The 57,671-nt window shown below is 44.9% G+C and carries 59 protein-coding genes and 1 riboswitch (2 of these 60 only partly in view); of the genes, 3 read left to right on the top strand and 56 right to left on the bottom strand.

The window, feature by feature from the left end; all coding sequences use genetic code 11:
- From sucD to M1D65_RS08560, 14 genes are all read right to left on the bottom strand, one after another.
- Nucleotides 1-668 carry the 5' portion of a succinate--CoA ligase subunit alpha gene (gene sucD, locus M1D65_RS08625; RefSeq protein ID WP_024572248.1) on the bottom strand. The gene continues 235 nt to the left of window position 1, outside the view, so only the first 668 of its 903 coding nucleotides appear in the window; the start codon lies at nt 666-668; its stop codon lies off the left edge, out of view.
- A 28-nt stretch (nt 669-696) separates the two neighbouring features.
- A complete protein-coding gene (sucC, locus tag M1D65_RS08620) occupies nt 697-1,854 on the bottom strand; it encodes an ADP-forming succinate--CoA ligase subunit beta (protein WP_003244732.1) in 1,158 nt (385 codons plus the stop codon).
- Nucleotides 1,855-2,026: 172 nt separating this feature from the next.
- On the bottom strand, nt 2,027-2,308 hold the full coding sequence (locus M1D65_RS08615; protein ID WP_003232001.1) for a FlhB-like flagellar biosynthesis protein: 282 nt from the start codon (nt 2,306-2,308) through the stop codon (nt 2,027-2,029).
- Nucleotides 2,305-4,035 (bottom strand): hypothetical protein, encoded by a 1,731-nt coding sequence (locus M1D65_RS08610; protein WP_456270838.1) that lies wholly within the window; start codon nt 4,033-4,035, stop codon nt 2,305-2,307. Before M1D65_RS08610 ends, M1D65_RS08615 begins: the two co-directional genes overlap by 4 nt.
- A gap of 31 nt (nt 4,036-4,066) precedes the next feature.
- Nucleotides 4,067-4,834 (bottom strand): ribonuclease HII, encoded by a 768-nt coding sequence (gene rnhB / locus M1D65_RS08605; protein ID WP_161621571.1) that lies wholly within the window; start codon nt 4,832-4,834, stop codon nt 4,067-4,069.
- A 70-nt stretch (nt 4,835-4,904) separates the two neighbouring features.
- Nucleotides 4,905-5,753 carry a ribosome biogenesis GTPase YlqF gene (gene ylqF, locus M1D65_RS08600; protein WP_003232007.1) on the bottom strand — a complete coding sequence of 283 codons (849 nt, stop codon included), beginning with the start codon at nt 5,751-5,753 and terminating at the stop codon, nt 4,905-4,907.
- Nucleotides 5,754-5,895: 142 nt separating this feature from the next.
- On the bottom strand, nt 5,896-6,243 hold the full coding sequence (gene rplS / locus M1D65_RS08595; RefSeq protein ID WP_003220825.1) for a 50S ribosomal protein L19: 348 nt from the start codon (nt 6,241-6,243) through the stop codon (nt 5,896-5,898).
- Between the two features lie 139 nt (nt 6,244-6,382).
- Nucleotides 6,383-7,114, bottom strand: a complete 732-nt coding sequence (gene trmD / locus M1D65_RS08590) for a tRNA (guanosine(37)-N1)-methyltransferase TrmD (RefSeq protein WP_003232011.1) — start codon at nt 7,112-7,114, stop codon at nt 6,383-6,385.
- Nucleotides 7,111-7,635, bottom strand: coding sequence for a ribosome maturation factor RimM (gene rimM / locus M1D65_RS08585; protein ID WP_003232013.1), 525 nt, complete (start codon nt 7,633-7,635; stop codon nt 7,111-7,113). The genes trmD and rimM overlap by 4 nt, the downstream gene beginning before the upstream one ends.
- Before the next feature lie 4 nt (nt 7,636-7,639).
- Nucleotides 7,640-8,026, bottom strand: coding sequence for a YlqD family protein (locus M1D65_RS08580; RefSeq protein WP_014476793.1), 387 nt, complete (start codon nt 8,024-8,026; stop codon nt 7,640-7,642).
- Nucleotides 8,027-8,147: 121 nt separating this feature from the next.
- The gene (locus tag M1D65_RS08575; protein WP_014476792.1) at nt 8,148-8,393 is read right to left on the bottom strand and encodes a KH domain-containing protein; all 246 of its coding nucleotides are present in this window, start codon (nt 8,391-8,393) and stop codon (nt 8,148-8,150) included.
- The gene (rpsP, locus tag M1D65_RS08570; RefSeq protein WP_003220815.1) at nt 8,393-8,665 is read right to left on the bottom strand and encodes a 30S ribosomal protein S16; all 273 of its coding nucleotides are present in this window, start codon (nt 8,663-8,665) and stop codon (nt 8,393-8,395) included. The genes M1D65_RS08575 and rpsP overlap by 1 nt, the downstream gene beginning before the upstream one ends.
- 105 nt (nt 8,666-8,770) lie before the next feature.
- Nucleotides 8,771-10,111: a signal recognition particle protein gene (gene ffh, locus M1D65_RS08565; protein ID WP_014113771.1), complete on the bottom strand. Its 1,341-nt coding sequence runs from the start codon at nt 10,109-10,111 to the stop codon at nt 8,771-8,773.
- A 13-nt stretch (nt 10,112-10,124) separates the two neighbouring features.
- Entirely contained in the window at nt 10,125-10,457 is a 333-nt protein-coding gene (locus M1D65_RS08560) for a putative DNA-binding protein (protein ID WP_003238590.1), read from the bottom strand.
- Between the two features lie 177 nt (nt 10,458-10,634).
- On the opposite strand from M1D65_RS08560, the gene M1D65_RS08555 reads away from it, so the two are divergent.
- Entirely contained in the window at nt 10,635-11,120 is a 486-nt protein-coding gene (locus M1D65_RS08555; protein WP_003245834.1) for an Ig-like domain-containing protein, read from the top strand.
- 35 nt (nt 11,121-11,155) lie between these two features.
- On the opposite strand, the gene ftsY is transcribed toward M1D65_RS08555, so the two are convergent.
- From ftsY to M1D65_RS08490, 13 genes are all read right to left on the bottom strand, one after another.
- Entirely contained in the window at nt 11,156-12,145 is a 990-nt protein-coding gene (ftsY, locus tag M1D65_RS08550; protein WP_003232026.1) for a signal recognition particle-docking protein FtsY, read from the bottom strand.
- A gap of 19 nt (nt 12,146-12,164) precedes the next feature.
- Nucleotides 12,165-15,725 (bottom strand): chromosome segregation protein SMC, encoded by a 3,561-nt coding sequence (gene smc / locus M1D65_RS08545; protein ID WP_032725688.1) that lies wholly within the window; start codon nt 15,723-15,725, stop codon nt 12,165-12,167.
- Nucleotides 15,726-15,825: 100 nt separating this feature from the next.
- Complete coding sequence (gene rncS / locus M1D65_RS08540; protein WP_003232030.1) at nt 15,826-16,575, bottom strand: ribonuclease III; 750 nt, start codon at nt 16,573-16,575, stop codon at nt 15,826-15,828.
- Nucleotides 16,576-16,714: 139 nt separating this feature from the next.
- Nucleotides 16,715-16,948: an acyl carrier protein gene (acpP, locus tag M1D65_RS08535; RefSeq protein WP_003154310.1), complete on the bottom strand. Its 234-nt coding sequence runs from the start codon at nt 16,946-16,948 to the stop codon at nt 16,715-16,717.
- Nucleotides 16,949-17,031: 83 nt separating this feature from the next.
- Nucleotides 17,032-17,772, bottom strand: a complete 741-nt coding sequence (gene fabG, locus M1D65_RS08530) for a 3-oxoacyl-[acyl-carrier-protein] reductase (RefSeq protein ID WP_003232035.1) — start codon at nt 17,770-17,772, stop codon at nt 17,032-17,034.
- A complete protein-coding gene (gene fabD / locus M1D65_RS08525) occupies nt 17,765-18,718 on the bottom strand; it encodes an ACP S-malonyltransferase (protein ID WP_456270837.1) in 954 nt (317 codons plus the stop codon). Before fabD ends, fabG begins: the two co-directional genes overlap by 8 nt.
- A gap of 18 nt (nt 18,719-18,736) precedes the next feature.
- Nucleotides 18,737-19,738, bottom strand: a complete 1,002-nt coding sequence (plsX, locus tag M1D65_RS08520; RefSeq protein ID WP_003232041.1) for a phosphate acyltransferase PlsX — start codon at nt 19,736-19,738, stop codon at nt 18,737-18,739.
- 13 nt (nt 19,739-19,751) lie between these two features.
- Nucleotides 19,752-20,318 carry a transcription factor FapR gene (fapR, locus tag M1D65_RS08515; RefSeq protein ID WP_003232044.1) on the bottom strand — a complete coding sequence of 189 codons (567 nt, stop codon included), beginning with the start codon at nt 20,316-20,318 and terminating at the stop codon, nt 19,752-19,754.
- 108 nt (nt 20,319-20,426) lie between these two features.
- Nucleotides 20,427-22,475, bottom strand: a complete 2,049-nt coding sequence (gene recG, locus M1D65_RS08510) for an ATP-dependent DNA helicase RecG (RefSeq protein ID WP_021479307.1) — start codon at nt 22,473-22,475, stop codon at nt 20,427-20,429.
- On the bottom strand, nt 22,453-23,355 hold the full coding sequence (sdaAA, locus tag M1D65_RS08505) for an L-serine ammonia-lyase, iron-sulfur-dependent, subunit alpha (protein WP_003232049.1): 903 nt from the start codon (nt 23,353-23,355) through the stop codon (nt 22,453-22,455). The genes recG and sdaAA overlap by 23 nt, the downstream gene beginning before the upstream one ends.
- A gap of 25 nt (nt 23,356-23,380) precedes the next feature.
- On the bottom strand, nt 23,381-24,043 hold the full coding sequence (gene sdaAB, locus M1D65_RS08500; RefSeq protein WP_072175954.1) for an L-serine ammonia-lyase, iron-sulfur-dependent subunit beta: 663 nt from the start codon (nt 24,041-24,043) through the stop codon (nt 23,381-23,383).
- 138 nt (nt 24,044-24,181) lie between these two features.
- Nucleotides 24,182-25,843 (bottom strand): DAK2 domain-containing protein, encoded by a 1,662-nt coding sequence (locus M1D65_RS08495; RefSeq protein ID WP_169037507.1) that lies wholly within the window; start codon nt 25,841-25,843, stop codon nt 24,182-24,184.
- A 15-nt stretch (nt 25,844-25,858) separates the two neighbouring features.
- On the bottom strand, nt 25,859-26,221 hold the full coding sequence (locus tag M1D65_RS08490) for an Asp23/Gls24 family envelope stress response protein (protein WP_003232054.1): 363 nt from the start codon (nt 26,219-26,221) through the stop codon (nt 25,859-25,861).
- Nucleotides 26,222-26,496: 275 nt separating this feature from the next.
- On the opposite strand from M1D65_RS08490, the gene rpmB reads away from it, so the two are divergent.
- Nucleotides 26,497-26,685, top strand: coding sequence for a 50S ribosomal protein L28 (rpmB, locus tag M1D65_RS08485; RefSeq protein ID WP_003221548.1), 189 nt, complete (start codon nt 26,497-26,499; stop codon nt 26,683-26,685).
- 72 nt (nt 26,686-26,757) lie between these two features.
- On the opposite strand, the gene spoVM is transcribed toward rpmB, so the two are convergent.
- The 17 genes from spoVM to M1D65_RS08400 all read right to left on the bottom strand — a co-directional run bounded on the left by spoVM (nt 26,758) and on the right by M1D65_RS08400 (nt 44,319).
- Nucleotides 26,758-26,838 carry a stage V sporulation protein SpoVM gene (spoVM, locus tag M1D65_RS08480; RefSeq protein WP_003221545.1) on the bottom strand — a complete coding sequence of 27 codons (81 nt, stop codon included), beginning with the start codon at nt 26,836-26,838 and terminating at the stop codon, nt 26,758-26,760.
- A 71-nt stretch (nt 26,839-26,909) separates the two neighbouring features.
- The gene (locus M1D65_RS08475) at nt 26,910-27,554 is read right to left on the bottom strand and encodes a thiamine diphosphokinase (protein ID WP_038828214.1); all 645 of its coding nucleotides are present in this window, start codon (nt 27,552-27,554) and stop codon (nt 26,910-26,912) included.
- 72 nt (nt 27,555-27,626) lie between these two features.
- Complete coding sequence (gene rpe / locus M1D65_RS08470; RefSeq protein WP_014476784.1) at nt 27,627-28,280, bottom strand: ribulose-phosphate 3-epimerase; 654 nt, start codon at nt 28,278-28,280, stop codon at nt 27,627-27,629.
- Nucleotides 28,281-28,284: 4 nt separating this feature from the next.
- The gene (gene rsgA, locus M1D65_RS08465) at nt 28,285-29,181 is read right to left on the bottom strand and encodes a ribosome small subunit-dependent GTPase A (protein WP_038828213.1); all 897 of its coding nucleotides are present in this window, start codon (nt 29,179-29,181) and stop codon (nt 28,285-28,287) included.
- A 14-nt stretch (nt 29,182-29,195) separates the two neighbouring features.
- On the bottom strand, nt 29,196-31,142 hold the full coding sequence (gene prkC, locus M1D65_RS08460) for a serine/threonine protein kinase PrkC (protein ID WP_103803464.1): 1,947 nt from the start codon (nt 31,140-31,142) through the stop codon (nt 29,196-29,198).
- On the bottom strand, nt 31,136-31,900 hold the full coding sequence (gene prpC, locus M1D65_RS08455) for a protein-serine/threonine phosphatase PrpC (RefSeq protein WP_014479762.1): 765 nt from the start codon (nt 31,898-31,900) through the stop codon (nt 31,136-31,138). The genes prkC and prpC overlap by 7 nt, the downstream gene beginning before the upstream one ends.
- 6 nt (nt 31,901-31,906) lie before the next feature.
- Complete coding sequence (rlmN, locus tag M1D65_RS08450) at nt 31,907-32,998, bottom strand: 23S rRNA (adenine(2503)-C(2))-methyltransferase RlmN (RefSeq protein WP_021479310.1); 1,092 nt, start codon at nt 32,996-32,998, stop codon at nt 31,907-31,909.
- Nucleotides 32,999-33,001: 3 nt separating this feature from the next.
- Entirely contained in the window at nt 33,002-34,345 is a 1,344-nt protein-coding gene (rsmB, locus tag M1D65_RS08445; RefSeq protein ID WP_456270836.1) for a 16S rRNA (cytosine(967)-C(5))-methyltransferase RsmB, read from the bottom strand.
- The gene (gene fmt, locus M1D65_RS08440) at nt 34,332-35,285 is read right to left on the bottom strand and encodes a methionyl-tRNA formyltransferase (RefSeq protein ID WP_038828210.1); all 954 of its coding nucleotides are present in this window, start codon (nt 35,283-35,285) and stop codon (nt 34,332-34,334) included. Before fmt ends, rsmB begins: the two co-directional genes overlap by 14 nt.
- Nucleotides 35,286-35,289: 4 nt before the next feature.
- Nucleotides 35,290-35,772, bottom strand: a complete 483-nt coding sequence (gene def / locus M1D65_RS08435) for a peptide deformylase (RefSeq protein ID WP_015383630.1) — start codon at nt 35,770-35,772, stop codon at nt 35,290-35,292.
- 26 nt (nt 35,773-35,798) lie between these two features.
- Nucleotides 35,799-38,216: a primosomal protein N' gene (gene priA, locus M1D65_RS08430; protein WP_041850844.1), complete on the bottom strand. Its 2,418-nt coding sequence runs from the start codon at nt 38,214-38,216 to the stop codon at nt 35,799-35,801.
- Nucleotides 38,213-39,433, bottom strand: a complete 1,221-nt coding sequence (coaBC, locus tag M1D65_RS08425) for a bifunctional phosphopantothenoylcysteine decarboxylase/phosphopantothenate--cysteine ligase CoaBC (RefSeq protein ID WP_041850845.1) — start codon at nt 39,431-39,433, stop codon at nt 38,213-38,215. Before coaBC ends, priA begins: the two co-directional genes overlap by 4 nt.
- Before the next feature lie 80 nt (nt 39,434-39,513).
- Nucleotides 39,514-39,717, bottom strand: a complete 204-nt coding sequence (gene rpoZ / locus M1D65_RS08420; protein WP_003221520.1) for a DNA-directed RNA polymerase subunit omega — start codon at nt 39,715-39,717, stop codon at nt 39,514-39,516.
- 3 nt (nt 39,718-39,720) lie between these two features.
- Complete coding sequence (gene gmk, locus M1D65_RS08415; RefSeq protein ID WP_003232083.1) at nt 39,721-40,335, bottom strand: guanylate kinase; 615 nt, start codon at nt 40,333-40,335, stop codon at nt 39,721-39,723.
- A 7-nt stretch (nt 40,336-40,342) separates the two neighbouring features.
- Nucleotides 40,343-40,612 (bottom strand): extracellular matrix/biofilm regulator RemA, encoded by a 270-nt coding sequence (gene remA, locus M1D65_RS08410; RefSeq protein ID WP_003154355.1) that lies wholly within the window; start codon nt 40,610-40,612, stop codon nt 40,343-40,345.
- Nucleotides 40,613-40,688: 76 nt separating this feature from the next.
- Nucleotides 40,689-41,564, bottom strand: coding sequence for a YicC/YloC family endoribonuclease (locus M1D65_RS08405; protein ID WP_009967215.1), 876 nt, complete (start codon nt 41,562-41,564; stop codon nt 40,689-40,691).
- Between the two features lie 82 nt (nt 41,565-41,646).
- Nucleotides 41,647-44,319, bottom strand: coding sequence for a calcium-translocating P-type ATPase, SERCA-type (locus M1D65_RS08400; protein WP_103803462.1), 2,673 nt, complete (start codon nt 44,317-44,319; stop codon nt 41,647-41,649).
- Between the two features lie 121 nt (nt 44,320-44,440).
- Here M1D65_RS08400 and rqcH point away from each other — a divergent pair, with 121 nt between their 5' ends.
- Nucleotides 44,441-46,153 carry a tRNA modification protein RqcH gene (gene rqcH, locus M1D65_RS08395; protein WP_070548940.1) on the top strand — a complete coding sequence of 571 codons (1,713 nt, stop codon included), beginning with the start codon at nt 44,441-44,443 and terminating at the stop codon, nt 46,151-46,153.
- Nucleotides 46,154-46,192: 39 nt separating this feature from the next.
- Here rqcH and sirC read toward each other — a convergent pair whose 3' ends face one another.
- The 12 genes from sirC to carB all read right to left on the bottom strand — a co-directional run.
- The gene (gene sirC, locus M1D65_RS08390) at nt 46,193-46,681 is read right to left on the bottom strand and encodes a precorrin-2 dehydrogenase (RefSeq protein WP_153256748.1); all 489 of its coding nucleotides are present in this window, start codon (nt 46,679-46,681) and stop codon (nt 46,193-46,195) included.
- Complete coding sequence (gene sirB / locus M1D65_RS08385) at nt 46,662-47,447, bottom strand: sirohydrochlorin chelatase (RefSeq protein WP_153256747.1); 786 nt, start codon at nt 47,445-47,447, stop codon at nt 46,662-46,664. The genes sirC and sirB overlap by 20 nt, the downstream gene beginning before the upstream one ends.
- Nucleotides 47,448-47,449: 2 nt before the next feature.
- Complete coding sequence (cobA, locus tag M1D65_RS08380) at nt 47,450-48,223, bottom strand: uroporphyrinogen-III C-methyltransferase (protein WP_153256746.1); 774 nt, start codon at nt 48,221-48,223, stop codon at nt 47,450-47,452.
- 98 nt (nt 48,224-48,321) lie between these two features.
- Nucleotides 48,322-48,915, bottom strand: coding sequence for an adenylyl-sulfate kinase (cysC, locus tag M1D65_RS08375; protein WP_015252120.1), 594 nt, complete (start codon nt 48,913-48,915; stop codon nt 48,322-48,324).
- A gap of 12 nt (nt 48,916-48,927) precedes the next feature.
- On the bottom strand, nt 48,928-50,076 hold the full coding sequence (gene sat / locus M1D65_RS08370) for a sulfate adenylyltransferase (protein WP_003245745.1): 1,149 nt from the start codon (nt 50,074-50,076) through the stop codon (nt 48,928-48,930).
- A gap of 48 nt (nt 50,077-50,124) precedes the next feature.
- Entirely contained in the window at nt 50,125-51,189 is a 1,065-nt protein-coding gene (gene cysP / locus M1D65_RS08365; RefSeq protein ID WP_456270835.1) for a sulfate permease, read from the bottom strand.
- An 11-nt stretch (nt 51,190-51,200) separates the two neighbouring features.
- Nucleotides 51,201-51,902: a phosphoadenylyl-sulfate reductase gene (locus tag M1D65_RS08360; protein WP_003221498.1), complete on the bottom strand. Its 702-nt coding sequence runs from the start codon at nt 51,900-51,902 to the stop codon at nt 51,201-51,203.
- Between the two features lie 164 nt (nt 51,903-52,066).
- Nucleotides 52,067-52,172, bottom strand: a riboswitch (SAM riboswitch).
- 144 nt (nt 52,173-52,316) lie between these two features.
- Nucleotides 52,317-52,949, bottom strand: a complete 633-nt coding sequence (gene pyrE / locus M1D65_RS08355) for an orotate phosphoribosyltransferase (RefSeq protein WP_015715860.1) — start codon at nt 52,947-52,949, stop codon at nt 52,317-52,319.
- On the bottom strand, nt 52,946-53,665 hold the full coding sequence (pyrF, locus tag M1D65_RS08350) for an orotidine-5'-phosphate decarboxylase (protein WP_003232107.1): 720 nt from the start codon (nt 53,663-53,665) through the stop codon (nt 52,946-52,948). Before pyrF ends, pyrE begins: the two co-directional genes overlap by 4 nt.
- Nucleotides 53,634-54,569, bottom strand: coding sequence for a dihydroorotate dehydrogenase (locus tag M1D65_RS08345; protein ID WP_021479320.1), 936 nt, complete (start codon nt 54,567-54,569; stop codon nt 53,634-53,636). The genes pyrF and M1D65_RS08345 overlap by 32 nt, the downstream gene beginning before the upstream one ends.
- Nucleotides 54,569-55,339 carry a dihydroorotate oxidase B electron transfer subunit gene (pyrK, locus tag M1D65_RS08340; protein ID WP_141949445.1) on the bottom strand — a complete coding sequence of 257 codons (771 nt, stop codon included), beginning with the start codon at nt 55,337-55,339 and terminating at the stop codon, nt 54,569-54,571. The genes M1D65_RS08345 and pyrK overlap by 1 nt, the downstream gene beginning before the upstream one ends.
- A protein-coding gene (gene carB, locus M1D65_RS08335; protein WP_049139971.1) for a carbamoyl-phosphate synthase (glutamine-hydrolyzing) large subunit crosses the window boundary here: on the bottom strand, nt 55,336-57,671 show its 3' portion. 880 nt of this gene lie beyond the right edge of the window; 2,336 of the gene's 3,216 nt are visible here — the last part of the coding sequence; its start codon lies beyond the right edge, outside the window — the gene reads right to left on this strand; it ends in the stop codon at nt 55,336-55,338. Before carB ends, pyrK begins: the two co-directional genes overlap by 4 nt.

Genomic DNA, 57,671 nt, shown 5'->3' with positions numbered 1-57,671 from the left:
TTTACCCACTCTGCCGCTTCCTCTTCGGCCGTACCGCCGATTTCGCCAATCATGATGACTGCGTGTGTGTCAGGATCTTCGTTAAACGCTTTTAAAACGTCAATAAAGTTTGTTCCATTTACAGGGTCGCCGCCGATTCCAACAGCTGTAGATTGCCCTACACCCGCTTCTGAGAGCTGGTGCACCGCTTCGTATGTTAATGTTCCTGAACGTGATACAACGCCTACATGACCCTTTTTATGGATGTATCCGGGCATAATGCCGATTTTACACTCTTCAGGCGTAATGACACCAGGACAGTTCGGCCCTATCAGTCTCGTTTTCTTGCCTTCCATGAAGCGTTTGACCTTCACCATATCCAAAACCGGGATATGTTCTGTGATACAAATCACGAGATCAAGCTCCGCATCTACCGCTTCCATAATCGCATCAGCTGCAAACGGTGCGGGCACATATATAACAGACGCGTTAGCGCCGGTCGTTTGAACTGCTTCAGCCACTGTATTAAATACAGGAACACCTTCCACTTCTGTTCCGCCTTTTCCAGGTGTTACACCGCCAACGATATTTGTGCCGTATTCAAGCATCTGCTTCGTATGAAATAAAGCGGTAGAACCTGTAATCCCTTGCACAATAACTCTTGTATCTTTATTAATGAAAACACTCATTATTTGGTCCCCTGCCTTTCATTCTTTCTTAAACTAAGGATACGATTTTCTGCGCGCCGTCAGCCATTGATTCCGCAGATGTAATGTTTAATCCTGATTCACTAAGGATTTTCTTCCCTAGATCCACGTTTGTGCCTTCAAGACGGACGACAAGCGGCAATGTCAAACCAACTTGTCTAGTCGCTTCAACAACCCCTTCTGCGATGACATCACATTTCATAATGCCGCCGAAAATGTTGACAAAAATCCCTTTAACGTTTTGATCAGAAAGAATGATTTTAAATGCTTCCGTGACTTTTTCCGCGGTTGCACCGCCGCCCACATCAAGGAAGTTGGCCGGTTCTCCTCCATAATGCTTGATAATATCCATCGTAGACATTGCAAGTCCCGCGCCGTTTACCATACAGCCGATATTTCCATCAAGGGAAATGTAGCTTAGATCATATTTGGACGCTTCAATTTCTTTCGGATCTTCTTCATCCAAATCTCTGTATTCCATAATGTCCTTTTGTCGGTACAACGCATTGCTGTCAAAATTCAATTTTGCATCAAGCGCCATCACATTTCCGTCGCCAGTCACAACAAGCGGATTGATTTCGGCGATTGAGCAGTCTTTCTCAACAAACGCTTTATATAGTCCAAGCATAAATTTAGCAGCTTTTCCCACGAGCTCTTTTGGAATATTAATAGCGAATGCAATTTCTCTGGCTTGATAGCCTTGAAGGCCAACAGCCGGATCAATGACAGCTTTTTTGATTTTTTCTGGTGTTTTCTCCGCAACCTCTTCAATTTCCGTTCCGCCTTCTTCAGAAGCCATTAAAACGATTCTTGAAGTGGCGCGGTCAAGCACTAGACCGATGTAATATTCTTTTTTAATATCGCAGCCTTCTTCAATAAGTAAGCGTTTTATTACTTGGCCGTCCGGACCCGTCTGATGTGTAACTAGGGTCTTCCCTAATAGTTCTTCGGCATACGCTTTTACTTCGTCTAATGATTTTGCTATTTTTACCCCACCAGCTTTGCCTCGACCGCCAGCATGAATTTGAGCCTTTACGACATAAACCGAGCTGGATAAGCTCTTTGCACTCTCAACTGCTTCTTCTGCTGTAAAAGCCACTTTACCTTCAGGAACAGATACCCCATATTTTCTGAGGACTTCTTTTCCCTGGTACTCATGGATATTCATTTCCCATCCTCCTAACTTATGTAACAAAACTAAAATAGACTGCGCTTTCATTCTATAATAATACTGGAAGAATTGTCTACAGTTCGATGCAAAATCTTTTAATCCTTCTAAACATTCAAACTTTTACTTTATTAAAAACATAAATTTCAAAGGAGGATGGGGAATATTTTAGCTATTTTTTGTTTTTTACGCTTTCGTCCAATTTGTAAATGAATGAAAAAATCTCGGCTACCGTTTCATAAAGAGCTTCAGGAATTTGATCATCTACCGTCAAATGGCGCATTAATTCGACAAGGGTCCGATCTTCTTGAATCGGGACCCCTGCTTTTTTCGCTTCTTTGATAATGTTGTCAGCTACATGGCCCTTCCCTGTGGCAATCACTCTCGGCGCCTTGTCTTTTTGTTCGTCATAATGGAGAGCAACAGCTTTTCTGATCGGTGTCTGCTCTTTCATATTTTCACATCCACTTCCTGATCACTGATACTTGTTATATATTGATCGATTGAAGCCTTTTCTTCGGTGTGAACCCTTTTTTTAGCGTTTACCCCTGAAAGGCTGTACCCCATTTCCTTTAGCCCCTGTTTAAGCGCGGGCACCATCGGATCGATCGCAGCCTGCAGCTCGAAATCAGTCTCTATTGTAATGGTCATGACTTTTTGCTGTACCAAGCAATCAACGACGGTTTCTTTTAGTGTATCAAGCTGCAGCAAAAACAAAAGGCGGCAATGGGAAGGATCAAGCTTTCCATCCGCTTCTTTCTTTCCTTTAAACAGAACAGTCATGTCCTGAACCCCTGACTTCGAAAACATCGGAAATGACATTACAATTTGGCTGTATGATGGATGGTCCTGCTGCATGAAAAGCTGGCCATTTAATTTATGAAAAAGCTGATCGGCTTCTTGTTTGACTGGTTCGGCTACCTCATGCGATGCTCTTAAGGCAGAAAGAGCCAGCTTGATGGATTGCATTTCGCCAGATGTGACTGCGCTTCCTTGTTCAAACGCTTTAATGAACGCAACCTCGTCCCTTGCGCCGATTGCCGTTTTCACTTTGGATAAGAAAGAAAGAACATCTGCCTTATCCGCCAAATGGGGTGCTGTCTGCTGAACAGCCTTTAAAAAGACTTCGGCTTCCTGGTCTGTGACTTGTGCCGCTTGTAAAACAGCTGAAGCTGCAAGTGACTTACTATCACCCGATGAAGCAGCCGCTTTAATCCAATTTGCTGCTACTTTCACAATTTGGAGACTGTTTTTTTCAGCAGATTCCGTCAGCTTCACCAGCAGCTGGCGGGCTTCTTTAATTGGAATGTCTGCTGCTGTTTTAACAGGCTCTTCTTGTATGCTTCTATGTTCTGCTGTGTGATTTGCAATCGGCAGGCTGGCTTTTCCGGGGGAGCCAGCTGGTGTGCTAAGCTCCCTGCTTCCAGCTGTATTCGTCGGAGAAGGTGCTTTCGTATTGTCGGTTAAAGAAATAAGCTTATCAATCAGCCGTTCTGCATGGACATCGATTTCACTATTTAAAAGCACCGTAACTGCTTCCTTTAGCTTTGACATCATTTGGCTCTGCTGAGGGTTTTGGTCGATTGCCTGTAGCAGCTGGGATACGTGCTGATGCAACGGAACAGGTGATTTCACAGCGTGAACACCATTCAAAATCTCGGAGTGAATGGGAAGATCACGCTTTAAAGCGAAGAGAACCGTTTCAACTGCTTTTTTTGTGTCTTGCGAAGGCAGCGTGTCCATCCAGCGGACAGCTGTTTTGATATCATTTTCTGTTACGGGTGTTTTGCTCTTCAGCATCGCTCCTGTCATCATGAGAGCTGCGTTTGACGTCTTCACTGACATGGCATTTAAAAGCTTGCCAGCTGCATCCTGAATGGTTTTAGGATTTTGATCAAAGCTTTGAACGACCTGAAGACGGCCTGCTTGTTCTGCCGTTTTTTTTTCGTAGGAAAACCAATAGTATGCCTGAGGACGAAGCTGGGTTTCAAGTTTTCCCTGAACAGTTTGATTGCCGACTTGGATCAGGGCATGCTGATCTCCTAGTAAACGAAGCACTTTTCCTAAAAGGAGACGCTTCTCCCCGTTTAGCGCTTCGTTTACTTTTGATGTTTCCTGCGGGACGGCTGTACGCCCGAAAAGGTGCTGCAGTGCCTTTTGCACATCATTTCGTATGTTCATTTTAAATAGGTGCCTCCTTGTCCATGGTGATTTATCTGAAAGATTGAACAGGAGCGAAAGTTTTGCGGTGCAATTCAGTTGGGCCGTATGCAGCGAGAGCTTCCAAATGTTCTTTTGTCCCATAGCCTTTATTTTTGTCAAAGCCGTACATGGGATACGTTTCGGCATAAGCGCTCATCATTCGGTCCCTCGTCACTTTTGCGATACACGCACCTGCCGCAATAGACACGCTTTTGGCATCGCCTTTTATAATTGACGCCTGAGCCGTGTCGAGGGGAAGTGTCATTGCGTCAACAAGCAAATAATCAGGTGTAGCCGACAAATCCTGTATCGCTTTCACCATTGCCATTTTTGAAGCTTCATATATATTGATCTCATCAATCACAGTAGCTTCTACAATTCCTATCCCGACCGCCAGTGCTTCCTTCATAATAAGCTCGTAATATTCCTCGCGTTTTTTCTCTGAAAGCTTTTTGGAGTCTGTCAGCCCAAGTATTTCACATTCCTCTGGAAGGATGACTGCGCTGGCGACAACTGGTCCTGCCAATGGCCCCCGGCCGACCTCGTCAACACCTGCAATCAAGCGAAATCCCTTGTTTCTTGCCAGCCTTTCATAGGAAGTCATATTCACCCATTGTTCTTTCAGCGCTTTTTCTTTCGCTTGCTTTTTAAGCCATTGCTCTACAAGCGTTTGAACGCTTTTTCTCGGGTCGTTTTCGCACTGGGCAATAAATGGGTCTTGTGCATCCTTCACTTCCTGCAAACGGTCTTTAATGTCCTTTACGGTTAATGTATTCACTTTCTCTTCTCCCTTACTGTATGTATCGGTTCAGCCAAGAAAAAATAAAGACCCGCATTTCTGCGCGCCTTTACATCGTCGGCTGTTCAAATGACAGCCTGCCGAACTTTTCAGTGCGAATATCGCGAATGATGACTTCAGTCGTCTTATCGTAGTTGATGAGCCCACCGCTCATGAGACAGCCCCGCTTTTCACCTATTGCATCAAACAGCTCGGCAATGTCCTCTGGGATCTCATCAAGGCCATAACGCTCTTTAAGCCGTTCTGGGTAATGTTCTTCGAGAAAACGAAGACCAAACACGGCCACGTCCTGCAAATTGATAATCGAGTCTTTAATAGCCCCGGTGACTGCCAGTCTCAAACCGACAAGCTCATCCTCAAATTTAGGCCACAAAATTCCCGGTGTATCTAATAGCTCTAATTCTTTCCCAACTTTGACCCACTGTTGAGAAGTCGTAATACCAGGTCTGTCTCCCGTTTTTGCTATGTTTTTCTTTGCAAGCCGGTTGATGAGCGTTGATTTTCCGACGTTTGGAATGCCGATAATCAAAGCGCGAATTGCTCTCGGCTTCACACCTTTCGCACGCATCCGGTCAAATTTTTCTTGGAGGATCTCTTTTGATGCAGGCACAATTTGATTTAACCCTTGTCCATTTACAGAATTAATAGACAGAGAGCGGATCCCCTGCTTCTCAAAGTGCTCTTTCCACTGCTGTGTAACTGCCGCATCTGCTTTGTCAGCCTTGTTTAACAGCATAATTCGCGGCTTGTTTTTTAGAATATCTTCAATCATTGGGTTTCTTGATGACATTGGAATTCTGGCATCTACCAATTCATATACGATATCGATTAATTTTAATTTTTCGGTTACTTCCCTTCTTGCTTTTGCCATATGGCCCGGGAACCATTGAATTGTCATGTGACACGAACACCGCCTTTATCTTCAGTATGCATGATTCATTGTTGTCCTTTATGTATTTTACGATGCCTGTCCGGCATTTTCAAATTCTGTATAAAAAAAGAGCTTGTTACAGGTAACAAGCTCTTTTCGTTCGTTATCATTATCGTCTGATCTCTTTAATACGAGCCGCTTTTCCGCGAAGTTCACGCAGGTAGTAAAGTTTAGCACGGCGTACTTTACCGTAACGTACAACTTCGATTTTCGCGATTTTTGGTGTGTGTACTGGGAAAGTACGTTCAACGCCAACACCGTAAGAAATCTTACGAACTGTGAACGTTTCGCTGATTCCACCACCACGACGCTTAATCACAACACCTTCAAAGATCTGGATACGCTCACGGTTACCCTCAACAACTTTAACGTGTACACGTAAAGTGTCACCAGGACGGAACGCAGGAAGATCAGTACGAAGCTGTTCTTTTGTGATATCTTCAATTAGTTTTTGCATCGTTTTCAACTCCTTCCAACAGATGCTCTTGGCCACAAAAACCGGCACAGCGGAACATCGTTTTCAAGCTTGCAGCGGATAAGCCCGCTTAAGCCACAAGTAGTATCTTATCACAATTTCATAGCCTATGCAATAAAATCTATTCTTTTTCCCATTCAGAAATCCACTTTCTTTGCTGCTCTGTAAGCGGGTAGTCTTTCAACAGATCCGGACGTCTTAGGTAGGTCCTTCTGATCGATTCTTTATTCCGCCATTCTTCAATTTTTGCATGGTTTCCTGACAAGAGTGTTTCAGGCACTTTTAAACCTTTGTAATCTGCCGGTCTTGTATAATGCGGGTGCTCTAAAAGTCCGGTGCTGAAGGAATCCTCAATATGGGAAGCCTCTTTACCCAGTACACCCGGAAGCAGTCTGACCACACTGTCTGCGATCATCATTGCAGGGAGCTCACCGCCCGTCAGAACAAAGTCGCCAATTGATATTTCATCCGTTACCAAGTGCTCGCGAATGCGTTCATCATAGCCTTCATAGTGGCCGCAAATGAACAGCAAATGCTCTTCCTTAGCTAATTGCTCGGCTTTTTTTTGGGTAAAACGCTCACCTTGCGGGCATACGAGGATAATACGCGGAGCGGCGGCTGCCTTTGATGTCAGGTCCTCGACCGCGTCAAAAACAGGCTGGGGCTTGAGAACCATGCCTGCCCCGCCGCCATAAGGATAATCATCAACAGTATTGTGCTTGTTATCAGAGTACTCCCGGAAATTTACGACTTGAAACTGCACCGCATCTTTTTCCTGGGCTTTTTGAAGAATCGATGAGCCGAGCACGCCTTCAAACATCTCGGGAAACAGCGTCAAAAAATCGATTTTCATTCGTCTATTAACCCTTCCATGAGTTCAATCTCAATTTTCTTTTCCCTGACATCGATATGTTTAACCACTGATTCAATGTAAGGAATGAGTGCGTCTTTTTTTCCTTTTCGTCCGATGACCCAAACGTCATTGGCTCCAGGCGTCAAAATTTCTTTGACCTTTCCGATGAGTTCGCCTTCTTCAGTAAATACTTCACACCCAATAATTTCGTGGAAATAAAATTCACCCTCATTCAGCTCTCCTAATTCTTCTTCAGGAACTTTAATGATTGCGTTTTTCAGCTCTTCTACTTCATTTAGGTTTTGTCTTTCTTTAAACTGCAGGAGATGAAATTGCTTATGCAGTCTATGTGTGTTTACCGTTACCTCCACTGGTTCGTTACGGCCGTCCATAAACAAATACAGCGTGTTTCCCGGCTTGTATCGTTCTTCGGCAAAATCTGTTTTTGAAATCACCCGCACTTCGCCTTTGATTCCGTGGGTATTTACGATTTTGCCTACGTTAAACCATCGCTTTGTCATATGATCACCTCTGGCGAATTTCAATTACTTTTCCGTCTTTTATGACGATGGTGTTCGCTGCTGTTTTCTCATGCCAGTCATCCCCGGCTTCAATCGTCAGCAGCGCATCGACTTCCTTTTCTTTCAACTCACTGCCAAGCGGCAATGTATGTACTTGGGCAATTTGAAAATCGATGATTTTTATATCATCTTTTCGCTTTTCTATTGCCTTTTTAAATTGTTCAATCATATCAGGGTTTTGCTGTTCTTTCTCATGTTTTCTAAGCTGAAAATAGAGCTGGCTGCATTCTCGTTCAAGCATTTGTTTCTTTTCGGCAAAAGAAGCTAAAAGCTTTTCTTTGCTGCGCTCGGTTAAGACTTGCATAACGGCTACACGGTGAATAATTTGCATCGCACCAAGCTCCCCGCTTTTAAAACTTTTACTCGCCCAGGCTTTTCTATTTTGCCTAAGCTTCTATCAGTTTACCCTTTTTTTGCGTGTAAAAAAAGGGGAGGTGCCGGCCCTCTCCCTTTTAGTCAAATATTTCAAATTGAACTTTCTTAGAAGACTGTGCGCCAGCTGCAAATACAGCTGTTCGAATCGCTTTTGCAGTCCGGCCTTGCTTTCCGATAACTTTACCGGTATCTGACTTATGGACAGATAAGCGCAGCGCAATCTTTTGATCGGTTTCTTCTCTTATGACGCGAATGTCATCTGGATGATCAACAAGCGGCGTCACAATGTGGACAATCAAATCTTCCAAGTGTTGATCAGTCATTACTTGCCTTGTTTAGCGTTGTGGAATTTTTCCATGATTCCTTGGCTAGAGAACAAGTTGCGAACTGTATCAGATGGTTTCGCTCCAGTTTGAAGCCATTTAAGAGCAAGCTCTTCGTCAATTTTTACTTCCGCTGGTTTTGCAACCGGGTTGTAAGTTCCGACTGTTTCGATGAAACGGCCGTCACGTGGTGAACGAGAATCTGCTACAACAATACGATAGAAAGGAGATTTTTTTGCTCCCATACGTTTTAAACGAATTTTTACTGCCATTTTACTAGCACCTCCGAAAATATTTCAACAAGATAGTATATTAACAATGATAAAAGTGTTTGTAAAGTGTTTTTTCTTAACAACGGTTTTATCATGTATAACCGATTACATAAAAGGTAGCTTAAACCCTTTTTTCTTGCCTTTTGACATGTTTGTCATCTGCTTCATCATTTTTTTCATTTCATCAAACTGCTTAAGCAGACGGTTGACTTCCTGTACGGATGTCCCGCTTCCTTTTGCAATCCGTTTCCGCCGGCTGGCATTGATGATATCCGGCTGTTCTTTTTCAAGAACAGTCATTGATTTAATGATTGCTTCCACATGATTCAGCTGTTTTTCATCAACTTGGATGTTTTTCAGGCCTTTCATTTTACCTGCACCCGGCATCATTTGCAGAAGCTCATCAAGCGGCCCCATGTTTCTGACTTGCCCGAGCTGCTCCAGAAAATCGTCCAATGTGAAGCTCATCGTTCTCATTTTTTGTTCCAGCTCTTTGGCTTTGTCTTCATCAACGCTGGCCTGTGCTTTTTCAATCAATGTCAGCACGTCGCCCATGCCGAGAATCCTTGATGCCATGCGTTCAGGGTGGAACGGCTCTAACGCATCAAGCTTTTCGCCCAAACCTGCGAACTTAATTGGCGTGTTTGTGACAGCGCGAATAGAAAGCGCAGCCCCGCCGCGTGTGTCTCCATCCAGCTTAGTTAACACAACACCGGTTAAACCGAGCTGTTCATTAAAGCTTTTGGCAACATTCACAGCGTCCTGACCGGTCATTGAATCGACAACCAGGAAAATTTCTTCCGGATTCGCGATTTCTTTGACGTTGGTCAGTTCATCCATCAGTTCATGGTCGATATGCAAGCGGCCTGCCGTATCCAAAATGACATAGTCATAATGTTCTTCCTTGGCTTTCTCAATAGCCTGTTTAGCTATTTCTACAGGACTGACCTGATCGCCAAGAGAGAAAACAGGCATATCAAGCTGTTTGCCGAGTGTTTCCAGCTGTTTAATTGCGGCTGGGCGGTAAATATCGGCAGCAACCAGCATCGGTTTGCGATTATGCTTTTTGCGCAGCAGATTCGCAAGCTTACCGCTTGTTGTCGTTTTACCGGCACCTTGGAGACCGACCATCATAATAACAGTCGGCGGCCTTTTTGCGACGGCGATTTTGCTCTCTTCGCCGCCCATCAGCTCAGTCAGTTCCTCTTTAACAACTTTAATGACCTGCTGGCCGGGCGTCAGACTTTTCATGACGTCTTGGCCTACAGCGCGTTCACTTACTTTTTTGACAAAATCTTTGACTACTTTAAAGTTAACGTCAGCCTCAAGCAGCGCAAGACGAACCTCACGCATCATATCTTTTACATCTTGTTCGCTGACTTTCCCTTTTCCGCGGATTTTAGAAATCGTCTGCTGCAGTCGGTCGGCTAATCCTTCAAATGCCATAGTTTGCCGCCTCCTAATCTAATTTCTCAAGCGCTTCAATCAGAGCTGTAATTTCTTCCTCTTCTTTTGAACCGGAAGCAAGCTCCTTCAGCTTATTAAACATCTCTTTACGCTCCTGAAACTTTTTCAAAAGGAGCAGCTTTTCTTCATATTGTTCAAGCATCGCTTCTGTTCGTTTGATGTTATCATAAACAGCTTGTCTTGAAACCTCATATTCTTCGGCTATTTCGCCTAGGGAGAAATCGTCCAAATAATAAAGCGACATATAGCTCTTCTGTTTTGACGTCAACAACGACTGATAAAAATCAAACAGATAATTCATTCTCGTTGTCTTTTCGAGTGACATTTGAGCTCTCCCCTTTGTTAAGTCAAATCCCTTTACGATAACTTAGTTTACACGGTTTTATTGACACTGTCAAGTTTTTATCTTGTCAAAGCGGCGATTAACTTTTTCCAAAAAACGCTAAATATCATCCAATTTATTCCGATATTGTATATGAACCCTATTTAAAGGAGGATTTTTATGAAAAAAATCGGTTTATTGTTTATGTTATGTCTGGCAGCCCTGTTTACAATAGGTTTCCCGGCACAGCAAGCAGACGCTGCTGAGGCACCTTATAAGGCCTCAATCACAAATATCAGCACAGATGGAGGGGTATACGGTAAAATCAATTACGGACAAGGTCAATATTGGCGAGTCAAGTACAATATTACAGTAAGCGGCAAATTACTCGACCAAAACGGACAGCCAGTGCCAAACGCGCCCGTAAGATTTGAAGCGGACACGAAGGTCGGAAACACAACACAAACTGCTTCAGGAACGACTGATGCAAACGGAACATTTGAGGTTCCAATGTATTTGGGGCCAGCTGCTGGGTATTACACGTATTACACATCTGTTTCCGTTCATTACTATGACATCATCCCATTCAGAGTTTTTTCTGGTGAGTCAAGACTGGTATCCACTGATAACAGCCTTTATCATTTCGCCTATCAAGTAAGAAGATAAAAAAGAAAAGGCCCCAAGATGTTGGGGCCTTTTTCTTAATCGTCGGCTTTTTCCACTAAATCTGAAAAGAGTCCGTACACATAGGATTCTGGATCAAATTCCTGAAGATCATCAACTTTTTCTCCTAAACCGACTAGTTTAACCGGGATGTGAAGCTCGTTGCGAATCGCAAGGACGATACCGCCCTTTGCCGTACCGTCAAGCTTCGTTAAAGCAATGCCGGTAACATTTGTTGCTTTAGAGAACTCTTTTGCCTGAGCCATTGCATTTTGGCCGGTCGTGGCATCAAGGGCAAGCAGCACCTCATGCGGAGCTTCAGGAACTTCTCTTTCGATAACACGTTTTACTTTTTCAAGCTCTTTCATGAGATTTACTTTGTTTTGGAGACGACCTGCCGTATCACAAATTAATACATCGGCATTTCTTGCTTTCGCAGCATGAACAGCATCGTAGATGACAGCCGCCGGATCGCTTCCGGCCGTCTGCTTAATGACAGGCACTCCTGTACGCTCTCCCCATACTTCCAGTTGTTCAATGGCTCCCGCTCTGAAAGTGTCTCCGGCGGCAAGTACGACAGATTTTCCTTCTTGTTTCATTTTATGGGCAAGCTTTCCGATCGTTGTTGTTTTCCCGACGCCGTTTACACCTACCAGAAGGATTACGTTTAAACGCCCATCCTGGATGTTCAGTTCTGAAATTTGCTCATCTCCGCTGTTATAAATCTCGACCAGTTTCTCAGAAATCACTGACTGGACTTCCTTTGGATCTTGAATATTTCTGCGTTTGACTTCTTTTTTCAGTTCATCTATTAATTCCATAACGGTTGTAAAACCGACATCCGCGCTGATAAGAACCTCTTCAAGCTCTTCGAAGAAATCCTCATCCACTTTACGGTAACGGGATACAAGATCATTCACTTTGTTTTGAAAGGAGTTTCTTGTTTTTTCAAGGCCATCCTTAAACTTTTCAGATACGGAATCTGTCTGTTTTGTGATTTTCTCTTTTAATTTTTTAAAAAAGCTCATCTTTTAACCTCTTTCCTCGTTACTGAACGAATTCTTTTGTTTCTTCCAGCTTAACGGAGATTACCTTGGAAACACCGGATTCCTGCATGGTTACGCCATAAAGCACATCCGCTTCCTCCATCGTTCCTTTTCTGTGGGTAATCACAATAAACTGGGTATCACTGCTGTATTTTTTTAAATACTGCGCAAATCGGAACACATTCGCTTCGTCGAGCGCAGCCTCTACTTCGTCAAGGACGCAAAACGGCACTGGACGAACCTTTAGGATTGAGAATAAGAGCGCTATAGCAGTAAGCGCACGCTCTCCGCCTGACAGGAGGTTTAAGTTTTGCAGCTTTTTCCCCGGCGGCTGAGCGATAATCTCGACTCCTGAATGAAGCAGATCGTTAGGATCGGTGAGCCTCAGTTCAGCTCGCCCTCCTCCGAATAAGGAGCGGAAAACTTGATCAAAGTGTGAGCGGATTTGGACGAATGTGTCGTTAAAGCGCTTCGTCATTTCTTCATCCATTTCTTCAATCACTTGGAACAAGGTATTTTTCGCTTCTGTTAAATCTTCTTTTTGTTCCGACAGAAACTTGTACCGTTCGTTGACCCTCTCAAACTCATCTATGCTTCCGAGGTTCACGGTACCCAGCTCTTCAATTGCGAGTTTAATCAGCTTCACGCGCTTTCTGGCTTCCTCTGGATCAGTTTCAAGCTGATATTTCTCTTTTGCCCCCTCAAAGGACAAGCTGTATTCCTCCCGTAAGTATTGGAGTAAATTATCAAGCTCGACTTCCATCCGTCCGAGTTTGACTTCTTCGTCTTTTAAGAGCGTTGTTTTTTGTTTATACAGACGTTTCATTTCTTTCAGCTCACGCTCATACGTATCAAGCCCATGCTGAAGCTTGATGCGCTGATCGCGCCTTAATGCAATCAGTTCGATCGTTTTCGTTTTGTCATTCAATTTATGTTTTGCTGCCTCTTCCAGCTTTTCTTCGCCGCTGGTGCTAGATGACATCTCTGACGTTAAGAAGCTTAAGTCTTCTTTTGCTTCTTTTAACGCAAGCTCTGTTTCAGTGAGCTCTTTCTTTAATCTGGCAAGGTTGTCCTCTTCCCCCTTGCAAGCCTGCTCTTTTTTGGCCGCAGCGATCTTCAGCTCAGTCAGCTCGTTGGAGAGAGACTCTTTCGTTGAGGATTGCGTTTGTTTTTGTTTTGTCAGTCTGTCTATGTCCTCTTCAAGCTGTTTCATCTTTTCAGATACGGCAGAGAGCTCTTCTTCAAGCTTGCGTTTGCGCGCTTTTTTCTCTTCATCGCTTTCAGACAGAGCAGATTTTTCTTGGTCATAGAGCTCTAAATGGGTATTGATATTTTTCTCGGCAACTTGAAGTTCGTACAGCTGGCCTTTCACATCCTGCTGCTTTAACCTTAAGCCTTCCCCGGTTTCTCTTAAGTCAGCCAGTTTTTTCTCCATATCCTGAATGGATTGCTTAAGGGTTTTGACCTCTTGTTCAAGCAGTGCTGTTTTCTCTTCCATTTCAGCGAGCCGTTTCGTCACATCTTCTAGCTCCCGGCTTCTTCCAAGGAGGGAGTTATTTTTCTTTTTAACCGCGCCGCCCGTCATTGAACCACCGGGGTTCACAACATCTCCCTCAAGGGTTACGATGCGGTACCGGTGCCCGAGAAGCTTCGCAAGCTCGTTTGCACCCTTTAAGTCCTCTGTGATCAGAACGGTTCCAAGAAGATTTTGGATGACGCTTCGATACGCAGGATCAAATGTGACAAGTTCACTGGCAACCCCGAGAAATGATAAATGCCGGGCGGCTGTTTCCGCGTCACGGCTTTGAAGCTGGCGGTCTCTAATAACAGAAAGAGGCAGAAACGTCGCCCGGCCGAAGGAATTCTGCTTTAAATATTGAATCGCTTTTCGGGCAGATTGTTCATCGTCGGTCACGACATGCTGAGCAGAAGCGCCGAGCGCTATTTCAATGGCCGTTTCATACTTCTGTTCTGTAGAAATCAGCTCAAGAACCGCTCCGCGAATTCCACCAAGGCGCTCTTTCGCTTTCAGCACTTCTTTAACACCTTGATAAAAGCCGGAAAAATCTCCCTGCATCGTCTCAAGCATGTCCTTTTTTGATCTCGCTTGCTGAACGTATTGGTATGCCTGATACAGAGCGGATTCATTTTTTTCGTATTGGCGCTTTTTCTGCTCATATTTTGTCTGCATATCACGATATGCACCGACTTGATTGTGAATCTCCTGCTCAATTCGGGCGAATTCCGTTTCACATGCGGCTTTACGCGCAGAAATATCACGCCGTTCCTGCAGGTGCTTTTCATTGTTGTCCGCGAGTCTTTGCAATGTGACAGCGGATTGGGACATCTGGTCATCAAGAAGCTGGAGTTCGTTGCGTATCGAAGCCTGGCTGTTTAACAGCTCAAAATAATCACTTTTCAGCTGCTCGATTTTCTCTTCGACATTTTCATTGTGAAGACTGAGAGCCCGCTGTTTTTCTTTTACTTGCTCCCTTAACTGCTTCACCTCAGCCTGAAGCGTTTCGAAGACAGCTTCCTGCTTCGAAAGCTCATCTTTCAGAACCGTTTCTTTTTGCTGGAACTGAACGATGGCTTCTTCAAGCTGTTCTTGGTTTTGCACAGCGTTTTTCTTTCGTTCTTTCAGGACTTCTTTACGGCCTTCGAGCTTTTCCAGCTCTTCACTAGTTACCAGTAAAACTTGCTGGAGCTCATCTACTGACTCATCAAGCGCTTGTATTTTGTCCCTTGTATCCTCAATCTTTGCTTCTTTCGCAGAAATAGCAGACGATTCAGCAAGCTCTTCTTCTTTTGCCATCTGCACTTTCTCTTTAAGAGTCGACCATTTACCATGCAGCTCTTCGATATCATAGGCAGTCAGCGCAATTTCAACATGCTCCAGCTCTTTCTTTTTCTCAAGATAGTCTTTCGCTATTGAAGCTTGAATTTTAAGAGGTTCAACCTGTCCTTCAAGCTCATGTAATATATCTTCTACCCGATTTAGATTGTCCTGTGTCTCAAACAGTTTATTTTCTGCTTTTTTCTTTCTCGTTTTATATTTAAGCACCCCGGCCGCTTCTTCAAAGATACTGCGGCGATCCTCCGCTTTGCTGCTCAGGATCTCTTCCACTTTCCCTTGGCTGATAATAGAAAATGCTTCTTTACCAAGCCCAGAGTCCATAAATAAATCAATAATATCTTTCAAGCGGCATGGCTGATTGTTAATCAGAAACTCACTCTCACCTGATCTGTACACACGTCTTGTGACACTCACCTCGTGGAAGTCAATTGGCAAGAAATGATCATCATTATCAAGAGTAAGCGTAACTTCAGCTAGATTTAATCGCTTTCTTGAATCACTCCCGGCAAAAATAATGTCCTCCATTTTTCCGCCGCGAAGAGAGCGTGCCGATTGTTCGCCGAGAACCCAGCGAATGGCATCCGTGATGTTGCTTTTTCCGCTTCCGTTCGGCCCGACAACTGCTGTCACGCCTTTAACGAAGTCTACGGAAATCCGTTCTGCAAATGATTTAAATCCTATAACGTCTAAACGTTTGAGGAACATAGCGATCCTCCTTATGTAATAAGTATTTCAATTCTATCATAAACATTGGTGAAATAAGACGGCATACATACTGAAATCCCCCTGAGTCATAAGGGGGATTTTATTGTTTCGTATGGTGTTTTTGCAATTTAGCTAAAGCTTCCTGAGCAGCGTGCTGTTCGGCTTCTTTCTTTGAACGGCCGTTTCCGACTCCGAGTGGTTCACCTTTTAGAGATACGATGGCTTCAAATTCACGGTTGTGCGCAGGTCCTTTTTCGTTGGAGATTTTATACTCCAGAGAGCCTTTGCCGTCCCGCTGCACGTATTCCTGCAGCTGGCTTTTGAAATCCATCACATGAGAAAAAGCACCATCGTTAATTTTAGGGAACACATAAACTTTTAAGAAACTTTCGACCGGCTCTAATCCTTGGTCAAGGTACAAGGCTCCGATAAATGCCTCAAAAACATCCGCCAATAGAGCAGGACGCTTTCTTCCGCCTGTCATTTCCTCGCCTTTACCCAACAGGACAAGATCGCCGAATGACAGCTCGTGAGCCAATGAAACGAGAGACGGTTCGCAAACAATTGCGGCTCTCAATTTCGTCAAATCTCCTTCACTCATAGCCGGGTATTTGGCAAATAAGAATCTGGAGATCGTCAGTTCCAAAACAGCGTCACCTAAAAATTCAAGCCTTTCATTATCTTCATACGGCTTTTTCCGATGCTCATTCACATAAGATGAATGTGTAAATGCTTGATACAAAAGCTTTTCATTTTGAAAGTGAACCGAAATCCGTTCTTGAAACTCTTTAAATTGTTCTACTTTTTTATAGAACTTTTTTTTATCTTTATAATGTGAGTGTTTTGACATAGTAACCTCCATAGGCACATCAGGTTCACCGCGCTTCTCTGACTAAACCGGATACAGCGCGCGTAAAAGCGGCATGCTGTAATAACTGCACGAATAAAGGGCTAAAGCCCCGCGTTTCGGCGGGACTTTTAGCATCAGCTTATTGCTGGTTTTGTATGTAGTTCACAGCGTCGCCGACTGTTGCAATCTTTTCAGCATCTTCGTCAGAAATCTCCATATCAAACTCGTCTTCAAGTTCCATAACAAGCTCAACTACATCTAGGGAATCAGCACCTAAGTCTTCCTTGAAAGAAGCTTCAAGTTTGACGTCTGCTTCATCAACGCCAAGGCGATCTACGATGATTTTCGTTACACGCTCTAATGTGTCTGCCATAGCAATTCACCTCCCCTCAAGTATTATAGTGGATTCGTTTTTAAAAAACTAGAGAAACTATGATGAAATTTTCGAGAAAAAACTTACATCACCATTCCGCCGTCAATATGAAGCGTTTGGCCTGTCATATAACGGGCTCCCTCTGAAGCTAGGAACGTGACAACACTGCTGACATCGCTAGGTTCACCAAAGCGCGCGAGCGGAATTTGTTTCAGCATTTCGTCTTGAACGTCTTTTGCAAGTTTATCTGTCATATCAGTTGAGATAAATCCTGGCGCTATTGCGTTTACCGTAATATTTCGGCTGGCGAGCTCTTTAGCAGAAGACTTGGTTAAACCGATGACGCCGGCTTTTGCAGCCACGTAGTTGGCTTGTCCAGGGTTTCCGCTGACGCCGACGATAGACGATACGTTAATAATGCGGCCTGAACGCTGTTTCATCATTTGTCTTGTAACAGCTTTTGTGCAGTTGAAAACACCCTTCAGGTTAATGTTAATGACGTCATCCCATTCGTCTTCTTTCATTCTCATGATGAGATTGTCTCTTGTAATTCCCGCATTATTAACCAGAATGTCAATCGTAGAAAAAACAGACAATGTTTCTTTTATCATGTTTTGTACATCTTCGGGATTTGATACATCCGCTTTTACAGCAATTGCTTTTCTGCCCATTGATTTGATTTCATCTACCACTTCATTTGCTTTCGCTTCATTGCCGGAGTAGTTCACGACAACATTTGCTCCGCTTTTTGCCAGATCAAGGGCGATTGAGCGGCCGATTCCGCGGGATGCGCCAGTGACAATAGCCGTTTTATCATTAAGCATTATCATTCTCCTCCTTAAGCGTTTGAATTGCCAGCTCGATCGTTTCCGGATCTGATACAGCAATTGTTTTTAACCGTCTATTTACTTTTTTCACAAGGCCTGAAAGCACTTTTCCGGGACCGATTTCAATAAAAGTCGTAACACCCTCTGCGATCAGCTTGTTAATGCTTTCCTCAAAACGAACCGGAGAGTAAAGCTGCTCAATAAGTTTTTCTTTGATATCTGCTTTTTCAGTCATCACGTCAGCAGAAACATTTGAGATGACCGCAATGTCAGCGTCTTTTATGTCACAGGCGTCCAATACCTCTTTCAGCTTTTCAGCAGCCGGTTTCATCAGTTCAGAATGGAACGGACCGCTTACTTCAAGCGGAATTACGCGTTTTGCGCCGTTCTCTTTTGCCAGTTCAGATGCAAGCTCAACCCCTTTAGCTGTTCCGGAAATGACGATTTGGCCAGGACAGTTGAGATTCGCAAGCTGTACAAGGTTGCCTTCCTCTGTGACTTTATCGGTTACTTGCTTTAATGCTTCAGCATCCATGCCGAGAATCGCAGCCATTGCTCCTTCGCCAGCCGGTACCGCTTCATTCATAAACTCTCCGCGTTTTCTGACGGTATAAACAGCATCTTTGAAAGACAGAGCGCCAGCCGCAACCAGTGCAGAATATTCACCAAGGCTGTGTCCTGCTGTGAAATCAGGTGTAATGCCAGATTCTTTAAATTTCTCAAGAACAGCGATGCTTGTCGTAAGCAAAGCAGGCTGCGCATTGTATGTAAGTGTTAATTCTTCAGCATCCCCCTCAAAAATAAGCGAGCTGAGTTTTGTTTCCAACGTTTCATCGGCTTCATCAAACAGACGCTTTGCAGCAGGCACCTGCTCATAAAGCTCTTTTCCCATGCCGATAAATTGTGATCCCTGACCAGGGAATAAAAATGCAATCTTACTCATGATGTAAAAACCTCCAGACTACTCATCTGTTTTTTCTTCTTTCACTTCTTCCTGAATGAGCGCAGCCACATTTTGGCTGACCATCTCTCTTGCTTGCCGAATCGCATGGAATACAGCATTTGAATCTGAAGAGCCGTGCGCCTTGATCACAGGCGCTTTTAAGCCAAAAAGACTTGCTCCGCCATAATTCGAATACTCCATTTTCATTTTCATTTCTTTCAATTTTGGTTTCAGCACAGCTGCTGCAAGCTTGGATGTCAAAGTAGACGTCATTACGTCTCTCATCATTTTAAAAATAGACAACGCAGAGCCTTCCAGCGTTTTGAGTGTAACATTCCCGGTAAAGCCGTCTGTTACTACAACGTCCGCCACATCATCTAAAAGGTCTCGCGCTTCCACGTTTCCGATAAAATTGATGTTTGCTGTTTCTTTTAAAATTTGAAACGTCTGCTTCGTCAGTTCGTTTCCTTTTTTATCTTCTGTTCCGACATTTAAAAGTCCGACTCTCGGTGAAGTGACACCGCGCACTTGCTGAGAATAAACAGAACCCATGATGGCATATTGAACGAGGTGCTCCGGTTTGGCATCGACATTGGCGCCGACATCAAGGAGAAGAAATCCGTCTCCCGAAACAGTCGGAAGTGTCGGGGCAAGCGCCGGACGGTCAATTCCTTTAATTCTTCCGACAATAAAGAGACCGGCTGTCATTAATGCACCGGTATTTCCTGCTGAAATGCAGGCGTCAGCTCTGTTTTCCGCAACCTCCTGCGCCATAAGAACCATAGATGAGTTCTTTTTTCTTCGCACGGCACGGACAGGTTCATCCGTAGGCTCAATCACTTCATCTGCGTGCAGCACCGTGATGCGATCTGATGTAGTTGTTAAATGTGATTCTATCGTTGTTTTGTCACCGACAAGTGTGATATGGAGATCATCAAATGCCTCTATACCTTTTATAACTCCGTCAATAACAGCTTTGGGAGCGTGGTCTCCTCCCATTGCATCTACAGCTATTCTCATGCATGCTCCACCTTTATGAATGTTTTGAACGATACATGTCAAAGCGTCCAGAAAAAACAATTTCTTCGCCAACGTAGCTGTTCACTTCGACAACCGTTCTTCCTTTTTCTTTTTCGACAGCCGTCACTTTCGCTTTTGCTACGACACGTTCACCCTGCTTTACCTGTCTTGTAAAGCGGATGTCTGCACTTGCAGTCAGCGCCAGCTCGTCATCAATGACTGCAACGGCCAAAGAATTCGCCTGTGCAAATAAATGGTGTCCTCTCGCAATCTGATTCCGGCTGAACACGTGCTCCTGTTTTATTTCTAAAATGGATATCGCCTGATCATCCAGCTCAAGGTCAATAATTTCTCCGATAACTTCATCAAGTGACAGGGACTTCACTTCGTCCTCAAGTGTTTTCTCTGCCACGTTCTTAATTCTTTCTCTCAGTTCAGGTATGGAAAGCTCTAAGCGGTCCAAACGTATCGTCTGGATGCTCACCCCGAATTTACCCGCTAGTTCTTCATCTGTAATAAAGGGGGTTGCTTGAATCGTCTGCTGAAGTAATTCCTGGCGTTCTCTCTTATTTCTTCTCATATCTAAACACCATCCGGACAATTAAGACTAGGTACTAATAGTAGTATATAATTTCATAGATTGGAATGCAACGATTGTTTCTGGCTGAACACCAAAAACTTCTGATACTCAGCTTAATTTTTCCCCGTCCATTACTCCGCTCTTCAGCAATTCATCTCTTAACACAGCGTATTCCGGCTCCTTCCAGAACGCGTCAGAAGCCACAAGATTCGCAGCATCCTGCCTTGCCGTTTCAAGCGCTCTGTAATCATGAACCATGTCCGCCACTTTAAATTCCGGCATTCCGCTTTGTTTTTTTCCGAAGAAATCACCGGGGCCTCTCAGTTCCAGATCCTTTTCAGACAGCTCGAAACCGTCATTGGTCTCCGACATGATCCTCATCCGTTCTTTCCCTGTTTCTGATTTTGGATCAGCCATCAGAATACAGAAAGATTGATGCTCACCCCGTCCAACACGGCCGCGCAGCTGGTGAAGCTGTGATAGTCCGAAACGGTCGGCGTCATAAATCACCATAATCGTTGCATTCGGAACATTCACGCCAACCTCCACAACAGTGGTTGATACGAGAATTTGACAGTGATTTGCGCTGAATTCTCTCATGACCTGGTCTTTTTCATCGGAATGCAGCTTTCCATGCATAAGGCCGACCTTCCATTTTCCCCGAAAAATATCAGAAAGCATATTGTACACGTCAATGGCGTTTTGCACATCAAGCTTGTCTGATTCTTCAATCAGCGGACAGATGATATAAGCCTGCCTGCCTTGCTTTAATTCTTTTTCGACAAATGCCAAAATACGATCCAGCATGTCATGTTTTACCCAATAGGTTTCGATTCGCTTTCGTCCAGCCGGCATCTCATCAATGACAGATACATCCATTTCACCGAACACTGTGATCGCTAATGTTCTTGGGATTGGAGTGGCTGTCATAAAGAGAACATCGGGATCCTGCCCTTTGTTCCGAAGCTTTTTGCGCTGCTCAACTCCAAATCTGTGCTGTTCATCTGTAATAACGAGACTCAGCGCCTTAAACTCCACCTCGTCTTGGATTAAAGCGTGGGTTCCTACAAGAATATCAATCTCACCCGCCGCAAGACGCTCAAGCAGTTCTTTTCGCCGCTTTCCTTTAACAGAGCTTGTCAAAAGAGCAACGCTGACATCCCATTTTTCAAATAGCGAAACGAGCGAATCAGCATGCTGCTCGGCCAGAATTTCTGTCGGCACCATGAGCGCTCCTTGGTATCCGGATAGGATCGCGGCATACAGTGCAATGGCGGCGACTGCCGTTTTTCCTGATCCAACGTCCCCTTGAAGAAGACGGTTCATTCTGTATGGAGAAGACATGTCTGCTGTTATTTCGCGAAGAACGCGTGACTGGGCGTTTGTGAGGGGAAACGGGAGGCTTTTGATAAATCTCATGAGTTCTTCGTTTGAAAAACGCTGCCGTATCCCTTGTGTCTGCTCTCTTTCCGCCTTTCGGAACGCCTGCATTTTCAACTGAAACAACAAAAATTCTTCATAAACAAACCGCCGTCTGGCAAGCTTTAATGCTTCCCTTGTTTCAGGCTGGTGCATTGCTTTTAACGCCTGATAATAGTCAGGCAGTTTATAGCTTTTTCTTAGCTTTTCCGGAAGAGGATCAGGAAGTGAGTCTGCATATTGGGTCAGCGCCTGCTGAATAAAGCGCCTCATCATTTTGACGGTAACATTTTCTTTCACAGAATACACTGGTTCAATGCTTTTGTCTTCCTGATGCGGCCCGTTTTTCAACTCCTGAACAGAGATGGTTTGGCGGTGCTTGTCCCATTTACCTGAGACCGTCACAACAGCACCGAGCGAAAGCTTCTTCTTCAAGTAAGGCCGGTTAAAACATACGGCTGTGATTAAATAGTGGCCGACCAGAAGCCTGAATGTCAGCCTGTTTCGTTTTTTTCCGTAATAGGTAAGAGAAGGCTCTGAATGAACCTTCCCTTCGACTGTGACTCTTTCATCATGCTTTACTTCTTCTAAATCCCTCAGCTCGTAGTCATCATAGCGATAAGGGAAATAATTCAGAAGATCAGAAATGTCATAAATACCGAGTTCGTGTAATGTTTTTTCTGTTTCCGGTCCAATACCCTTAATGTTAGCTATACTAGTTTGCTGATGTTGTTTCACGTGAACCTAGCGCTCCTCCGAAAATTTTTTTCTCTAATTCTCTTCCTGTCGGTGTTGCCGCTAAACCGCCCTGGCCTGTTTCTCTAAGTGCAGTTGGCATCGTTTGGCCTATTTTATACATGGCATCGATAACCTCATCACATGGAATACGGCTTGTAATGCCCGCCAATGCCATATCAGCGGCAATCATCGCATTTGACGCGCCCATCGCATTCCGTTTCACGCAAGGCACCTCAACCAGCCCTGCAACAGGGTCGCACACGAGGCCTAGCATATTTTTTAATGTAATGGCCATGGCTTCCGCGCTTTGTTCGGGTGTTCCTCCTGCCATTTCAACAATGGCCGCAGCCGCCATGCCTGAAGCTGATCCAACCTCTGCCTGACATCCTCCGGCGGCGCCGGAAATGCTTGCGTTATTAGCCACGACAAATCCGAAAGCCCCGGCCGTAAACAAAAAGCGGATCATTTGTTCTCTTGTTGGATTCAGCTTTTCTTTTACAGCAAATAACGTACCGGGCACCACACCGGCAGAACCTGCAGTCGGTGTCGCACAGATGGTTCCCATGGCTGCATTTACTTCATTTGTTGCAACGGCTTTCGATACAGCATCTAAAATCAGCGGGCCAGACAGGCTTTTTCCTGATCGAATATAGGCCTGCAATTTAACGGCATCTCCGCCTGTTAAGCCCGTTTGGCTCGTAACTCCCTCGAGTCCTTTCTGAACCGCCGCTTCCATAACAGACAGGTTATGATCCATCTGCTGAAAAATGTCCTCTTTTGTTTTTTCTGTTACTTCCATCTCTTGAGCTATCATCACATCAGAGATCAATATTTGTTTTTCTTTAGTAATCTCAATTAATTCTTTTACATTACGAAACATAACTGGCTCCTCCTGACCCTTTTCGCTAGTCAGCAATCTTTGTCACTTGAATAATATTCGGCAGCTTCGACAGCTCGTCGAGAATGTGGTCGTCAATATTTTGATCGACCTCTATTGTCATCAGCGCAAGCTGGCCGATATCTTTCCGGGCTACTTCCATATGTCCTACGTTAATTGAAAATTTCGCCAGAACATTGGCAACACCGGCAATTGTGCCAAACTTGTCATTATGAACAACTAATATGGCCGGATGATTTCCTGACAGCCGGAGCTCAAAACCATTCAATTCTGTGATTTCAATCTTTCCTCCGCCAATCGAAATACCCGTCAGTTCAAGCTCACCCTTTTCATCAGAAATGGTGATTTTTGCTGTGTTCGGATGGACCGGGACTGCGTCTTCTACCCGAAACTCTATATCAATTCCTTTAGTTTCTGCAATTTGTATAGCGGTTTTAATCCGTTCATCGAATGTATCAAAATCAAGCAATCCGCCGATAATCGCGACATCTGTGCCGTGGCCCTTATACGTTTCCGCAAACGAGCCGTAAAAAGATACAATGATGCGCTCAGGCTCTCTGCCAAATAAACTTCTGGCCACTCTCCCGATTCTAGCAGCTCCCGCTGTATGAGAGCTGGACGGACCGATCATAACCGGGCCGATAATATCAAAAACGCTTCTGTATTTCATGCTATTCCTCCTTATGAACCAGAGCTTATTAGCGCTTTGCTTCTAGACTAATTGATCAGATATAAAATGGCAAGCGGGCGCGTTACAGCGCTGCCGCACTTAAAAGCAGACATAAGAATAGAAGGGCAAATTGCCCTTCTATTCTGCTGAAACTATATACGAATACAGAGGCTGTTTCCCATTGTGGATCTCAACCTCAATCTCCTCGTACTTTTCAATGAGAAACGCTTCAAGCTGCTCAGCTTCTTCCTGAGACGCATCCTCACCATATAGAATGGTCACGATTTCATCATCTTCTCCGATCATTTCTGACAGCAGCATTTTCGCGGCTGACAGCTGATTTTCAGAAGTGCCGATAATCGTTCCATTCAGAATGCCCATAAAGTCGCCTTTTTTAATGTCTTTACCGTCAATATGAGTATCTCTGACTGAGAACGTCACCTGTCCGCTTTTTACTTGCTGAATGGCGCTTAGCATATTGGCCTCGTTCGCTTCAGCTTCTTGATCCGGGTTAAAAGCCAGCAGAGCTGACATCCCTTGCGGAACCGTTTTAGCAGGAATGACAAAAACCTGTTCATCCACTACGCTGGCCGCTTGGTTAGCAGCCATGATAATGTTGGAGTTGTTAGGCAGGATAAATACCGTATCTGCATTTACAGACTTCACGGCATCAACAATATCCTCAGTGCTTGGGTTCATGGTCTGGCCGCCTTCAATCACAACAGAAGCGCCAATGCTTTTAAATAGGTCTGCAATTCCTTCTCCCATCGCTACAGTCACAATGCCATACGGCTGTTTTGCCGGCGGTGTTTCGTTGTCTGCAGGTTTGCTTTCTTGACTGATGATAGAGGTATGCTGTTCTCTCATATTTTCTATTTTTATTTTGATCAATTCACCGTAATGCTGGGCGTAGTTTAACACGTTTCCCGGCTCTTCAGCATGAATATGAACCTTCGCCAGCGATTCATCCGCAATCACAAGCAGAGAATCTCCGAACTGGCTGAGGTCTTGCCTGAACGTGCCTTCGTCGAACTCTCTTTTTGTCTGATCAAGCCTAACCATCACTTCGGTACAGAATCCAAATTCAATATCTTCGGTATTCATCATGCTTTGCGCGCTCTTGTGATGCTCTGCGCTGACCATGTCGTCAAGTGACGGAAGAACTGCTTTCTGAGGTACAGTTTCACCTTTTAATGAAGCAAGAAAACCTTCATACACACAGAGCAGGCCTTTGCCCCCGCTATCGACAACTCCTACTTCCTTTAGGACAGGTAGCAATTCAGGGGTGCGGTTTAAAGACGCCTCTGCTTCTTCTGTCACTGCAGTCATCAGCGCAGTGATATCGGTTTCTTTTTCTGCTAAGATCATTGCTTTTTTTGCAGCGTCTTTTGCAACTGTTAAAATGGTGCCCTCTACAGGTTTCATGACAGCTTTATACGCCATGTCTACACCTGCTTGCAGCGCAGCGGCAAACTCAAGTGCATTAATTTCTTTTTTCGTTTCAATGTTTTTGCTAAATCCGCGGAACAATTGGGATAGGATAACTCCTGAATTTCCGCGTGCTCCCATGAGCAGCCCTTTAGATAACGCGGAGCCCACCTTCCCGATATCATCCGTATCCATTTGTTCAACTTCTCTTGCTCCGGAAGTCATCGACAGGTTCATATTTGTTCCCGTATCACCGTCCGGCACCGGAAACACGTTCAGTGCATCAACTGCACTGGCGTTTTGAGACAGATTCTGCGCTCCCGCAAGAATCATCTCGGCAAAGGTTCTGCCGTCTAATGTTCTGATAGACAATCCTACTCCTCCTAACTACGGGTTCGTCACTCGTACGCCTTGGACATAAATATTGACAGAATCCACTGCCAGTCCGATGGTTTGATTTACTGTGTACTTTACTTTTGTTTGGACATTATGTGCCACTTCAGAAATTTTCGTGCCGTAGCTGACAATGATATACATGTCGATATGTATCTGTTCTCCTTCTTGGCGAACTTGGACACCCCTGCTGAAATTCTCTTTCCGAAGGATTTCAGTCAGTCCGTCTTTAATCTGGTTTTTAGAGGCCATGCCGACAATGCCGTAACAGTCAACCGCCGCGCCTCCTGCAACCATCGCGATGACTTCATTAGATATATCAATCTGTCCGTACTTCGTTCTTAATTCAATGGACACACTAGTTCCTCCTTCGAATGCATAGAGTTACAGCTATTCTACTATATGGTTTCCATTATGAAAAGACCAGGCAATAATCGCTGGCCGTACCTCTACATATACTATAGCGCTGCTGTTTCCGCAAGATGTCAAGTGAATTTTCTTGAAAGATATGAAACAATAGTTGCAAACGTTTTTTAGCTGTGGTAAATTATTTAAAGTATCCATATCGAAAGCATCTAAGATTATATGAATGTTAAAAAGTAGATGTTTTGTGCAAGTGAGGAGGGAAACAAATGGCACGTAAATGCGTTATCACAGGTAAAAAAACAACAGCTGGGAATAACCGTTCTCACGCAATGAACGCTTCTAAGCGCACTTGGGGCGCGAATCTTCAAAAGGTTCGTATCCTTGTGAACGGAAAACCTAAAAAAGTATATGTATCTGCTCGAGCTTTGAAATCCGGTAAAGTTGAGCGTGTATAACAAAATGAACGCCTGCCCCGATATGTGGCAGGCGTTTTTATGTGGTGAAAGAGGGCTTTGAACCCCTGGGCCTTAATCTTTTCTAAATGAGCCCAGCATCGCCCGGACAATTCCTCCTAAAAACTTCGGCAATTTAATGGTGTAAAATTTCATTTTTGTCCCCTCCTATAACGTCCCGTAACCGCCTTGTTCATTGTTTTCAGCAATTGAATGAAAGCACATGCTTAATCCGTGCTTCTTATCATTATTAATATGCCTTTTGCAAACGAAAAAGTACCTCGTGAATGAATGAGTTCGTTACTAATACATAGTGTTGAACCGAGCGTAATATGACAATTATTTAGAGGATATTTAAAACCGGTCAGGGTCAGCTCATGTATGTCTTCGGAAAACGGTATGAAGGAGATATATCGCTTATTTTCATCCTTCTCAATATCATATTCACCAGGAGGGAACATTTGAATATGATTTTGTTTGTCTATCAGCCTAATTTTTATGTTCGTTTTTACACCTCTATACAGAAGCTGAATGTTTCCTAAAAAATGATCAGCTCTGCCGCCTGTAATGCCGAAAATCTGAATAATATCCGGCTGCTTTTCCAGCGCCCAATCAAGGGCGAGGTCTAAATCTGTTTGATCTTTTTCTGCTTGATACACATGAAGGGCGGGAGCGGCTTTTTCTATTCGCCGGCGTTCTTGCTCGGTTATGCTGTCAAAATCTCCGAAGGCTTCAACAGGTATGATCCCTGCATCTAAGAGAGTGACGGTGCCTTTGTCAACACCGATCCAAAGCGTGTGTGCATCCGTATAGCCGGTTAGATCGGGAATGAGATTTTTCGGGCCTCCCGCAACGATATTAATTGTTTTCATCTCTGATTCCTTTCTCTGCATACAGGAAAAAGAGCTTAGGCTATTGTATGCCCAGCTCTTTTCTAAAGCTGCTTATTTGCTTCCTCTGATTTCAGAAATTGCTTTTTTGCGGTCAGACTGCCCATAAACAGCTGAACCGGCAACGAGTAAATTTGCGCCCGCTTCAATGACGAGCGGAGCGGTTTCTTTGTTGACGCCGCCGTCTACTTCAATTAACAGATCTTTTTTTCCTTTTTCATCCGCCATTCGCTTAACCTCTTTTATCTTAGGAAGGACTGAATGAATAAATTTCTGCCCGCCGAAGCCCGGGTTCACCGTCATTAAAAGAACAAGATCGAGATCGTCGAAAACATGCTCGATGACTTGTACAGGGGTATGCGGGTTTAGAACTACTCCGGCCTTCACTCCTTGCTCTTTAATGAGCTGGATGGTACGGTGCAGGTGCGGACATGCCTCAGCATGCACAGACAGGATATCTGCGCCTGCTTTCGCAAAAGCCGGGATATAACGATCCGGCTCTTCTATCATTAAATGGACATCGAGCGGCAGATCCGTTACCGGCCGGACGGCTTCTACAATCAGCGGACCGATTGTGATATTCGGGACAAAATGGCCGTCCATAACATCAATATGAATACAATCGGCTCCGCCTCTTTCTACATCTTTAATCTCATTGCCTAAAGCGGCAAAATCAGCGGAAAGAATAGATGGTGCAACCTTTATCATTATGCTAATACCTCGGCTTTCTGTCTTTAATCTCCGTCATAAATTCAACATAATGGTCATAGCGATACTGCTTTAATTCCCCGTCTTCAACAGCTTGTTTCACCGCGCATTTCGGCTCTTTCAGATGTAAACAGCCTCTAAATTTGCATGAAGCGCTTTTTTCTCTGATATCAGGGAAGGTATAGCCCAGCTCTTCTTCCTCAATGTCTGTAAATTCAAGCGAGCTGAATCCCGGCGTATCTGCAACCAAACCTCCGGACGTGTGAATCAGCTCCACGTGGCGGGTTGTGTGTTTCCCGCGGCCCAAATGTTCGGAAATCTCGTTTGTTCTCAATCCGAGCTCCGGACTGATCGCGTTGAGAAGCGAGGATTTCCCAACACCGGACTGACCGGCAAATACCGTTGTTTTATCCTGAAAATGCGGGATGATGTCCGTTAAACTGTCTTGGTCCTTAGAGGAGGTAAGGTATACGTCATAACCAATATTCCGATAGTCTTCTGCATAGGCTTGTATCGTATCTTCTGTATCTTGATCTTCAATCAGATCCATTTTAGTAATGCATATAATCGGCTGAATATCATTGGCCTCAACGAGAACCAGGAAGCGGTCGAGCAATGCCGTGCTGAAAGAAGGCTGAACCGCTGAGAAAACCAGGACCGCTTGATCAACGTTGCAAATTGGCGGCCTGATAAGCTCGTTGGTTCTTTCTTTAATTTCCATTAAATATCCTTCTTTGTCATTTTCAGCTTGATACACAACATAATCACCGACAAGAGGGGTAATTTTGTTTTTTCTGAAAATGCCTCTTCCTCTGCATTGTATTACTTTATCTGAATCCTCTGATTCATCCAGTACATAGTAAAAGCCGCTTAGCGCCTTAATAATTTTGCCCTCAGGCATATTTTCCCTCCTTGTTATTCATCTTTCGGATACTCAATGGTTTTGTAGCTGACAACTTTATTGTTTACCATTACTTGATAGTACCCTTTTTGGCCGGGTTCAATCTTTAGTTCGATCGTTCGTTCAGTCGGCTCTTTTATCTTAAATTCTTCGTAAGTGTCAGAGATGCTGTGATCCGCATCGTCAACCGCGATTTGCACTTGAAGCTCGTCCCCTTCATTTTCTGGTTCGTAGGGGATCTTGACCTTTTCTTTCACTGTTTTCGCAGGTTTTTTCTCTGGTCCGAGAGAGAATGTCACTTCAACTTCGTTTCCCGGCTTTACTGCCGTACCTGCTGCTGGTTTTTGTTTGACAACCTGTCCTTCTGGAACATCATCTGAGTATGCTTCTTTTTCTATAAGCTTCAATCCGTTGTCTTCCAGATATCCAGACGCTGCTTCTTTACTGTAGGTTTTCAAGTCTCTAAGCGTAATGTCTTCGGGTCCGATACTGACTGTAAGTTTGACTTGATCTTCACTCGGGACAAGCTCAGTCCCTGCTGAAGGATTTTGGTCAATGACAGTGCCCGCATTTTTCTCGTCATTCACTTCATTTACCGTTACATGTTTAAACCCTTGGTCCTTCAACGCTTTTTTTGCCTGGTCGACCGTTTGGCCTGTCACATCACCGATCTCCGTTTTTGCTTTTCCGGTGCTCTTATAAAGGGTGACCGTGGCGCCTTCTTTGACTGTGGTATCCGCTTTAGGATCCGTTTTTACCATCAGGCCCTCTTCAATTTTTTCATCTGAGATTTCCAACACCTCGGAATCAACCTGTAAACCTTCTTTTTCCAAGAGCCCTGCGGCTTTTTCGTATTCCATTCCGGAGACATCAGGTATTTTGACATCCTTAGGCATGAAAAGCGACGGAAAAACAGTGACAGCAAGAATTCCAGCTGTGATAAAAACGAGGCATATCGTGAGCAAAACCCACGGCCACTTTTTTCTTTTGCCGTTCTTCTTTGTCTTGTTTTCTTGTGCGGTTGTCACTTCAGCTTCTTTTTCGCCAGCAGCTTTAGCAAGTTCTTCATCTTTAATGATAGGTATCGCTTTTGTCATTTCTTCATCTTCTTGAATCGTAAATCTCTTTTCATTGAGTCTGTCGGCATCAAAAGCTGTTTTTATGTCTGCTTCCATGTCTTCAGCCGTTTCGTAGCGATGAAAAGGATCTTTGGCAGTTGCCTTGAGTATGATGTTTTCAACGCTTTGGGGGACCGATGGATTCCACCTTTTTGCCGAAGGAGTTTCCGCTTGAAGATGCTTCAAGGCGATGCTGACTGCTGACTCTCCATCAAACGGAATACGGCCGGTTAAAAGCTCAAATAGAACGATTCCAAGCGCATAAATATCCGATTTCTTTGTGGCTAAGCCGCCCCGGGCCTGTTCAGGTGATAAGTAATGGACCGAGCCCAGAACTGAATTGGTATGGGTGATTGTGGTCGAACTTAGTGCCGTCGCAATTCCAAAATCCGTTACTTTGATATTTCCCATATGATCAATCAAAATGTTATGCGGCTTGATGTCTCTGTGAACAATCTGGTTTTGATGGGCATGAGCGATGGCTGAGACAATTTGCTCCATGATGTTCAGCGCTTCTTTAGGGTGAAGCGGCCCATTTGCTGTTATGTATTCTTTAAGCGTCATGCCTTCAACGTATTCCATGACAATATAATAAATATCATCTTCCTCGCCCAAATCGTAAATGCTGACAATATTCGGGTGATCGAGGCTTGATGCGGATTGGGCTTCTCTGCGGAAACGTCTGATAAATTCATTGTCATTTGCATAGTCAAACCGCAGGATTTTAATTGCGACTTCACGGTCTAGAATGATATCCTCAGCTAAATAAACGTTGGCCATTCCCCCGCCGCCTATAACGCGGAGAATTTGGTAACGCCCGCTGATCCGCTTGCCGATTAGCACTGATCTTCACCCTCTTCAACTTGTAAAGCAAGCTCAAGCAAAACTGCTGTTATGTTGTCTTCTCCGCCATTCTGATTGGCTTTGTCCACAAGCAGGTTTACTTTTTCCTGAGGAGCTGAATCGCTTTGCAGGATGTCTTTTAATTCAGTGCCTTCCACTTTATTCGTCAGTCCGTCAGAACATAGAAGCAGTTTGTCTCCGGGTTCTATATCAAAAGAACGGGTGTCAATGCTGACTGACTGGTCTGTTCCAAGCGCCTTCGTCAACACATTTTTTCGCGGATGATGTTCAGCGTCTTCTCTGGAGATCTCTCCAGTGCGAACCAGTTCATTTACAAGCGAATGGTCTTCTGTCACTTGAACGAAATCATCGTCCTGAAGCAAATAGCATCTGCTGTCTCCGATATGGGCAACAGAAACCGTTTTCCCCGTAAAAAGTGCACATACAATCGTCGTCCCCATGCCTTGGCATTCTTCGTGGGCTTGAGCGTGATCGTATATTTTGCTGTTTACCGAAAGAATCTGTTCAATGAGCCATTTTTCACATTCCGAGGGCGCAGTTGGAATCGTCTCTGCTTCATTCCATTTCTCCCCCATGGCTTTCACAGCCATCTTGCTCGCAACATCTCCAGCAAGATGGCCGCCCATGCCATCAGCGACAACCGCTAATATAAATTCATCTTTCCCCTTGAATATCCCCGCATCATCTTCATTATGCTGGCGGATTTTTCCTGTATCTGTTTTTAAGGCTGTTAACAACCCTCATCACCTCGTCTCGTCTTGACGCTCCTTCGCGCGAAGCTGACCGCAGGCTGCGTCAATGTCATGTCCTTGCTCTCTTCGGATTGTGACATTTACTCCGCGGGATTTCAGCGTTTTTTCAAAAGCAAAAATCTGATCACGCGGTGTGCGCACATAGTCCCGTTCAGGCACGTAGTTTACCGGAATCAAGTTCACGTGGCATTTGACTCCTTCCAGCAAGTCGGCAAGCTCTTCGGCGTGTTCCACCTGGTCGTTTACGCCTCCGAACAGCCCGTATTCAAAGCTGATGCGGCGTCCTGTTTTATTAATATAATATTTAACGGCTTCCATTAGATCAGGCAGTTTATATGCTCTGTTAATCGGCATCAAACGGCTTCTGATTTCTGTGTTCGGCGCGTGCAGAGAAATTGCAAAGTTAATCTGCATTTGCTGATCAGCAAATTCGTAAATTTTCGGGATGATTCCACTCGTAGAGACCGTAATATGGCGAGCACCGATATTCAGGCCCTTGTCATGGTTAATGATTTTCAAGAAAGCGAGCATTTCGTTAAAGTTATCAAAAGGTTCGCCGATTCCCATGATCACGACAGAGCTGACGCGTTCATCCGTTTCATCAAGAGCTTTTTGCACTTTAACTACTTGAGCGACAATTTCCCCCGCTTCAAGGTTTCGTTTTAAGCCTCCAAGCGTTGACGCGCAAAATGTGCAGCCAATACGGCAGCCGACTTGTGTCGTTACACATACAGAATTGCCATACTCGTGTCTCATTAAAACGGTTTCGATGGTATAACCGTCATGAAGCTCAAACAAAAACTTCATCGTACCGTCTTGAGAGGTTTGTTTAACAGCCGTTTTCAGCGTTGTTAACACAAAGTGAGTGTTTAATTTCTCACGCAGATCCTTTGAGAGGTTTGTCATTTCTTCAAAAGAAGATACGCGTTTTTCATATAGCCATTCAAAAATCTGAGCCGCACGGAACGGTTTCTCTCCGTTGTCTGTCAGCCATTGTTTAATTTCGTCTAATTCAAAAGAATAAATCGACGGACGATCTGTCCGCAATTCTTTTCTTACTTTTGTTTTATTAAGTTCTGCCATTGCTTATCCCTTCTTTCTCATGCTGCAAATAAAGAAACCATCTGTTCCGAAATAATGAGGAAGGATTTGAAGCCTTCCATCCCGAACAAAGGGTCTCACCTTTTCAGGCAGCCGCTTTTCAAGAGACAAATCGGGTTCAAAATCAGGATGTTCTTGTATAAACGCATGTATTACTTCATCATTTTCTGTCCGGTCCATTGTACACGTACTGTAGACAAGAGTGCCACCTTTTTTTACTAATGGTGCGATTTCCCTCAGGATCGACAGCTGGATTTCAGCTAGACGCGCGCTGTCGTCAGGCTTTTTCGTGTATTTCATGTCCGGCTTTCTTCTGATAACACCGAAACCTGAGCACGGAGCATCAACCAATATCCGGTCAAACTGTTCGTTTTCAAACGTTTCCCCCGCTTTTCTCGCATCCATTGTCTCCGCATGAATGATTGTCAGGCCAAGACGGTTTGCCGCTTCTTTGATCAGCTTCACTTTATGTTTGTGAAGATCAAGCGACGTAACGCTCCCCTTGTTCTTCATTAATTCTGCGATATGAGCTGACTTGCCGCCAGGCGCCGCACACGCGTCAAGCACTGTTTCATCAGGCTTAGGATCAAGGGCGCGGGCGACGAGCATGGAGCTCTCATCCTGGATGGATACTTCGCCGTTTTGGAAGAAATGAGTTCCGGCAATTGATCCCTTTAAGAGCTTCACAGCATCTTCAGCGAGATCGCCTTTTTCAACTTCGATTCCCTCAGCAGCCATTTGGTCAAGCAGCTCAGCTCTGTCTGCTTTCATTTGATTGACACGCAGCGTCTGCTTCGGCGGAATGAGGTGGATACGGCAAATCTTTTCGGCCGCGTCAAACCCATACGCATCCGCCCACTCTTTCACAAGCCATTCCGGATGGCTTGTTTCTGTCGCCAGCCTGCGTACAGGATCTTCGATGGCGTCAAAGGATGGAACACCTTCGCGCTGGATAGAACGAAGCACGCCATTGACAAAAGAAGCAATGCCTTTGTGTCCGCGGATTTTAGCAATCTCAACCGCTTCATGGATGGCTGCCCTGTCTGGAATCTTCTCTAAATACTCCATTTGATATAAGGATAGGCGAAGAAGCTGAATCACCCACGGCTTTACCTTTTGAGGCTTATTGATAAACGGTTTAAGCATATAATCAAGCGCGATCTTATTTTGTAATGTACCATAGACAAGTTCAGTCAAAAGCCCTCTGTCCTGATCATTCAGTTCATTTGATTTAATGACCGATTTCAGCAGCAGGTTGCTGTATGCCTGGTTTTGTTCTAATTTGATCAGCGCCTCAAGGGCAATGTCACGAACACTAGTTTTTTTCATTGTTTACTCCTAACACATCACCGGCTTCAACATGAGCTCCTCGCACAAAGTCTTCGCCTTTCATTCGTTTCTTGCCTGCCGGCTGGAGTTCGGTTAATAACAGAGCCGTATCGTTACCTGTGGCAACGATAATCCCTTCCTTTTCAACCGCAACGACTGTGCCGGGCTCAGCTGTTGTTGGTGCCGGTATTTTTTTCGACGCCCATACTTTCAAGTTTTGTCCGTTTAGCGTCGTATAAGCAACAGGCCATGGATTTAAGCCGCGGACCTGGTTGTAAAGCTCTTCGCCCGTTCTGGACCAATCGAGCAGCTCTTGCTCTCTTTTGATATTAGGCGCGTATGTCGCTTTCTCTTCATCCTGCTTTTCAGGTGATATGCTGCCGGCAATGACGTTTGGAACCGTTTCAGACAACAGCTTCGCGCCAGCCGCGCTTAATTTATCGTGCAGTGTTCCGACATTGTCGGTTTCTTCAATGTCCACTTCCACTTTTGAGATCATATCGCCCGCATCCAATTTTTCTACCATATACATAATGGTAACCCCGGTTTTCTTCTTTCCCTGCAGAATGGAATAATGGATCGGAGCACCGCCGCGCAGTTCCGGCAAAAGGGATGCGTGAACGTTAATGCAGCCGTATTTTGGACTGTCGAGAAGCTCTTTAGGCAAAATTTGTCCGAATGCCGCCGTTACAATCAGGTCAGGCTTTAAGGCCAGCACTTTCTCAATTTCTTCTGTCAATCTGACTTTTTCCGGCTGAAGAACCGGGATGCCGTGACGCAATGCCTCTTCCTTTACCGGAGGAGGTGTCATGACTTTTTTTCTGCCCTTCGGACGGTCCGGCTGTGTGACGACCCCCACTACTTCATATCCGTCCTCAATCAGGGTTCTTAAAACAGGAACTGAAAAATCCGGCGTTCCCATAAATACGATTCTCGTCATCAAATCATCCTTCCATATCCGCTAGTTCATCTTCTGTATAGTATTTACTTATTTTAGATGTAAACAGCACACCGTCTAAGTGGTCCATTTCATGCTGCACGGCTCTTGCTAAAAAGCCTCGCGCTTCCAGAATGAATGGTTTTCCCTGACGGTTAAACGCGCGCACTTTGACATAATCGGCACGTGTGACATCACCATAGACGCCAGGAAAGCTCAAGCATCCTTCAATTCCGGTTTGCTCGCCGCTTTTTTCTAAAATTTCAGGATTAACGAGATCAATTCTCCCTCTGTCATCCCCGATATCTACGACGGCCGCTCTTTTTAAAATGCCGATCTGGGGCGCTGCCAGTCCGACTCCATCCATTTCAAGCATGGTGTCGTACATATCGTCAAGCAGTTTTTTTAATTTTTTATCAAAAACAGTCACGGTTTCCGCAGGTGTTTCCAAAACCTCCGCAGGATGTGTGACGACCTTTTTTACCGCCAATTTGTTACCCTCCAAGACGTGAGATCTTACATCATCATATAAGGATTCATATCAATTGAAATCATTACATGTTTTTGTTCAATTTCGCGTTTATAATGTTCCAGTATCTTCTTCAATAAAGCGGATAACTGGGTTTCCTGTTTGTATTTTATCACGCATTGATAGCGATATCTATCTTTGATCCTGGCTATCGGCGACGCACTAGGTCCGAGAATTTTCGTGTCAGCTCCGCAGTTTGCTTTCAAAAAATGAGCGATCTTTTCAGCTGTAACCGCTGCTTTCGCCACTTCCTCATGAGAAACAGTCACAAGAGCCAAATAGTAGTATGGCGGATAGGATTGCTCTCTCCTGTGGGCCATTTCATGCTGATAGAACGTTTCATAATCGTGTGTCTTCGTCAGCTGGATACTGTAATGAGACGGTGTATACGTTTGAATGATGACATGGCCGGGCTTTTCATGCCTGCCTGCCCGGCCGCTGACTTGCGTTAACAGCTGAAATGTTTTTTCAGCCGATCTGAAATCAGGAATATGAAGTGTTGTATCAGCACTTAACACTCCGACAAGCGTGACATTCGGAAAATCAAGCCCTTTCGCGATCATTTGCGTTCCGAGAAGAATATCCGCTTTTCCTTCTCCGAAAGCTGACAGTAATTTTTCATGGGCGCCTTTCCGTGATGTCGTGTCAACATCCATCCGAATCACTCTTGCACTTGGCAGCACTTTTGTCAGCTCTTCCTCCACTCGCTGTGTTCCCGTTCCGAAAAAGCGGATATGCTCGCTTGCGCATTCAGGACAAGTGTGCGGAACAGGCTCTTCATGTCCGCAATAATGGCATTTCAGCCTTTGGCCGTAACGATGATACGTCATGGAAATGTCGCAGTGCGGGCATTGCGGGACATAGCCGCAATCCCTGCACATCACAAAGGAAGAATAGCCCCTCTTATTTAAAAACAGCACCGCCTGCTCACCCTTGGCAATCGTTTCTTCAAGCTTTTCCATCAATTCAACTGAAAACATCGAGCGATTGCCGTTTCTAAGCTCCTCTCTCATATCGACAAGCGAAACCTCAGGCATCACCCGGTGGTTAACACGGTGCTTCAGTGAAAGAAGCTCGTATACGCCCTTTTGCGCTCTAGCATATGACTCTAATGTCGGCGTAGCACTCCCTAATACAACCGGGCAGCTGTGATGCTCAGCCCGCTTGATTGCCACCTCTTTCGCATGATAGCGCGGCATTTCTTCCTGTTTATAGGAAGACTCGTGCTCTTCATCGATGATTATCATTCCGAGATTTTCAAACGGAGCAAAAATGGCGGATCTGGCACCGACGACAAGCCGTACTTCCTTCCGGTGGATTTTACGCCACTCGTCATATTTTTCTCCTGTGGATAAACCGCTGTGCATGACTGCCACCTGGGAGCCGAAGCGGCCCTTGAAGCGGTTGACCATTTGCGGCGTCAGCGATATTTCCGGTACGAGGACGATGGCTTCTTTTCCTTTCGCTAGTACTTTTTCAATTGATTGCAGATAAATTTCCGTTTTTCCGCTTCCTGTCACGCCGTGAAGGAGGAACACTTTATGCTCATCGCTGTCCAATGTCTCGCGTATGGGCTCAAAGGCAGCCCTCTGTTCGTCTGTCAGCGGCAGGGGCTCTGTTTTTTTGAACATTTTGTCCTGATAGGGATCTCTGTAAACCTCTTCATAGCTTTCCTTCAAAAGCCCTTTTTGGATAAGGGTTTTGATGGTTGCAGAGCTCGTGTCCGTTCTTTTGCACAATTCCGCTGCAGGAATTTTCACACCTTCCGGCTCAGAGATGAGAAAGTGAAGAATCGCCTGCTGTTTTGCTGCTTGTCGGGACAATCCCTCAGCCTGCTTAGCAAGCTCTTCTTTACTCGCATTTGCCTGAATATGCCTGACCATTTTTTTATTGGTTTTTTGCGCGACTTTATACGTCACGTCAATGACCCCTTTTTGAACATGCCTTTGAATCAGTTTCAGCGTATCATGATCGGGTATATCTGAATACAGCAGCGTCTTTGTTTCAGAAAACAGCCGTTCCACTTGCGGCGGAAGATCGGCGCCGTGTACAATTTTTAATTCTTTTTCATATTTCGCCTTTAAGGCGGCAGGCAGCATTGCTTGAAGCGCCGTTATTTTAAAAGACAGCGTTTTGTCTGACAGCCATGATGACAGATCCATAAGCTCCTCTGTCAGAACAGGTGTAAGATCTAATAAATCCTCTACTTCCTTGACAGATTTTCCCGATAGGTCAGATGCTTCTTTGACTGCTGTCACAAACCCTTGAATCTTACGGGGGCCAAACGGAACAATGACCCGCATCCCCGTTTTGATCATGCCCTTCAGATGGTCTGGGATTTTATAATCAAAAGGCCTGTCTATATTTTTGGTGCTGACATCAACGATGACTTCTGCAAAATTCATGAGCGCTCTCCGGCTTGTTTTGAGAGGGCTGCGATCTCCTGAAGGATTTCAAAAGAAACATCGAGCTTAGACATAATCGGGAGTTCGCGTTTATGCCCGTCTTTGAAAAAGATTGTCACGATATTCGTATCAGCACCAAAACCGGCCCCATTTGCTTTCACATCATTTGCCACAATCAAATCAAGGTTTTTAGCGGCGAGCTTTTTACGTGCATAGTGTTCAATGTCTTGTGTTTCGGCGGCAAATCCGACCAAGATTTGCTCTTTCTTTTTCTCGCCCAATTCTTTCAAAATATCGACTGTTCTTTTCAGTTCTAAGGTCATGCCGCCGTCTTGTTTTTTCATTTTATGGTCAAATACTGTTTTCGGCGTAAAATCGGCTACCGCAGCTGTTTTAATGACTATATCGCTTGCGTCATACACAGAGAGCACAGCTTCGCGCATATCCGCAGCCGATTGAACCGGGATAAACTCAGCAAGGCCTTTAGGCTGATCAAGTGAAACAGGCCCAGAAATTAAGGTTACCCGTGCGCCGAGCTGAACAGCAGCCTCCGCTAGTGCGTAGCCCATTTTGCCCGTCGATTTATTGGTAAAAAACCGGACAGGATCAACCGCTTCCCGCGTTGGACCGGCTGTAATGACCACATGCTTGCCTTCTAAAGGAGCGGATGTTTCTTCAGCAAAATGTTTTTCGGCCAGCTTTACGATGTTTTCCGGCTCTTCCAATCTGCCTTTTCCTACGTAACCGCATGCTAAATAGCCCTCACTTGGCTCAATAAAACGATAACCGTCCTGATAAAGAACAGAAATGTTTCGTTTGACTGCCGGGTGGTCATACATATGAACGTTCATTGCCGGCGCGATCCAAACGGGAGCCGTTGCTGCCAACAATGTTGTCGTCAGCATATCATCAGCGATGCCGTTTGCCAGTTTTCCAATCACATTTGCAGTAGCCGGCGCTACGATAATCAAGTCGGCCCAGTCTGCAGCATCAATATGAGAAATAACGCTTGGATTTTGTTCTTTAAATGTATCTGTATAGACTTCGTGGCGGCTCAATGCCTGAAATGTCAGCGGTGAAACGAATCGGCAAGCGGATTCAGTCATAATCACTTTGACATTTGCTCCTGCCTGAACCAGCTTGCTCGTTAACGCACAGGCTTTATAAACAGCGATGCCTCCGCTCACGCAAAGTAACACATTTCGATTGTTAAGCAATGAATTCTCCCCCTCTGCACTTTACAAAACCGCACGGAAAAAAATAACAACCTACATGATATAGGTTGCTACTTGTGCTACTATTCGCGGTCTTCCTTTTCAAACGAAAGCAGGCCTGCATCAATTTCTTCTAAAGCTTTGCCTACATATTTGTGTGAAATCGTATGTTCAATCATTTGGTCTTTTTTGATTTGCATTTCACGTGCGCGTCTCGCAGAAACAGTCACCAGCGTATATTTTGAATCTAATTTATTCATTAAAGAATCAATTGACGGATCTAACATTGATTATTCAACCTCCAGCATTTTCTTATATCTTGGTGCAACGCGTTCACGCTTCAAATGTTCAGCAAGAACGATTGCTTTGATTTTATCGCAAGCCGTTTCGACATTATCGTTTTCAACGACATAGTCATAAGCATCCATCATTTCGATCTCAGCTTTTGCGGCTTTCATTCGATTTTCAATCAGAGCGTCTGTTTCTGTGCCTCGTGTCACGATTCTGTTTTTCAGTTCAGAAAGGCTTGGAGGCGCAAGGAAAATAAACAGGCCTTCCGGGAAAGCATTTCTCACTTGAAGAGCCCCTTGAACTTCAATTTCTAAAAAGACGTCTTTTCCATCTTGAAGCGTCTGTTCAACATAATCGACTGGCGTGCCGTAATAATTGCCGACATACTCTGCCCATTCAAGCAGCTTGTTGTCCGCAATCATTTGTTCGAATTCGTCTCTTGTTTTGAAAAAATAATCGACTCCGTTCACTTCGCCCTCTCTTGGACTTCTTGTGGTTACTGAAATCGAATATTCAAATTTTGTGTCTTCCTGCGAAAAGATCGCTTGTCGAACCGTTCCTTTACCAACTCCTGAGGGACCTGAGAGAACGATTAATAACCCTCTTTCTTTCATGCGGCAATTACCCCTGCCCTTCATCCATAATTTCTTCTTTAACAGAAAGTCTGTGTGCAACTGTCTCAGGCTGGACGGCAGATAAGATAATGTGATCACTATCCATGACGACAACTGCACGGGTTCTTCGTCCGTATGTAGCGTCAATTAGCATTCCGCGGTCTCTTGCATCCTGAATCATCCGTTTGATTGGCGCAGACTCCGGGCTGACAATCGAAATCATCCGATTGGCGGAGATGATATTGCCAAATCCGATATTAATCAGTTTAATCGTCATCTTCTACGTTCCCCCTGTAAAATAGACGTCTCTAGTTTAGCCTAGTAAGACCGTCTGTAAACAATACGCACAGTCACTATTCTATATTTTGCACTTGTTCTTTTATTTTTTCAATAGAACTTTTCATTTCAACGACAAGCTTTGTGATCTGATGATCATTTGCTTTTGAGCCGATCGTATTTGCTTCCCGATTGAGCTCCTGAACAAGAAAGTCGAGTTTGCGCCCGACAGCTCCGCCACTAGCTAATATATCACGAAACTGGGCGAAGTGGCTCTTCAGCCTTGTAATCTCTTCAGTGATATCAGAGCGGTCTGCAAAAATAGCGCATTCTGTTACAAGCCGGCTCTCGTCTAATACATCTTCAGTCCATTCTTTGATTCTGGCGTACAGCCGTTCCCGGTAACGAGATACGACATCTGCAGCCAGCAATTCAGTTTCTCTCACCAGCTCTTCAAGCTGGTCAATATGCATCAGGCAGTCTTTCGCTAAGAGCAGCCCCTCTTTTTCACGCATTTCACAGAGACCTTTTACCGCTTCTTCTGCAGCATCGATGATCAACGCCTCCAGCTTGTCATTTTGCGTCTGTTCTTCATGAACCTGGACGACATGATCAAGCTTAAAGAAATCCATTACATCGGGTTCTGCAGATAATTGATACCGCTTCTTCATATCTCTCGCGGCTGCGACAAACTCATCGAGCAGCGGCCAATCAATTTCAAGCCTTTTCTCAACAAGCATATCGCTGTCAACGGATACGAAAAGCTCAATTCTTCCGCGCTGAATATGCTGCAGAATGGTCTGTTTCAGCTTATCTTCAAAATATAGCAAAGGCCTTGGCAAACGAGCGTTCACTTCTTTAAATCTGTAGTTCACAGATTTAAGTTCAACGCTTACAGAGAGATCGTCTTGTGTTTTGCTTGCACTGCCGAAGCCTGTCATACTTCGTATCATTTTAAAACACCCAATTCTTCCCTGTTCTCATAATAAAAGGGCAATAGACACGCTATTACCCCTAAGATTATATCATATGAATTTATTTTTTTCTTGTTAAAAGTGACCCCGCCAGCAAAAAAGTAGGGATGGCGGACATACCGATGACGAGCATCCAGTCCCCCGGCGTGATGGCTACAGTATGGAAAATCGGCTGAAGCGGCGGATAGTAGATTACTACAAGCATCAGCAAAATGGATGACAATACCGCGCCGATTAAATACAGGTTTTGAAACGGATTTCTAGAGAAAACAGAAGTTTCGCTGCGGCAGTCAAACACGTGAATAAGCTGAGCGAGCACCAATGTGGCAAACGCGATCGTCTGGGCATAAGCTAAGTTTTCCGGATTGCGGTGGTACACAATGATAAACGCTAAAATAGTGGCAACTCCGATTAAAAATCCTCTGGAAACGACCTTCCATCCTAGCTTGCGGGCAAATACCCCTTCTTTCGGATGACGGGGCTTGCGCTTCATGACGTCTCCTTCCGGCTGATCCATGCCGAGCGCCATTGCCGGCAATCCGTCCGTCACCAAGTTGACCCACAAAATCTGAATCGGAACGAGCGGTAAAGGAAGGGCGAGCAGCATCGCAAACAGCATGACAAGGATTTCTCCGACGTTAGACGCCAGCAGGTATCTGATAAACTTCCTGATATTTTCGTAGATGTTCCTGCCTTCTTTTATCGCTGATTTAATCGTCGCAAAATTATCATCTACGAGAACAAGAGATGATGCTTCTTTGGCCACATCTGTCCCGGTAATGCCCATAGAGACTCCGATATCAGCTTGTTTAATGGCAGGAGCATCATTGACGCCGTCTCCCGTCATCGCCACAATATGCCCGTTCTCCTGATAGGCTTTTACGATTTTTAGTTTATGTTCAGGGGAAACGCGGGCAAATACATATACATCCTCCACCACATGAGAAAGCTCTTCTTGAGAAAGTTCATTCAGCATCTTGCCGTCCATGATTTTGCCGCTTTTCGGAAGGAGGCGCAAGTCTTTCGCTATCGCTTTAGCAGTTTCTACATGATCACCTGTAATCATAACGGTCTTAATTCCTGCTTCACGGCATTCTTTTATCGCCTGTCTGACTTCCGGCCGCGGGGGATCAATGATACCTGAAAGGCCAAGCATGGTCAGATCTTTTTCCGCCTGCTCCATTGACGGTGTTTCGCCTGCTTTTATCGGCCTGTAGGCGACGGCTATCGTTCTGAGCGCCTGTGATGCCAAATGTCTTAATACCGCCTCTGTTTCTGCTTTTCTTTCATTTGAAAAAAGAGCCGCTGAGCCGTCATAATAAATACGGGAAGATCGCTGCATCAGTACATCCGGTGCACCTTTTGTAATGATATAGCGCTTTCTGTCTTGATCCTCTACGATGACAGTCATCATTTTCCGTGCAGAATCAAACGGAAATTCTTCGACCACCCGGTAGTTTGATTCAACAAACTCCTTTGAAAAACCGCCTTTTCTTGCCGCGGTGAGCAGCGCTCCCTCTGTCGGATCTCCGTCAAGCACATATTCGCCGTCTCTTTTCTCAATATTGGAGTTGTTACAAAGCGCTCCGAACAGAAGCATCTGCTGAAGCGGCTTATGTTCATTGACACTGATCTCTTTTTCGTTTAGTGTGAAGCTTCCTTTCGGTTCATAGCCGGCCCCTGCCACTCTCCATGTTTTCCCCCCGGACCAAACATGTGTCACCGTCATTTTGTTTTGGGTCATTGTCCCTGTTTTATCTGAACAAATGATAGACGCACACCCAAGCGTTTCAACAGCAGGAAGCTTTCTAACAATGGATTTTTGTTTAATCATCCTCTGTACACCAAGCGAAAGCGCCACTGTCACAATCGCCGGCAGCCCCTCCGGAATAGCGGCTACCGCTAACGAGACACCTGCTAAAAACATACTGTACAGATCATGACCCTGAATAACACCGACAGCAACGACAAGTACGGTCAGAAGCAATGCAACAACAATCAAAATCTTCCCGAGCTGCTCCAGTCTTCTTTGCAGCGGGGTTGACAATGTCCCTGCTGATTCAAGCATGTCGGCAATTTTCCCCATAGCCGTATTCATTCCTGTCCCGACGACAACCCCCATACCGCTGCCGCGGGTCACAATCGTTCCCATAAATGCCATATTGGTAATATCGCCAAGTGAAACATCCGGTTTTTTCAATTTATCAGCATGCTTCACAACCGGGATAGATTCCCCGGTCAGCGCTGATTCTTCTATTTCAAGGCTTCTCGCTTCAACAATTCGAACGTCTGCGCCAATTCTGTCCCCGCTCGTAAATTTCACAATATCACCCGGCACAAGTTCCTTAGAAGGAATCTTTGTCCAGCTTCCTTCCCTGAGTGCCATGACATGCGGTGTTGAAAGCTCTTTTAAAGCCTGAAGAGATTGCTCAGCACGCCTTTCTTGAAAGAAGCCGAGTATGCCATTCACAAACACAATCGCAATAATCGCAACCGCATCTACATATTCACCAAGAAAACCTGAGATTAACGTTGCCGCCAGAAGCACAAGCACCATAAAATCTTTGAACTGCGCGAAAAACAAGAGAAGCGCTGAAGTTTTTTTCCCTTCTTGCAGCTCGTTTGGTCCATGCTTGTCAAGGCGTTTTTTTACCTCTTTTTCTGTTAATCCTTGTTTCATGGACGTATTGGTTGCCTCTAGTAAATCTGTTTGTCCCATTTCATGAAACTTCATTCCGCTCGTCCACTCCCCTGCTCTCTTATAGAGATATCACTCTATAAGCATGCTTATTCTGACTCGTCCCATTTCATGCTATAATTATCGAATGCAGGAAGAATGAGAGGGTGTATTGCATATGTCGTTTGATGGCATGTTTACATACGGAATGACACACGAACTTAACGAGAAAATAATGGGCGGACGAATTACAAAAGTCCATCAGCCATATAAGCACGATGTGATTTTCCACATCCGTGCCAAGGGAAAAAACCAAAAACTATTATTATCGGCACATCCGAGCTATTCACGGGTGCATATCACGGCACAAGCTTATGAAAATCCAAGCGAACCGCCAATGTTTTGCATGTTGCTGAGAAAGCATATCGAAGGCGGATTCATTGAGAAAATTGAACAAGCGGGCTTAGACCGCATTATGATTTTTCATATCAAAAGCCGAAACGAAATTGGCGATGAAACCGTACGAAAGCTTTATGTAGAAATTATGGGCCGTCACAGCAATATCATTTTGACTGACGCAGCAGAAAATGTGATTATCGACGGACTTAAGCATTTATCACCGTCAATGAACAGCTACCGTACAGTACTGCCCGGCCAAGATTATAAGCTTCCGCCTGCTCAGGACAAAATATCGCCTCTTGAGGCGTCAGAAGATGATATTTTGCGTCACCTCAGCTTTCAAGAAGGAAGGCTTGATAAACAAATTGTCGACCACTTTTCAGGCGTGTCTCCGCTTTTCGCCAAAGAAGCGGTTCACAGAGCAGGTCTTGCCAACAAAGTCACACTGCCAAAAGCGTTGCTGGCACTGTTTGCCGAAGTGAAAGAGCACCGTTTCATTCCCAACATTACGACTGTAAACGGAAAGGAATATTTTTATTTACTGGAGCTGACTCATCTAAAGGGCGAAGCGCGCCGTTTTGATTCATTAAGCGAACTGCTCGACCGTTTTTATTTCGGAAAAGCTGAACGAGACCGAGTCAAACAGCAGGCTCAGGATCTTGAGCGTTTTGTTGTGAACGAACGGAAGAAGAATGCCAACAAAATCAAAAAATTAGAGAAAACCCTGGAGTATTCGGAAAACGCGAAGGAATTTCAGCTTTACGGGGAGCTTTTAACCGCTAATTTATATATGCTGAAAAAAGGTGATAAACAGGCTGAGGTCATCAATTATTATGATGAAGAAAGCCCGACAATCACGATTTCTTTAAATCCAAACAAAACGCCTTCTGAAAACGCACAGGCCTATTTCACGAAGTATCAGAAAGCGAAAAATTCGGTCGCAGTTGTCGAGGAGCAAATCAGGCTGGCACAGGAAGAGATCGAATATTTTGATCAGCTGATTCAGCAGCTTTCGTCCGCTTCTCCCCGGGATATCAGCGAAATCAGGGAAGAGCTTGTTGAGGGCAAATATTTGCGCCCTAAGCAGCAAAAGGGCCAGAAAAAGCAAAAACCGCACAATCCGGTGTTAGAAACATATGAATCCACCTCAGGCCTGACAATTTTAGTGGGTAAGAACAATCGTCAAAATGAATATTTAACGACCAGAGCGGCGGCTAGAGACGATATCTGGCTTCACACGAAGGACATTCCCGGCTCCCACGTTGTGATCAGAAGCAGCGAACCGGATGAGCAAACAATCATGGAAGCCGCGACAATTGCAGCTTATTTTTCAAAAGCTAAAGATTCAAGTTCAGTGCCTGTAGATTATACAAAAATCAGGCATGTCAAAAAACCAAACGGCGCGAAACCCGGTTTCGTCACCTATGACAGCCAGCATACCGTCTTTGTCACGCCTGATGCTGATACTGTCATCAAGCTCAAAAAAAGCTGAGCCGCATAAATAAAAGCCAGAGCATTTGTATGCTCTGGCTTATTTCTTTCTTCTCACCTGATAAAGCCTGTTCACTTCAGCAACAAAATCGCCGTCAATCAGCTTATCCACGTTTTCAGCAAGCTCTTTCGTGTGCTTTGGACTGGCTCCGCTTGTAGAAACAGACACAGTGACATGCCCTCTTTTTACGATTTTCGGCATATATACATTGCCAAGCTCAGCGTCACTGACACAATTGACAAGCTGAAAAGGCGAAGCGGATTTGGCAATTTCTTTGTTCACTGCCGCATTATCCGTCGCAGCAATAATGAAGAAAGCATTGAGATAATCTTCTTTTTCAATTGTCCGTTTTTCCCATTTGATAAGTCGCTCTTCTGCCATTTGCTTGATTTCCGGTTCCACATCCGGACTGACGAGCGTTATATCAGCTCCCTCAGAAATCACCGTTTTCAGCCTTCTGAGAGCGATGCTGCCGCCCCCCGCAATCACAACCTTCTTCTTTTCCAGGCTAATGTGCAGCGGAAGCATATGAACCTCCATCAAAATCAAATTGTCCCTCAGAATTTGCCGCAGTTTCTCTCACACGGTTCAAAAATGCGTTTTTCACATAAGGATGAAAACCGATATAGGAAGAGAGGTAGACGTTCGGATTATGGGCTTTTAATTTCTGAACCTCTCGTTCGATTTCATTCATCAGCATACCCGTAAAGAGCAAATATGGAACGATAAAGGTTGTTATGCCGTCATCTTTTTCAAGTTCTGAAAAAACCTCTTTGTAATTCGGGCCACATGCTGTCAAAAAGCACGGAATGACTTCCTTCACTGGAACCATTTCCTGAAGAAGATTAGCAATTCCGGTTACGTCTCTTTTGACATCTGGATCTGAACTTCCCCTTCCGATGAGCACCACTCTGGCATTTTCATAAGGAACACCTATGTCTTTCATTCGGTGATATACAGCCTTGACTACTTCTTCGTCAATCCCGATCGGCTTTCCGTATGAAATACGGACTGATGGATATCGAGATGCAACACGGACAATTTCTTCAGGAATATCATGTTTTGCATGCGCAGCTGTTAAAAGAAGCAGAGGCACCACTGCGATATGAGTGGCGCCTTGCTTCACACATGCTTCAAATCCTGTCTCAATTGTCGGCTCCTGAAGCTCTAAAAAGCTGATTTCTTGTACTGGCACAGAGATGTGGGCCTTACATCCTTCCAAAAAGGCTGCGGCTTCTTGCTGCGCTTTTTTGACCCGGCTGCCGTGGCCGACATATAAAATTGCTTGTTTCATTTTTACAACGCCTCGCTTAAATCTTGTTTTTTCAGTTTAGATTCAAACCATTCCAGCTTATAGTGATAATTTACAACATTTCCAATGACAATTAAACTTGGATTTGTAATGTTTTCTTTTATCACCGTTTCTGAAAGGGTGTCAACTGTACAAAAAACAGATTTTTGCTTGTCCGTTGTTCCCCAATGAATAAAGGCTGCCGGCGTAGAACCGTCCCGACCATTTTCAAGGAGTTTTCTCTCAATCTGCTGCACGTTTTTGATACCCATATAGATGACAAGTGTATCAATTCCTGTAGCCAGCGCTTTCCACTTTTCCTCAAAATCTTCTTCTTTTTTATAGTGACCCGTTACAAAAGCGACGTTAGAGCCCGCCTCCCGATGAGTAACAGGAATCCCGGCATAAGCGGTTGCCGCGATTCCAGACGTAATGCCGGGGATGATTTCAAACGGAATTCCGTTTTCAGAGAGGCATTCCGCTTCTTCTCCCCCCCTGCCGAACACAAAAGGGTCTCCGCCTTTCAGCCTGACAACGGTTTTCCCTTTTTGCGCATACTTTACAAGAAACCGATTAATGGTTTCCTGCTTCATCGTATGAAAATCCGGAAGCTTCCCGCAGTAGATCAGGTCTGCTTGCTCTTTGGCATATTGTAAAATCTCTTTATTTACTAATCTGTCATATAAGATGACATCAGCTTTTTCAATGGCTTTCAGCGCTTTAATTGTCAGCAGATCAGGGTCACCGGGACCCGCTCCTACAATATATACTTTCCCCATCGTATTTCCCCCGATCTATTCGAGTTCTTCCAGAAGATTCGCTGTGATGATGTTCTCGCTTGCATTCCGGCATCTGAGAAGAACGCAGCAGATCATATTCAGCTCAATTTTTGTTTAACAAACTCTATCAGCTGATTTTTACACGCTTCACGGTCATGCTGTCCTGAATCAAGAACGAGCTCTGGAGCTTCCGGTTCTTCATAAGGAGAATCAATTCCTGTAAAGAACGGAATCTCTCCGTTTCTTGCTTTTTTGTAAAGTCCTTTCGGATCTCTTTGTTCACAAATATCAAGGTCGCATTTAATGTAGACTTCATTAAATTCGCCCGCTTCCACAAGCTCGCGAACCTGTTGCCTGTCCTCGCGGAAAGGAGAGATAAAAGCAGTAATCACAATGGTTCCCTGCTGAACAAAAAGCTTCGCCACCTCTCCGATTCGGCGGATGTTTTCTTTTCGGTCTTCATCAGAAAAACCAAGATCCTTATTTAAGCCGTGACGGATATTATCCCCGTCAAGCACAATCACTTGGTAGCCTTGCTCAAACAATTCTCTCGCAGCGGCGTTGGCAATCGTTGATTTGCCTGAGCCGCTTAACCCTGTCAGCCAGAGAATGGAGCTTTTATGCTTGTTTTTTTGCTGGTACTCTTCTTTTGTGATAGAGGCTTCATGCCATACAATATCGCGATTTGTCACTGCCAGTCCTCCTTAAGATACGCCTACTTCTTCTTTTTTCTTCATCCCTTTGATTAACACTTCTACGACTTCTTTCCGACTGAATTCAGCAGGCGGCAGCACACCGTCTCTCAGCATGCCTCTTACCTTAGTGCCTGATAAAATGACGTGATGCTCTCTGCCATGAGGGCATGTTTTCGCTGTTCCCATATTTCCGCATTTTTTACAGAAGAAGCTGTGCTCAAATTTCAGCGGTGTAATTCCGAGTTCTTCAGGTTTAAATGTGTCAAACAGCTCCTGTGCTTCGTATGTTCCGTAATAGTCGCCTACACCTGCATGATCACGGCCGACGATGAAATGTGTGCAGCCGTAGTTCTTTCTGACAAGCGCGTGGAAAATTGCTTCTCTCGGGCCTGCATAACGCATCGCCGCTAAAAAGACACCAAGGAAAACGCGATCTTTCGGGTAATAATGATCAAGAAGCACTTGGTAGCTTTCCATCCGTACATCAGCTGGAATGTCATCAGATTTTGTTTCACCTACTAACGGATTCAAGAACAAGCCGTCTACTGTTTCAAGAGCCGTTTTTTGAATGTATTCATGCGCTCTGTGAACAGGGTTTCTTGTTTGGAAACCGACAATGGTTTCCCAGCCTTTTTCCGCAAACTGGCGTCTCGTTTCTGACGGTTCAAATGTAAATTCAGGGAACTGTTTTGAAGCTTTTTTAATCAACGTAATCGGCCCGCCGACATATGTATTGCCGCGGCTGAACAGCTTTTTAACACCAGGATGCTCCTGTTCATCTGTTTTGTACACATTGACAGCTTCTTTTTGTTTGTCAGGCACGTACAGATCTTCGATTTGGATAACGCCGTATGTTTCTCCTTCATACGTTAACTTTACCGTTTCACCAAGTGACAGTTCCGCTGCTTTTTGCGCATCGACCGGAAGCGTGATCGGAAGAGACCAGACAACGCCGGAAGAAAGACGCATGTTTTCGACTACAGATACGTAATCTTTTTCATTAAAGAAACCTTCAATCGGGCTGTATGCACCGATACCGATCAATTCCAAATCCGCGAAAGAAATTAAATCAAGTTCAATTTCTTTTTGGATGCCGCTCACATCATATGATTCATCTACTCTGTTTACTAATGTTCCTCCGTGTGGTGCTAAGCTCATAATATCCATCTCCTCCTAGTTAACTTATAAAATTACTCAGATTAATGATCAGATTCCCCCTCCTTGTTCGTGGACTGAGCGTCTCTCTTTACGAATGGCCTTTGTCAGGCTGACGGCACCCCCCGCCGCTAAAAGCACACTTACCATGATAAAGATCGAATAATAATCTGCTTTTAAAAACAAGGATACAAGCAGATAAGAAATCGATAAAGATAAAAACGGCGATACGATCCATACCTTCAGCATCGTTTGAACAACTTGTTTATGGAACACGTTCGGACCGTTTTTTGCCATGCCTATTCCGATAATAGACGATGACGTGACTTGCGCCAAGGGCACCGGCATCCCAAATACAGAACTGATGATCACCAGTCCGGCTCCTGTACTGGATAAGAGAATGCCTTCCCCTTTGGAGAATCTCGTAATTTTCTTCCCGTTTGTTTCTAGCACACGCCGGCCTAATAACAGTGCGCCAAGAGCAACAAAAGCTCCTCCATACAAGGTTCCTTTTCCGACATCAAGCACACCGGCAGCTACTAACGGGCCAACAGCATTCGCCACGTTATTCATGCCGGCAGAGAATGCTTCGAAAAATCCGGCAACTAACAAAACAATGCCGAGGATTTTTTGCTTTTTAGAAGATTTTACTTCAATCTTAAAATAACGAAACAGCTTAGATACGAAATAGGTGAAGCCGAAAGCGAACAGCGGGACAAAAACCCAAAATGACACAATGATCAGAAGATTGTTCACAAACAATACCTTATAAGCCACTCCCACGCCGACAACCGCGCCGACTGTTACTTCACTTGTCGACAAAGGAATGCCGAGCAGATTAGCAGTAAAGAGCGACAGGGCAGCAGCTCCAATAATGATGCAAACAATCGTCAGTGTAATCGTCTGCTCAGGAATAATGCCGGAGCTGATTGTTTTTACAACCTCGCCTCCGCCAATGACCGCCCCGGCAAAGACACCGACTGCGCATAGGATCAAAGCGTAGGTTTTCTTTTTGATGGCTCCGGAGCCGTAAGCAACCCCCATCGAAGCTGCAGCGCCGCTTGCACCAATATTCATCGCGAAAAACAAGCTAAATAAAATAGCGGCTAATTCCATTTTGCAGCTCCTTATTCATGCAGTCCGCATTCTGTTTTCGCCATACCATTCCATCTGCCTGAGCGCAAATCCTCTGCTGTAAAAGCGGGAGCAGTGCAAGGCGCACAGCCAATACTTGGATATCCTTGGTCATGAAGCGGATTGTAGTCGAGTTCATTCCGGGATGTGTATCTCCAAATGTCTTTCCAAGTCCAATGGATAAGCGGGCAAACTTTTACTGACTTGAATTTTTCATCTTTGTTTAAGAAATTCGTATTGGCACGGCTTGGCCCTTGATCACGGCGCAGGCCGGAAAGCCAGGCTGGATGTCCTGAAAGCGCCTCTCTTAAAGGAACGACCTTTCTAAGATAGCAGCACTGATTCGGCTCTCTTTCCCACAGTTTGTCACCATGTTCTTCGGCTTGTTCCTCAAGGGTGAGGTCTGGTTTTTTCAGGATGATATTAAGACCCGGATAACGCTCTTTCACTCGTTCAATTGTTTCATAGGTTTCTTTAAAATGAAGTCCTGTATCAAGAAACACAATCTCTGCGTCTTTTTTCACTTTATAAATTAAGTCAATCAGAACGATTCCCTCAATTCCGAAACTGCAGGCATAAACAAGCTGATTGCCGTAATGGCCGTATGCCCATTTTAAAACTGACAGCGCTCCTTTGTAAGGATCGTCTTCCGGAAATGTAATCGTTGGTTCTTCCCAATTATCGTACGTTAACATTTCTTCTTTCCTCCTTTCGGAGACAAACAAACAGTAGCTTTCTGCCGGTTGTCTTTTCCCAATTGTAATGTGATTCGCGGCTGCTGATATCACAGACAGCCTTTTTTCCTCTTAAAATAAAAAACTTTCAATCCGGCGGAAAGAAAGACAGGAACAGCATGCAGCCCTTATCTTTCAAAATGGAATTCATTTTGCTGGAAGTAGCACCTTACAAACTATGCAGGTTGCCGGGCTTCATAGGTCCAGTCCCTCAGCCGCTCTTGATAAGTTTTTAGATTTGTAGTAAATTTTAGCACAATTCTAACATAAGTCAACCCGACTTTTTTTATAGGATTAATAAAAAAACAGGCCTCACAGCCTGTTTTCAAGTACAGCAAGGCTTTGAAGCCTCTTTACATCATTTGAATTTATTTTTTATTTTTTAAACCAATCTTTTGACTCGGGATTTCGTTTCCATGTTTGCAGCTTTTTTAGATCATCTGAATGAATATTTCCGTTTTCAAGCGCGACCTCTGTGAGCGTATCATAATCAGTTAATGAGTAGTATGGCAGTTCTGCCTTTGCGAAGGCTTCCTCCGCTTTAGGAAGTCCGTACGTAAAGATTGAGACGACACCAAGCACTTCACAGCCGGCCGCTTGTAAAGCTGCACAAGCTTCAAGCACGCTGCCTCCTGTGGAGATTAAGTCTTCAATGACGACTGTTTTTTGCCCTTCTTGCACAGCTCCCTCAATCTGATTGCCTTTACCGTGCGCCTTCGGCTTGCTCCTCACATAACACATCGGAAGATTCAAACGGTCAGCCGCAAGAGCAGCATGAGGAATACCCGCGGTTGCTGTTCCCGCAATCATTTCAGCTTCAGGAAAATGCTCTTTGACAAGCTTGCTGATGCCTGAGGCGACATCATTTCTGACCTCTGGGAAAGATAGCGTAAGGCGGTTGTCACAGTAGATTGGAGATAAAATGCCGCTTGCCCATGTGAACGGCTCGTTCGGGCGTAAAAATACAGCTTGGATGTCTAATAGATGTTTTGCGATGATTTGTTTCAAGATTTAATTCCCTCCCATTCAAGTCTGACAGCCTTATAGGCTTTTACCGGGTCTTCCGCTTTTGTAATCGAGCGTCCTACTACAATCGCTGATGAACCTTTCTCTCTTGCAATAGCAGGCGTCGCTACGCGGACTTGGTCATTCGCAGCGTCCTCAGACATTCTGATCCCCGGAGTGACAGTCAGAAATGAAGGCGACACCGCTTGATAAATGGCTTTTGCTTCATGAACAGAGCAGACCACTCCATCCAGTCCGCTCTCTTCCGCCTGTTTGCTGTAGTGCACAACCGTATCAATCAGAGATTTTTCGATCAGCAGTTCATCTTTCATGATTTGTTCAGATGTGCTTGTCAGCTGGGTTACCGCGATCAGTGACGGACGTTTTTTTCCAGCCGGCGTACCTTCTTCTAAGCCTTCGAGAGCTGCCTGCATCATTTTTTTGCCCCCGGCAGCATGAACATTGACGAGATCTACTCCGAGACTGGCAAGGCGCTTCATCGCTTTGTTTACAGTAGTCGGGATGTCATGAAGCTTTAGATCTAAAAACAGCTCGCAGTTTCTTTCTTTTAATTGTTTCACGATCGATGGCCCTTCTTGATAAAAAAGCTCCATTCCAACCTTTACAAATAACGGTTCTTGCTGAAAAGGAGCTAAGAACGCGAGTGTTTCTTCAGCTGATGCAAAATCAAGCGCGATGATGGGCAGGTTGTTTTTCATGATTCCAGCTCCTTCCGATGCATTCTTCAATTGATTGATAGCCGTATTGGCGCAAAACAGATGGGAGCTGTTCAATAATCTCTGGACATGCAAAAGGATTCACAAAGTTTGCTGTTCCGACAGCGACTGCGCTTGCTCCCGCGAGAAGAAATTCCAGGGCATCTTCAGCCGTTTGCACGCCTCCCATTCCGATAATCGGGATATTGACCATCTGGCTGACTTCATACACCATGCGAATGGCAACCGGCTTCACAGCAGGACCCGAAAGTCCCCCTGTTTTATTCGCTAATATCGGTTTGCCGGTTTTTAAATCGAGTCTCATGCCGATTAGTGTGTTGATCATCGTAAGACCGTCCGCTCCCGCTTCCTCGATCGCTAATGCAATTTCTGTGATATTGGCCACGTTCGGGGAAAGCTTCACATAAACGGGTACATCCGAAACCTCTTTCACCGCTTTTGTCAAATCGGCAGCCATTTGAGGATTCGTGCCAAAAGCGATTCCGCCTGTTTTCACATTCGGGCAGGAAATATTCAATTCAAGAGCATGAACATTAGGCGCTTTGCTAATATGCTCTGCAACTTCAACATAATCCTCGACTTGAGAACCTGCGACATTGGCAATGATCGGCGTATCAAACTGCTCAAGCCACGGCAGCTCATTATGCAACACACTATCCAGCCCCGGATTTTGGAGACCGATCGCATTGAGCATTCCTGCACCAGTCTCAGCTACCCGCGGCGTCGGATTCCCAAAGCGCGGCTCCTTTGTCGTAGCCTTAATCATGATGGCTCCAAGACAAGACAAATCATAAAAACGTGAAAATTCTTTTCCAAAACCGAAGCAGCCTGATGCAGGAATGATTGGGTTTTTCAAATCAAGTCCCGGCAATTTCACCTCTAGCATTACAGCGCCACCTCCTGAGCTTTAAATACAGGCCCGTCGAGACATACTTTTACATAGGATGTCTCACTTTCATTTGTATGGCACACACACGCGAAGCATGCGCCGATTCCGCAGCCCATTCGTTCCTCCATGGACAGATATACTTCTTTATGGGCATATTCCTGTTTTAACGCCTTAAGCATCGGTGTCGGCCCGCAGCTGAGGAGGATATCAAACTCTAGATTTTTCCGTTTAATCACATCTGTGACAAATCCGGTTTCCCCGTAGCTTCCGTCAGCTGTTGCCACATACGTGTCTCCGTACTGCCGGCATTCTTCCTCGTAAAAAACATCCTTTGCCGATTGGAATCCTAAAACGTGGATGACATTTACCCCTTTTTCATTCAAGCGTTTCGACAGCTCTTGGAGAGGCGGCACACCTACTCCGCCTCCTACCAGCAAAGCCGTCTTTCCGGGTTGAACTTCATTAACAGGAAAGCCATTTCCCAAAGGCCCGAGGACATCCACAAATTCTCCCTGCTGCTTCAGTGACAAGAGTCTTGTCCCTTCCCCATCTATCCGATAAATGATGGTGACTTCATTTTTTTCAAAGTTGACGTCTGCGATGCTGATTGGTCTTCTCAAAAGAGGCGTAACCGCTTCGCTCACTTTAAGATGAAGGAACTGTCCAGGGGTTGTAAACCCTTGGACAAGCTCCCCTTTCAGAACCATTTGATACACCCGGTCTGCAATTTGCTGGTTAGAACATACTGTCAAATACGCTTTTTTCATATAGTGACTGCCGCCTCCTGATTTGTGTTGAGTGCCGGCATTTGATCAGCACGGAATGTCATGCTTTCCAGCACTCGCAATATCGCCTCTGCCGTATCTAAAGATGTTAGGCAGGCAACACCATTTTCTACTGATTCACGTCTGATTCTAAAACCGTCTCTTGCGGGCTGCTTTCCTTTTGTCAGCGTATTGATGACAAACTGCGCTTCTCCGTTTCTGATGACGTCAAGCAGGTTCGGGCCATCCTGACCGATTTTTCCGACGACCTTCGCTGGAATGGAAGCTTCTTTCAAGTAGCCTGCCGTTCCTTCCGTCGCTAAAATGTTGTAGCCGATCGCGTGGAACCGCTTAGCAATGGCAAGCCCTTCTTCTTTGTCCTTATCAGCTACTGTTAAAAGCACGGAACCGTAGTTCGGGATTTGAATACCTGAAGCAATCAAGGCTTTGTAGAGCGCCTTTTCAAGTGTCGAATCTTTCCCCATGACTTCACCTGTTGATTTCATTTCAGGCCCTAACGTAATGTCCACTCTTCTCAGCTTGGCAAAGGAGAAGACCGGCGCTTTTACAAATACACCTTGCTGTTCAGGCTGAAGGCCCTCTGTATAGCCAAACGCAGCCAGCTTTTGACCAAGAATGATTTTTGTTGCGAGATTCGCCATTGGGATACCCGTAATTTTGCTTAAAAACGGTACGGTTCTGCTTGATCTCGGATTCACTTCTAGCACGTACACCTCGCCTTGCGACAAGACGAATTGAATATTGAGCAAACCGACAATATTCAGCCCTTTAGCCAATGCGATCGTGTATTGTTCAATTTTTTTCTTGATGTCCTCTGTGAGAGACTGAGGCGGATAAACAGCGATTGAGTCTCCGGAGTGAACGCCCGCACGTTCAATGTGCTCCATAATTCCCGGAATGACGACTGTTTCACCGTCGGATACTGCATCGACTTCAATTTCTTTTCCTGTCAAGTATCTGTCAATTAATACAGGGTGCTGCGGATTGATTTTAACTGCGTTTTTCATGTAATGAAGCAGCTCTTCTTCATGATACACAATCTCCATTGCCCGGCCGCCAAGTACATAGGAAGGGCGTACCAGTACCGGGTAACCGATATCGCTCGCGATGCTTACCGCCTGATCAACTGATGTGGCTGTTTTGCCAAGCGGCTGCGGAACACCAAGTTCTCCAAGCGCTTGTTCAAATTTATCCCGGTCTTCTGCACGGTCTAAATCTTCTAATGAAGTTCCAAGGATTTTCACTCCGCGCGCAGAAAGCTCGTCAGCAAGGTTAATCGCAGTTTGTCCGCCGAACTGTACGACAACGCCCATTGGCTGTTCGAGGTCAATGATGTGCATAACATCTTCAATCGTAAGCGGTTCAAAATACAGCTTGTCTGAGATGCTGAAGTCTGTTGAAACGGTTTCCGGGTTGTTGTTGACAATAATGGCTTCATAGCCTGCTTGTTTAATTGCCCATACAGAGTGAACCGTCGCATAGTCGAACTCGACACCCTGACCGATTCGAATCGGACCCGAACCAAGCACCATCACACTTTTCTTATCTGTAACGACAGATTCATTTTCTTCTTCGTATGTGCTATAGAAGTATGGCGTTTCTGACTCGAATTCCGCCGCGCACGTATCTACCATTTTGAATACCGGCGCAATCCCCGCTTGTTTTCTCAAGCTGTAAAGCTCAGATTCTTTCATTTTCCACTCGCGGCTAATGTACTGATCAGAGAAGCCGAGTTCTTTTGCCCGTCTCAGCACATCCGTATTGCCCGCATTGGCCTTCAATTCTTTTTCAAACTGTACGATTCCGAACAGCTTATGCAAGAAGAAGACATCGATAGCGGAAAATTCATGGAGGTCTTCTACCGTGTAGCCTCTTCTGTACGCTTCAGCTAAGTAGAATAAGCGTTCATCACCGGCCTTTTTAATTCGCTTTTCAAGAAGCTCATCTGAAATGTCAGCGGCGTCCTTCAATTCAAGATGATACACATCCGCTTCCAGCGAACGCACTGCCTTCAGCAATGACTCTTCAAGCGTGCGGCCGATTGCCATGACCTCACCTGTCGCTTTCATTTGCGTGCCAAGCTTTCTGTTTGCTGATTCAAATTTATCAAACGGCCAGCGCGGAATTTTGGATACGACATAGTCAAGAGCAGGTTCAAATGCTGCATATGTTTTTCCTGTCACCGGGTTCATCATTTCATCTAATGAAAGTCCGACTGCAATTTTAGCAGCGAGCTTTGCTATCGGGTATCCCGTTGCTTTTGATGCAAGAGCAGATGAACGGCTGACACGCGGATTTACTTCAATAATGTAAT

This window comes from Bacillus sp. JZ39 (assembly GCF_053903145.1).
The sequence above is the reverse complement of the archived record's forward strand: the minus strand, read 5'-3'. Positions and strand labels throughout refer to the sequence as shown.

Bases quoted from the DNA above. Each gene is read 5' to 3' on its own strand.
- sucC (WP_003244732.1), bottom strand. From the start codon at position 1,854: ATGAATATCCATGAGTACCAGGGAAAAGAAGTCCTCAGAAAATATGGG.
- M1D65_RS08615 (WP_003232001.1), bottom strand. From the start codon at position 2,308: ATGAAAGAGCAGACACCGATCAGAAAAGCTGTTGCTCTCCATTATGAC.
- M1D65_RS08610 (WP_456270838.1), bottom strand. From the start codon at position 4,035: ATGAACATACGAAATGATGTGCAAAAGGCACTGCAGCACCTTTTCGGG.
- ylqF (WP_003232007.1), bottom strand. From the start codon at position 5,753: ATGACAATTCAATGGTTCCCGGGCCATATGGCAAAAGCAAGAAGGGAA.
- rplS (WP_003220825.1), bottom strand. From the start codon at position 6,243: ATGCAAAAACTAATTGAAGATATCACAAAAGAACAGCTTCGTACTGAT.
- trmD (WP_003232011.1), bottom strand. From the start codon at position 7,114: ATGAAAATCGATTTTTTGACGCTGTTTCCCGAGATGTTTGAAGGCGTG.
- rimM (WP_003232013.1), bottom strand. From the start codon at position 7,635: ATGACAAAGCGATGGTTTAACGTAGGCAAAATCGTAAATACCCACGGA.
- M1D65_RS08580 (WP_014476793.1), bottom strand. From the start codon at position 8,026: ATGCAAATTATTCACCGTGTAGCCGTTATGCAAGTCTTAACCGAGCGC.
- M1D65_RS08575 (WP_014476792.1), bottom strand. From the start codon at position 8,393: ATGACTGATCAACACTTGGAAGATTTGATTGTCCACATTGTGACGCCG.
- rpsP (WP_003220815.1), bottom strand. From the start codon at position 8,665: ATGGCAGTAAAAATTCGTTTAAAACGTATGGGAGCAAAAAAATCTCCT.
- ffh (WP_014113771.1), bottom strand. From the start codon at position 10,111: ATGGCATTTGAAGGATTAGCCGACCGACTGCAGCAGACGATTTCTAAA.
- M1D65_RS08560 (WP_003238590.1), bottom strand. From the start codon at position 10,457: ATGTCACTCGAAAAGACAACGAGAATGAATTATCTGTTTGATTTTTAT.
- M1D65_RS08555 (WP_003245834.1), top strand. From the start codon at position 10,635: ATGAAAAAAATCGGTTTATTGTTTATGTTATGTCTGGCAGCCCTGTTT.
- ftsY (WP_003232026.1), bottom strand. From the start codon at position 12,145: ATGAGCTTTTTTAAAAAATTAAAAGAGAAAATCACAAAACAGACAGAT.
- smc (WP_032725688.1), bottom strand. From the start codon at position 15,725: ATGTTCCTCAAACGTTTAGACGTTATAGGATTTAAATCATTTGCAGAA.
- rncS (WP_003232030.1), bottom strand. From the start codon at position 16,575: ATGTCAAAACACTCACATTATAAAGATAAAAAAAAGTTCTATAAAAAA.
- acpP (WP_003154310.1), bottom strand. From the start codon at position 16,948: ATGGCAGACACATTAGAGCGTGTAACGAAAATCATCGTAGATCGCCTT.
- fabG (WP_003232035.1), bottom strand. From the start codon at position 17,772: ATGCTTAATGATAAAACGGCTATTGTCACTGGCGCATCCCGCGGAATC.
- fabD (WP_456270837.1), bottom strand. From the start codon at position 18,718: ATGAGTAAGATTGCATTTTTATTCCCTGGTCAGGGATCACAATTTATC.
- plsX (WP_003232041.1), bottom strand. From the start codon at position 19,738: ATGAGAATAGCTGTAGATGCAATGGGAGGAGACCACGCTCCCAAAGCT.
- fapR (WP_003232044.1), bottom strand. From the start codon at position 20,318: ATGAGAAGAAATAAGAGAGAACGCCAGGAATTACTTCAGCAGACGATT.
- sdaAA (WP_003232049.1), bottom strand. From the start codon at position 23,355: ATGTTTCGTAATGTAAAAGAATTAATTGAGATTACTAAAGAAAAACAA.
- sdaAB (WP_072175954.1), bottom strand. From the start codon at position 24,043: ATGAAATACAGAAGCGTTTTTGATATTATCGGCCCGGTTATGATCGGT.
- rpmB (WP_003221548.1), top strand. From the start codon at position 26,497: ATGGCACGTAAATGCGTTATCACAGGTAAAAAAACAACAGCTGGGAAT.
- spoVM (WP_003221545.1), bottom strand. From the start codon at position 26,838: ATGAAATTTTACACCATTAAATTGCCGAAGTTTTTAGGAGGAATTGTC.
- M1D65_RS08475 (WP_038828214.1), bottom strand. From the start codon at position 27,554: ATGAAAACAATTAATATCGTTGCGGGAGGCCCGAAAAATCTCATTCCC.
- rpe (WP_014476784.1), bottom strand. From the start codon at position 28,280: ATGATAAAGGTTGCACCATCTATTCTTTCCGCTGATTTTGCCGCTTTA.
- rsgA (WP_038828213.1), bottom strand. From the start codon at position 29,181: ATGCCTGAGGGCAAAATTATTAAGGCGCTAAGCGGCTTTTACTATGTA.
- rlmN (WP_021479310.1), bottom strand. From the start codon at position 32,998: ATGGCAGAACTTAATAAAACAAAAGTAAGAAAAGAATTGCGGACAGAT.
- rsmB (WP_456270836.1), bottom strand. From the start codon at position 34,345: ATGAAAAAAACTAGTGTTCGTGACATTGCCCTTGAGGCGCTGATCAAA.
- fmt (WP_038828210.1), bottom strand. From the start codon at position 35,285: ATGACGAGAATCGTATTTATGGGAACGCCGGATTTTTCAGTTCCTGTT.
- priA (WP_041850844.1), bottom strand. From the start codon at position 38,216: ATGAATTTTGCAGAAGTCATCGTTGATGTCAGCACCAAAAATATAGAC.
- rpoZ (WP_003221520.1), bottom strand. From the start codon at position 39,717: ATGTTAGATCCGTCAATTGATTCTTTAATGAATAAATTAGATTCAAAA.
- gmk (WP_003232083.1), bottom strand. From the start codon at position 40,335: ATGAAAGAAAGAGGGTTATTAATCGTTCTCTCAGGTCCCTCAGGAGTT.
- remA (WP_003154355.1), bottom strand. From the start codon at position 40,612: ATGACGATTAAACTGATTAATATCGGATTTGGCAATATCATCTCCGCC.
- M1D65_RS08405 (WP_009967215.1), bottom strand. From the start codon at position 41,564: ATGATACGAAGTATGACAGGCTTCGGCAGTGCAAGCAAAACACAAGAC.
- M1D65_RS08400 (WP_103803462.1), bottom strand. From the start codon at position 44,319: ATGAAGTTTCATGAAATGGGACAAACAGATTTACTAGAGGCAACCAAT.
- rqcH (WP_070548940.1), top strand. From the start codon at position 44,441: ATGTCGTTTGATGGCATGTTTACATACGGAATGACACACGAACTTAAC.
- sirC (WP_153256748.1), bottom strand. From the start codon at position 46,681: ATGCTTCCGCTGCACATTAGCCTGGAAAAGAAGAAGGTTGTGATTGCG.
- sirB (WP_153256747.1), bottom strand. From the start codon at position 47,447: ATGAAACAAGCAATTTTATATGTCGGCCACGGCAGCCGGGTCAAAAAA.
- cobA (WP_153256746.1), bottom strand. From the start codon at position 48,223: ATGGGGAAAGTATATATTGTAGGAGCGGGTCCCGGTGACCCTGATCTG.
- sat (WP_003245745.1), bottom strand. From the start codon at position 50,076: ATGAGCTTAGCACCACACGGAGGAACATTAGTAAACAGAGTAGATGAA.
- cysP (WP_456270835.1), bottom strand. From the start codon at position 51,189: ATGGAATTAGCCGCTATTTTATTTAGCTTGTTTTTCGCGATGAATATT.
- M1D65_RS08360 (WP_003221498.1), bottom strand. From the start codon at position 51,902: ATGTTAACGTACGATAATTGGGAAGAACCAACGATTACATTTCCGGAA.
- pyrF (WP_003232107.1), bottom strand. From the start codon at position 53,665: ATGAAAAACAACCTGCCCATCATCGCGCTTGATTTTGCATCAGCTGAA.
- M1D65_RS08345 (WP_021479320.1), bottom strand. From the start codon at position 54,569: ATGCTAGAGGTGAAATTGCCGGGACTTGATTTGAAAAACCCAATCATT.
- pyrK (WP_141949445.1), bottom strand. From the start codon at position 55,339: ATGAAAAAAGCGTATTTGACAGTATGTTCTAACCAGCAAATTGCAGAC.